Raw genomic sequence first — 52,717 nt, 5'->3', positions numbered from 1 at the left:
GCGCGGCGGCCGCCCGCCCCCCCCCCCCCCCCCCCCCCCCCCCCCCCCCCCCCCCCCCCCCCCCCCCCCGCGGCGCCGGGGCCCCCCCCCCCCCCCCCCCCCCCCCCCCCCCCGTCCGCCGCTCCCAGGGCGGCGCGTCCCGGACACGGGACGTGCCGCTCGTCCTATTTTCAGGCGTTCCATAGAAGAATTTCGGTTTCGCCTGTTCCATGACGCGGATCTTCCGTGCGCGACGTCCCGCGCGGGACGTCCCGGGCCGGGTAGTCTCGCGCCCGGAGTCCCGTACCGGAGGTCCCGCGTCATCGGCCTCGCCCCTGAAAGCCCCGCCGTTGAAGCCCCGCCGTTGAAGCCCCACCCTGAAGCCCGCCGTTGAAGCCTCACCCCTGAAGCCCGCCGTTGAAGCCTCACCCCTGAAGCCCGCCGTTGAAGCCTCGTCCCGAGGCCTCGCCCCACGAGTCCCGCGCCCGAGGTTCCGGGCCGAAAGAGAAGAAGTAGTCCCGTGAGCGTTCCCACCGTGATCATCCACCGTGACGCCGACATGCTGGCCAAGGCCGTCGCGGCCCGGGTCATCGTCCGCGCCGTCGACGCGCAGTCGGCCAAGGGCTCGGCGCACCTGGTGCTGACCGGCGGCACCGTCGGCATCGCCACCCTCGCCGAGATCGCCGCCTCCCCGGCCAGGGACGCCGTCGACTGGCGCAAGGTGGACCTGTGGTGGGGTGACGAGCGCTTCCTGCCGTCCGGCGACGCCGAGCGCAACGAGACCGGTGCCCGCGAGGCGCTGCTGGACCACCTCGACCTCGACCCGGAACGGGTCCACGTGATGCGCGGCCCGGACTCGGGGATGACCGCCGAGGAGTCGGCCGACGCCTACGCCGACGAGCTCCGGCGCGCCGCCCGTCCCGAGGACCACGGCCCGGCCCCGTCCTTCGACCTGACGATGCTCGGCATGGGCCCGGACGGGCACGTGGCCTCGCTCTTCCCCGGCATGCCCGCGCTGTACGACACCCGCCCGGTGGTGGCGGTGCACGGCTCGCCCAAGCCGCCGCCCACCCGGATCTCGCTGACCATGCCGGTCATCCGGAACTCCGCCGACGTGTGGGTGATCGCCGCGGGCGGGGAGAAGGCCGGGGCGGTACGGTTGGCCCTGTCGGACTCGGGACCGATGCAGGTCCCCGCGGCAGGCGCCCGGGGCAGCCGGCGGACCCTATTCCTGCTGGACAGGGCCGCCGCCTCCAAGATCCCCTCCTCGATGGGACGCATCTCCTCCCCCTGACCGGCGCGTACGGCCGGCATGTCGGATCATCAACCGGGTAGGGAGGTGTCGTGGTTTTTCTGCACTACGAGGGCCTGCTGCTGGCCGGACGGTACCGTCTCATCGCCGAGCTGGGCAGGGGCGGCATGGCGACGGTGTGGCGCGCCCACGACGAGCTCCTCGATCGCGAGGTCGCGGCCAAGGAGGTCGTGATCTCCGACCACCTGCCCGAGGCGGAGCGCGAGGTCCTGCTGGAGCGCACCCTGAGGGAGGCGCGCCTGGCCGCGCGGCTGAACCACCCCAACATCGCCGCGGTGTACGACGTGGTCCGGACCGACCGCAACCCGTGGATCATGCTGCAGCTCGTCCCCTCCCGCGACCTCACCGAGGTGATCACCACCGAGGGCCGCCTGCCCGCGCCCGTCGTCGCGCGCATCGGTCTTGAGGTGCTGTCGGCGCTGGAGGCCGCGCACGCGGCCGGTGTCGTCCACCGCGACGTCAAGCCCGCCAACATCCTGCTCACCGACGACGGGCGGTCGATCCTGACCGACTTCGGGCTGGCCACCGCCGTGAACAAGGAGGGCGGCCTCACCAGCGCGGGCATGGTCGTGGGCACGCCCGCCTACATCGCTCCCGAGCGCGCCGGCGGCGGCGCCTCCAGCCCCCGGAGCGACCTGTGGTCCCTGGGGGCCACCCTGTACGCGGCCGTCGAGGGACACGCGCCGTTCGCCCGCAGCACCGTGATGGCCACGTTCACCGCCGTGATGACGACCGCCCCCGTGTTCCGGTACGCCGGCCCCCTGGCGCCCGTCATCACCGGCCTGCTCCAGAAGGATCCCGCCCTGCGCAGCGACGCCGCCCGCGCCCGCGAGCAGCTGAGGCAGGTGGCCGCGCTGCGCGTCCCGGAGGGGGACACGGCCGTGCCGGGGTACCGGGAGCAGGACACGGTCACGTCGCAGGGCCGGGAACCGAAAGAGGCCGCCTCGTGGGACCGGGACACCGGTGAGGCCGGGATCCCCTTCCGCACCGGGGCGATGGTGACGCCCGCCGCCGTCCGGAGCACCACGGGTCATTCCGCCCCCGTCCCCTCCCCCGATCCCGTCTCCTCCCTCACCCCGCCGCCCGTCCCCGCCCCCGGCTCTGCCTCTACCTCCACCCCCGCCTCTGCCCTCGGCTCCGTCCCCTCCCCCACGTCCGTGCCCGCCCCGGTGCCCGCGTCCGGCTCTTCTCCCGCGTCCGGCTTCTCCCCCGCGCCCTCGCCCATGTCCGGCTCTTCGTCCGTGTCCGGTACGGTCCCCCCGTCCACGGACCATGGGCACGCCGGGACCGGTGACCGTTCCGAGTCCGCTCCGGCGCGTCGGCGGACCATCGGGTACCGGTGGCTCTCGGCGGGCGTCGTGGCCCTGCTCGCGGTGGTTCTCGTCACGATCAGCGCCTTCACGTCCCAGCATCAGGACGGCGGGCTCGACCGGTCGCCGCGTGTCGCACCCGCCAGCGCCGATCCCGCCGCGACGCTCCGGATCGACCGCGTTCCCGAGGTCCCCGAGGTCCCCGAGGTGCGCTCCACGACCGGTCACCGTTCCTCCTCCACGCCCCGCGGGCGGTCCACGGCCGAACCCCGCGGCCGTTCCACCTCCGAGCCCCGGCGGCAGCCCACGACCGCGCCTCGCGACCGTTCCACGGCCGAGCCTCGCGATCAGGCCACGACCGAGTCCCGCGAGCGGTCCACGACCCCGGCCCGGCCGACCGCGCCCGGATCCGGCACGAAGGAGCCCACCGTCGCGGCCACCTCCGAGGCGCCCGCACCGGAGCCCGGCGACAACGGCGGCAACGGCAACAGGGGGAACGGTAACGGAGGGAACGGTAACGGAGGGAACGGTAACGGAGGGAACGGGAACGACAACCCGAATCCCAACCCCAACGCGAACCCCAACCCGAACGGCAGAAAGAACTAGCCCGGCCTCACCGGGCTCCCCGGACGCTCACGGACGCCCTCCGGCGACGACGTCGATCTCGGTGAGGATCTCCTGCCTGCCCTGCGGGTCCAGGCTGGAGGCGTGCACGGCGTTGCGGGCCAGCGTGACGAGGGTGTCGCGGTCCAGGCCCAGGTTTTCGGCGGCGACCCGGTACTCGCGGCTCAGGCTGGTGGCGAACATGGGCGGGTCGTCGCTGTTGAGGGTGACGAACAGGCCCTCCTCGATCATGCGGGGCAAGGGGTGGTCCTCGATCCGGGCGACCTGACCGGTGCAGACGTTGGAGGTGGGGCAGACCTCCAGCGGGATCCGGGTCTCGCGCAGGTGGGCGATCAGGCGGGGGTCGTCCATGCAGGAGATGCCGTGGCCGATCCGCTCGGCGCCGAGGTGGTCCAGGGCCTCCCAGATCGTCTCGGGGCCGCTCATCTCGCCCGCGTGCGGCAGGCTGCGCAGCCCGGCGGCCGTGGCCGCGCGGAAGGCGTCCCGGAACGCGTCCCGGTACCTGGGGCGCTCCTGCTCGATCCCGGCCAGCCCGAAACCTACCAGCGCGCGGGGAGGTTCTCCGAGCGCGTGGTCCAGGGTGATCCGGGCCGCCTCGGCGCCGTACTCGCCGGGGATGTCGAAGACGTACGCCACCCGCACCCCGTGCTCCTCCAGGGAGCGGCGGGCGGCGTCGTCGAGGGCCTCGGTGACCTCGCGCATCGGCATGCCCACCACGTGGTGGGCGTACGGGGTCACGGTCAGCTCGACGTAGCGGGCGTTCTGCCCGGACAGGTCGCGGGTCAGGCCGAGCACCAGGGTGGCGATGTCCTCGGGCTCGCGGACCAGGGCGTTGACCGCCTGGTAGATCTGGGCGAAGTGCGGGAAGTCGCGGAAGCGGTAGAAGGCGCGCAGCGCCTCCTCCTCGACGGGGACGCCCCCGTCGGGGTGGCGGCGGGCGAGTTCGAGAACGGTGGGCACCGAGGCGGAGCCGACCAGGTGGACGTGCAGTTCGACCTTGGGGAGCGCGTCGATGAAGGCGTCGATCGTCATGCCGGGACCCTACGCACCCCCCGGCCACCCATGGAAGCCGTTTTCAACGAACCTGACAACAAAATGTACGATTTTTCGCCCGAAGGGACCGGTCAGAGCACGCGGGGTGCGTCGCGCGGGGCGAAAATCCCCGGGGAGATCTCCTCCCGCTCGTCCCGCACCTGGCGCATAGTGGGTGTCAGGCACCTCGACACCCCTCTTGGAGGCTCCCCGTGTTCGAGCGCTTCACCGACCGTGCCCGCAGGGTCGTGGTCCTGGCCCAGGAGGAGGCCCGGCGCCTGGGCCACGGGCACATCGGCACCGAGCACATCCTGCTCGGGCTGATCCGCGAGGAGGACGGCGTCGCGGGCCGCGCCCTGCAGAGGTTCGGCATCGGCGGCGACCAGGTCAGGAACGACGTGGAAGAGATCATCGGCAAGGGCGGGCGGACCGAGCCCGGCCACATCCCCTTCACCGCGCCCGCCAAGAAGGTGCTCGAACTGTCCCTGCGGGAGGCGCTCGGCCTGCATCACAGCTACATCGGCACCGAGCACATCCTGCTCGGGCTGATCCGCGAGGGCGACGGGGTGGCCGCGCGCGTGCTGGCCGGCCGGGGCGCGCACCTGGAGGCGGTACGCGCCCAGGTGATCACGGTGCTCGGACGCCGGGACCCGGGCCGCGCGCTGGCCGCGGAGGAGGGCTTCCCGATCATGGGAGGCTCCGTGGAGGCCCGGCTGGACCGGGTCCAGGAGAGCCTGGACCGGATCGAGCGCAGGCTGGCGGCGCTGGCACCGGAGGGCGAGACCTCCGGCTCCCCGGGGACGCCGCTCTCTCCGGAGACTTCAGCGGCGTCACCGGCGTCATCGGCACCGTCCGGCGGCGTTCCCGGGCGGCCGGGCGGGGAACCCGACGAGACTCCCGGGTCCGGACAGGACCCGGGGCCGGCGGCCGGGGAGAGACCGGGCGCCTGAGGGCCTCACCCGCGAGGGGACGGAGGGACCGGGAAGCCCGGGGGGCCGGAGAGATCGGGATGTGCCCGCGCCCGCCCCCGACGGGAGGCGCGGGAGGGTGGCCTCCCCGTTCCGGGACCCCTGAGCGATCCCGGAACGGGGAGGACGCGTGAGGGGCTCACCCCGGGGACGCCGTCGCCATCGCGCCCACGGCCAGCCTGGCCTCCACCACGCCGGGGTCCTCGGTGTGGTTCAGGGTCGCGCCGAGCGAGACCAGCAGCCTGCGCATCCGCACGTTGTCCGACAGCAGGGTCGCCCTGACCTCGGCGAAGCCCAGGTCGCGGGCCTGGCGGACGAGCACCGCGGCCAGGTGGGTCCCCAGCCCCCTGCCCTGCCAGCGGTCCTCGACCAGGAAGGCCATCTCGGCGATGCCCGGGTCCGGGGTGAACATCAGGCTGGCGACGGCGATGACCTGGCCGTCCTGTCCGGCGACGACCGAGTGGCCGCGGGTGCGGTCGCAGAGGCGGTCGAAGACCTTCGGCGGCAGCACCGGCATGGAGGTGAAGTAGCGGAACCTGCGGGCCTCGGGCGAGCAGCGGTCGTGCAGGTCGCGTACGGCCTCGCGGTGCAGGCCGGTGAGCGGGCGGACCTGGACCTCGGTGCCGTCGGAGAGCTTGAGCTCGCGGTCGGAGCCGGTCTGCTCGGCCGGGGGCTGCGCCAGCCGTACGAAGGAGGCGGCGCGGGCGGCCTCGGTGAGGGTGAAGGGAAGCTCGGAGCGGCGCACCCTGATCGCGCGGCGCGCGGTGACCGGGACGGTGAGCAGCGTCGGGTCGGGAAGATCGCTCATCTCCGAACCGTAGACCCAGCGGGAGTCCTCGGCGCGCAGCAGTTCCCCGAGCAGTTCCGGCAGGCGCCAGGGCGTCGTGCGCAGCCGCGAGGCGAGCAGCAGGACCCGGGTGGGCTCGTCGGTCAGCTCGTGCGCGGTGGCGGTGACGACCTGGACCTCGCGTCCTCCCGCGGCCTCCAGAGCCTCACGGACCGCCTCGGCGTTCGCCGGGATGTCCGTGACGAACTCGTCGACCGTGCCGTTCGCGTCGGTCTGGACGCTCAGGCCCAGGATGTTGCCGCCCTTGGCGGCGAGCGCGGCGGCCAGCGAGGCGAGACGCCCGGGCCGCTCGTCGACGGTGGTGCGGATTCGCAGAAATCCCATCAGAACGCTCCCTCTGTCAGGAGATAGCCTTTCCTGATCCTGTTACGGGACTGCTACACATGAGTGAGCCCATCGTTACGTATGGCAAGATCACTAATTACGCGGCCGGACGGCGTTCTCGCAACGATTTCCGTTGCCGGTTATGCCCATATAGACGGATATAGCAGGATATGAAGCTATGAGTACGCGTGTTCCCCTGGCTGGGGATTTCGTCAACGGAGACGTCTCCTTCTGGTACCGCTCCCTCGGTCTCCCCGCGGCCGGTACGCCCCTGGACGGCGACCTCGACGCCGACGTGGCCGTCGTCGGCGCCGGATACACCGGCCTGTGGACCGCGTACTACCTCAAGAAGGCCGCCCCGGACCTGCGGGTCGTGGTGCTGGAGAAGGAGTTCGCGGGCTACGGCGCCTCCGGGCGCAACGGCGGCTGGCTGGTCGGCGAGCTGGCGGGCACCCCCGAGCGCTACGCCAGGACGCACGGGGCGGACGCGGCCAGGCGGTTCCAGCGGGTGATGTTCGAGACCGTCGACGAGGTCGTGGCCGTGGCCGAGGACGAGGACATCGACGCGGAGATCGTCAAGGGCGGGGTCACCACGGTCGCCACCAACGCCGCCCAGGACCGGCGGCTGCGCCGGCTGCTGGCCCACGAGCGCCACTGGGGCTGGACCGAGCAGGACGTGCGGCTGCTGGATGCGGCCGAGCGGGAGGAGCGGCTGCGGGTGAACGGCGCGGTCAGCGCGATCTGGAGCCCGCACTGCGCCCGCATCCAGCCCGCCAAGCTGGCCCGCGGCCTGGCGGACACCGTACGGGAGCTGGGGGTGGAGATCTTCGAGCGGACCCCGGTCACCGAGATCGCCCCGCACGAGGCCCGCACCCCCCGCGGCACGGTCCGGGCCGGTCACGTCATCCGCGCCACCGAGGGGTTCACCGCCGAGTTCAGGCAGTACCACCGGACGTGGCTGCCGATGAACAGCTCCATGATCGTCACCGAGCCGCTGGGGGCGGAGCTCTGGGACGAGATCGGCTGGTCCGGCGGGGAGCTCCTCGGCGACATGGCGCACTACTATATGTACGCCCAGCGCACCGCCGACGGCCGGATCGCGTTCGGCGGGCGCGGCAGGCCCTACCTGTACGGCTCGCGGGTGGACGACCGCGGCCGCACCCACTCCTGGACGATCGAGGCGCTGTGGGAGCTGCTGACCGGCATGTTCCCCGCCGTCCGGGCCTCCCGGGTGGCGCACGCCTGGTCCGGCGTGCTGGGCGTGCCGCGCGACTGGTGCGCCACCGTGCACGTCGACCACGACACCGGCATCGGCTGGGCGGGCGGCTACACCGGCCACGGGGTGACCACGGCCAACCTGGCCGGCCGTACCCTGCGCGACCTGATCCTGCGCCGGGACACCGAGCTGGCCGCCCTGCCCTGGGTGGACCGTAAGGTGCGAGGCTGGGAGGTGGAACCGCTGCGGTGGATCGGCGTGCACGCCATGTACGACCTCTACCGGCGGGCCGACGCCCGGGAGAACGCGGGGCTCGGCCGCACCTCGGTGCTGGCCCGCGTCGCCGACTCCATCACCGGACGCTGACGACGGTCGCGTCCCCACGCCGAGGAGAGCCATGCCCCCCACACCCGTGAGCGACCTGCTCTTCCGCGGCGGCCGGGTCTTCCTCGCCGCCGGCGCCTTCGCCGAGGCGGTCCTGGTCCGCGACGGCCGGATCGCCGCCGTGGGCACCGAGTCCGACGTGGTACGGCTGGCCGCCCCCGGCCACGAGGTCGTGGACCTGGACGGCGCGCTGCTGACCCCCGCGTTCACCGACGCGCACATCCACCCCGTGCTGGCGGGCCTGGAGCGGGCCAGGTGCGACCTGTCGGCGGTCTACGGCCTGCCCGACTACCTGGAGCGGGTCACCGCCTACGCCGGGTCGCATCCCGGGCGCGCGTGGATCGAGGGCGGCGGCTGGGACATGTCGGCCTTCCCCGGCGGCCTGCCGCACCGCTCCCAGCTCGACGTCGTCGACCGCCCGGTCTACCTCATCCAGCGCGACCACCACGCCGCCTGGGTGAACACCCGGGCGCTGGAGCTGGCCGGGATCACCCGCGACACCCCCGACCCCGCCGACGGCCGGATCGAACGCGACCCCGACGGCACCCCGAGCGGCGTGCTGCACGAGGGCGCGATGGACCTGGTCGGCCTGCTCGCCCCCCGCCCCACCCCCGGCGACCTGCACGACGCCCTGCTCTCCGCCCAGGAGCACCTGTTCTCCCTCGGCATCACCGGCTGGCAGGACGCCATCGTCGGCTCCTACGCGGGCTGCGAGGACCCGCTGCCCACGTACCTGTCGGCGGCGGCCTCGGGCGCGCTGCGGGCCCGCGTGGTGGGCGCGCTCTGGTGGGACCGCACGCGCGGCGCCGAGCAGATCCCCGAGCTGCTGGAGCGCCGCCGCTCCGCCGAGGGCCTGGAGCGGTTCCGCGCCACCTCGGTGAAGATCATGCAGGACGGCATCGCCGAGAACTTCACCGCCGCGGTGATCGAGCCCTACTGCCGCTGCGGCGGCACCGGCCTGTCGTACGTCGAGCCCGCGCTGCTGGGAGGGTACGTCGCCGAGCTGGACCGGCACGGTTTCCAGGTGCACGTCCACGCCATCGGCGAGCGGGCCGTCCGCGAGGCGCTGGACGCCTTCGAGGGGACCGACCCGGCCAACCGGCACCACATCGCGCACCTGCAGATCATCGAGCCGTCCGACGTGCCGCGCTTCGCCCGGCTCGGTGTGACCGCCAACCTGCAGCCGCTGTGGGCCACCCACCACGCCCAGATGGACGAGCTGACGATCCCGTTCCTGGGCGAGGAGCGGTCGGGCTGGCAGTACCCGTTCGCCGACCTGCTGCGCGCGGGCACGCGGTTCTGCGCGGGCAGCGACTGGCCGGTCTCGGTCGCCGACCCGATCCAGGGCATGCACGTGGCCGTCAACCGCACCGAACCGGGCGGATCGGTGCACGCGGACTACCCGACGGCGCAGACCCCGTTCCTGCCCGGCCAGAGCCTGGACCTGGCCACGGCCCTGACCGCCTACACCGCGGGCTCGGCGTGGATCAACCGCGACGACGACGCCGGGACGATCGTCCCGGGCAACCGCGCCGACCTGGTCGTCCTGGACCGCGACCCGTTCGCCGGACCGGCCGCCGACATCTGGCGGACCCGGGTCGCCATGACCTTCGTCGACGGCCAGGAGGTCTACCACCGCTGACCGCCCGCCGCGGGGGAAGACCCTGTCACGGCCGTGACAGGGTCTTCCGGCGGGCGGCGGTGCCGGGAGGCGCGCCGCCGGTCGCGGTGTCACGGGGCCCGTGACGGCACCGGTGGCCGCGGCGGGGCACCGGTGCCCTTCCGCCGGAGATCGTTCGATCACTGGAAAAGATCCCCGAAGCGGGTGATAGTGATCCGGTGACGGAAGCATCGGGAGCGGAGGACAGACCCTCGCCGCCGCTGTGGCGGGACCGGAACTTCGGGGTCTTCTGGGTCTCCCAGACCCTCTCGGTCGCCGGGGACTCCTTCGCCTACATCGCCGTACCGTTGCTGGTGCTGCACGTGACCGGGTCGGTCGCGCAGATGGGACTGCTGACGGGCGTGGCGGGTGCCGCGTCGGTGTTCGCCGGGATCTTCGCGGGCGTTCTGGCCGACCGGTTCGACCGGCGGACCCTGATGATCTGCTGCGACCTCGTCCGCCTGGTGCTGTACGGGCTCATCCCGCTGGCCTGGACGTTCGGCCCCCAGGTCTGGCTGCTGTACGTGGTGCTGCCGCTCGGCGAGGCGGTCGGCATGGTCTTCCAGGTCACCTACGTGACCGCGGTGCGCAACCTGGTCGGCGGCGACCGCCTCACCGAGGCCAACGGCCGGCTCTACGCGACCGCCGCGGCGGCCGGTCTCGGCGGCCCGCTGCTCGCCGGGGTGGTGTCGGGGCAGTTCGGGCCCACCGCGGCCATCGCCGTCAACGCGGTGAGCTTCGCCCTGTCGGCGCTGGGCCTGTTCTTCGTCCGGTTCCGGGCGGCCGAGGCCACCGAGGTCACCGCGGGCACCGAGGTCACCGCGCCCGCTCCGGCGCGGCAGAGGCCCTGGCGGGAGCTGTCGGCCGGCGCCCGGTTCCTCTGGCGGCACCCGGTGCTGCGCTCCCTGACGATCCTGCTGTCCTTCTTCATCTTCTTCACGCTCGGGATGACCGACGTGCTGATCTACCACCTCAAGCACGATCTGGGCCGCTCCGACGGCACCGTCGGCACGGTCCTCGCGATCGCCGCCGCGGGGACGATCGCGGGCTCCCTGCTCGTGGCGCCCGTCCGCCGCAGGCTCGGGTTCGGCGCCACCTGGATCGGCGCCATCGCCGTCAGCGGGGTCGCCATGGCGTGCGTCGGCCTCTCCGGCCGGGTCCCGGTGATCGCCGCGCTGATGGCCGTCTACCTCGGCGGCGTCGGCGTGGCCGGGATCTGCTCGATGTCCCTGCGCCAGCAGGTGACCCCGGACCATCTGCTCGGCCGCGTCACCTCGGCGTTCTGGACCATCCACTTCTCCCTCGGCCCGGTGGGCGCGGCCGCGCTGACCTGGGGCGCGGGCGAGTACGGGGTCACCGTGACCTGTCTCGTCGCCGGTACCGCCTGCCTGCTGATCGCGGTGACCGCACTGCTGACCCCCATCCGCCGTTCCGGCCCCGAGCACACGGCACCCGCCACCTCGTGACGCGCGGCCGTGGAACGCATGTCACAGACTCCGGGCCCGTCCCGTCCTTGTCGTGTGAACGGTGACGAGGCCCTCGCGGCCGAGTTCGAGGCCATCCGGCCGCGGCTGGTCGGCGTGGCGTACGGGTTGCTCGGCAGCCTCGACGAGGCCGAGGACGTGGTGCAGGACGCCTGGTTCCGGCTGGGCAGGACCCGGCGCGCGGAGATCGAGGACGTCACGGGCTGGCTGGTGGTCACGGTCTCCAGGCTCGCCCTGGACGTGCTGCGCTCGGCGCGCGTACGCCGCGAGGAGTACGTCGGGCCGTGGCTGCCGGAACCGGTGGTGACCGACGGCGACCCGGCCGACCGGGTGACCCTGGACGAGTCGATGAGCCTGGCCATGCTGGTCGTGCTGGAATCGCTCAGCCCGGCCGAGCGCACCTCCTTCGTGCTGCACGACGTGTTCGGGCTGCCGTTCGAGGAGGTGGCGCGGGCGGTCGGACGGTCGGCCGCCGCGTGCCGGCAGCTGGCGGCCCGTGCCCGCGGGCACGTCGCGGCGCGGGCGCCTCGCTTCGAGGTCGACGAGACCGAGCACCGCAGGGTGGTCGAGGCGTTCGCCCGGTTCGCCCGGGACGGCGAGGGCGACCTCGCCTCGCTGATGCTGCTGCTCGACCCGGACGTGGTGCTGCGCAGCGACGGCGGCGGGGTGGTGGGGGCGGCCCGGCGGCCGATCCACGGCGCCGACCGGGTGGCCCGCTTCGTGCTCGGGGTGGCCGGGAAGTACGACCGCGGCGACAGCGTGCTGACGTCCGCCACGGTCAACGGCCGGGCCGGGCTGCTGCGGACGCGGGACGGGACGATCGCCGCCGTCTACGGGCTGACCGTGTCCGAGGGCCGGATCACCGAGATCGACATCGTGATGAACCCGGAGAAACTAAGGAGTGTCCGTTGAAGCAGCGGATGAACGTCGCCGAGCTCGCCCCCGAGGCGTACCGGGCCATGCAGGGGCTGGAGAGGTACACGGCCTCCAGCGACCTGCCGCACACCACGCGGGAGCTGGTGAAGATCAGGGTCAGCCAGATCAACGGCTGCGGCTTCTGCGTGGACATGCACTGCCACGACGCCAAGGCCGCGGGTGAGAGCGACGAGCGGCTGTACGCGGTGGCGGCCTGGCGGGAGACGCCCTTCTTCACCGAGGCCGAACGGGCGGCCCTCGCACTGGCCGAGGAGGCCACCCGCCTGTGCGACCGCGGCGAGACCGTGCCGGACGAGGTGTGGGCGGAGGCCGAGCGGCACTACGAGCCGGAGACGCTGGCCGCGCTGGTCGTGACGATCTCGACGATCAACGCGTGGAACCGGATCGCCGTCATCACGCGCGCGGTCCCGGGAACGCTCCGCGGCCGGACCGCCTGACCCGGGCGCGCGCCCGCCGGGTCCTCGTACGTTCCCCGCGGCCCGTCTCACACGAGGGCGTCGGGGACCCCGTCCCCGTCGCCGAGGACGGCCGGGTCCCGGAGGGACTCGGCGTGCAGCGCCTTGAGGATCGTCAGGACGCGTTCGGCGTCGGTGAGCAGGCTCCCGGTGACGGCCCAGCCGCGCGGCTGGTCCAGGCTGCCGGTGCGCACCTCCTCGGTCATCTGCTCCTGGATCGCGTCGGCCCGCTCCAGCGCGACGGAGATGAGCGCGCTCAGCCGCGCGGGCTCGTCCGCGATGCGCATCCGTGCCCGTAGCGCCCGGGCGAGCAGGTCCAGCAGCTCGGCGTAGTCGCGCCCGAACTCCTCGCTGGTCCACCGCGGGCCGCCCCGGCCGCGCCCGCGCTGGGCGACGTGCGCCAGCGCCCGCACCAGGGCGTGCAGGTGCACGCCGATCTCGCTCATCGCCGACAGCAGCCGCTGGTAGTCGTCCGGCTCGGGGACGCGGGCGCCGCGCAGGTTGTAGCGGCGGCTCTCGGCGCCGTCGGCGATGGCCGAGGCGGCCCGGGCCAGGTGCTCGTCCAGCCGTTCGGCCTGCTGCTGCCAGTCGGGCAGGTCCGACAGGTCACAGCCCTCGCGCATCCCGCCGGCGACGTTCTCCAGCAGGGTGGCGGCCTCCCCGCTCAGGCGGCGCACCGCCTCGCGCGGGCGGCGGTGGTACAGCGGGGGCCAGAGCATCGCGTTGACCAGCGCGCCGCAGACGGCTCCGACGCCGGTGGCCACCACGTAGGCCAGCAGGTAGCGCTCCTGGGAGGCGGCGCCGAACGACAGCATCAGCACGGCGGTGGTCGCCACGTCGGTGCCGTGGCGGCCCATCCGGTGCCAGCGCGCCGCGACCAGCGCGGGCGGTACGACCAGGAGCAGGCCCAGCGCGGTGAGCCCGATGAGGTGGCCGACGCTACCGGCCAGAATCACTCCGGCCGCGACCGCGAACACCCGCCGTACCCCGTTGGTGAGGGTCTGGTACACGGTCGCGTGCACCATGATGACGGCGGTCGCGGGAGCGATCCACACCGTCTCGCGCGCCAGGAGGCGGTCGGCCAGGAACCAGGCCAGCACCGCGGCCAGGGTCGCCTTGGCGATCTGCCGGAGCTCGAAGCGCTGCTCGGAGTCGCGCCTGGCCAGCCCGGCCGCCTGGTCGCGTACGTACCGCAGCTCGCGCCGGACCGCGGTGCGCACCCGGTCCGTGTCCAGATCAGCCATGTCCCGACGATCACGCAACGATCATCGTTTGGCAAACCAGGGGTGCCGTCCCGTCCCATCCCTGTCTGGAAGATGGAGGTCTCGCAATGGTCATGCTCCATGCGGCGTAAGTTCCCAACATGGGGGGCACACCGGTTATGTCGGATTGCCCGATAAGGCGCATTGACGAGATACGGGCGATTCGGTGCACACTCCATGAAACCGACATAGGGGCGCCGCGCCGCCCTCCCCCACCCGCGGCGCGAACCGTACCTCCACCCGCGTAAACAAGGAGTGTCGATGCCGGACATCACCCCCGCACCGGACGGCCTCGGCCGCCGTGTGGCCCTCAACCGCGAACGTCTCGGCCTGAGCCGCGAGGAGCTCGCCGAGCGCAGCGGCATCCCCCCGACCTCGGTGGAGTTCATCGAGGAGAACCCGGTCGGCGTGACCGACGGCGCGCTGTCGCACCTGGCCGACGCGCTGGACACCACGCCCGGCGACCTGCTCGCCGGTGACGTGGAACAACCCCTGAACGACGAGCCTCCCCCGCCGAAGGAGCTCGCCCCGGACGAGTGCATGCGGCTCATCGCCCCCGGCGGCGTCGGCAGGATCGCCTTCGACGGCCCGGCCGGACCGGCCGTGCTGCCGGTCAACTACCGGGTGCACGACGGTGTGATCGTCTTCCGTACGCGGTCCGGCGGCCCGATGGACCAGGACCTGCGCACCGGCGTCGAGGGCGTCGAGATGAAGATCGGCTTCGAGGTGGACCGGATCGACGAGACCCGGCGGGAGGGGTGGAGCGTGCTCGTGCAGGGCCCCGTCCACCACGTCGCCCCCGAGGAGCTGCCCTCGGTGGCGGGCGTGGGCGTGGAGCCCTGGGCGGGCGGTGAGCGCGACCTCTACGTCAGGATCGCCCCCAGCCGGATCACCGGCCGCCGCATCCTCGCCTCCTGACCCGTCTCCCGCCACCTCCGTCACCGCCCGACGTCACCGCCCGACGTCACCGCCCGACGTCACCGCCCGACGTCACCGCTGACGTCACCGCTGACGTCACCGTCCGGCGCGGCCGGACCGGTCACGCCGGCGAGGCCACCCTGGGGGCTCCCGACCCGGGGACCGTCGCCGTCGCGCCCGGCCCGGACCGCGCCTCCCGCCGGTACGGCGGGGTCTCAGTGGACGTACGGCCAGCCGGCGGAGTCCCAGCCGAGCAGGTTGACCCCGAGCCTGGCCGAGCCGTCGTCGGCGTAGTAGTGGTAGACGAGCAGGTCCCCGTCGGCGTCGGGCATCACCGCGGGGTGGCCGGGGCCGTGGACGCTCCCGTGGCCCGCCAGGATCTCGGTCCCGCCGCCCGAGGTCATCCGGGTCCCGTTGCGGTCGACGAACGGCCCGGTGACCGAGGTCGAGCGGCCCACCATCGTGCGGTAGGTGCTCTGCGCCCCCCGGCAGCACAGGTCGAAGGAGACGAACAGATAGTAGTAGCCGCCGCGACGGTGGACGAAGGGCGCCTCGACCGCGCCGGAGGCGGTGGTCCGCTGCGCCAGGGCGCGGACCGAGGTGTCGGAGGACGACCTCTTGCCGGTGGCCGGGTCCAGCCGGATCATCTTGATCCCGGACCAGAAGGAGCCGAAGGACAGCCACCACCTGCCCTGGTCGTCGACGACGAGGTTGGGGTCGATGGCGTTGTAGCCGCTGTCGGCCGTGGTCTCGATCACCAGCCCCCGGTCGGTCCAGGACCCCGAGGCTCCGGTGGTGCTGGTGGCCAGGAAGATCGCCGAGCGGGACGAGCCGAAGGTGGAGGCCGAGTAGTACAGGTGGTAGCGGCCGTTGCGGTAGGAGAGGTCGGGGGCCCACAGGTTGCGGCTCCCACCGGTGTAGGCGGTGGTCCAGGGCGCCCCATTTGGCCAGACGACGCCGGCGTTGCGGAAGGCCGTCCGGTCGGCGGAGGTCTTGATGCCGATGCCGTCCGCGGTGTGGACCAGCAGGTAGGTGCCGTCCGGCTTCTTCACCATCGAGGGGTCGTGGACGAGGACGTCCCCGGTGACCCGGCCGGGCCCCGGGTAGTCGGCGAGCGACGTCCCGGCGGCTCCCGAAACCGGCGCGGCACCCGGCACCGAGGCCCGCGCCGAGCCGGAGGTCCCCACGGCCCGGGTGACGGCTCGCGCGGCGGCCGTCGCGCCGGACGGGACGCCGACGGCGCCGGACGGGGCGGAGGCCGGCTGCGCGGCGAGCGCGGACCGCGGGAGTCCCAGCGCGGCGACGGCGATCGCGCACGCCGCGACCAGGGCGCGGTCGAACCCGGGGCGTCTCATGTCATCGTCATCCTCTTCAGGTGGGGCCGACCTGATCACCGTGCTTCGCGACGTCGATTAAAACGTGTTCATCGGACTGATCGCACGGTATGGAAAGCGTTTTCTAAGGTCAACCCCCCGCAGGCGCGGCCCCCGTCCGGAACATCCGTCGGCGCACCCCGGAACCGTGATCGCGACGCCCCGGGGCCCCGCGGCGAGATGAAAGTTTCACCGCCCGCACCGGAGCGCGGTGAGACCGGCCCCGACGGCCCGACGGCTCGACGGCCCGACGGCCCGGGAACGACGAAGACCCCCGCGGGATCACCGCGAGGGCCTTCGACGGCGCACGGCACGAGGCCGCGCGGAGCCGGACTAGTAGATCGGGCGCGAGGAGGAGCGCAGCCGCTCCAGGGCCTCGGCCAGGATCTGCGCGCCGTCCTTGTCGCTACGGCGCTCCTTCACGTACGCGAGGTGCGTCTTGTACGGCTCGTTGCGCGGCGGGGCGGGCGGGTTGGCCTCGTCCTGACCGGCGGGGAGACCACACCGAGGGCAGTCCCAGAACTCGGGAACGGCCGCGTCGCTGGCGAAGCTGGGGCGCGTCTCGTGCATGTTCGCGCACCAGAAAGGCACCCGGACACGGGGGGCCGCCTCGCCGCGCTCCGCCTCTCCCATCGGCCCGGCACCGACACGGCTGCCACGGATCGCGTTGCCACTACCCACGGATGAACTCCTTGCTCGATGGCCCCGCCGCTTGGGGATGCGGGGACTGAACCACTGTCACGCCTGTCGAATCGGGTCAGGGTCGCAGGAGGAGGCCCAGCGCGATGATGCACACCAGCCAGAGCAGACCGGTGATGACGGTGAGCCTGTCGAGGTTGCGCTCCACCACCGAGGAGCTTCCGAACGACGACGAGAACCCGCCACCGAACAGATCCGACAGACCGCCGCCCTTGCCCTTGCGAAGCAGAATGAGCAGCATCATCAGCAAGCTCGCCAGCATGAGGGCGATGGAGATTCCGATTGTCACCGTTGACCTGTTCCCTGTGTGCGCGTGACCCGCGTCCGGGCACGACCCTGTGTACGCCGAGGCGTGACGATTCAAACTTGCTCTAAGAGGGTATGACGTGATGTCAAGTCGTACCCCCCGAATGGCTCAGTCAGTTCGACAATTCACCAAAACGGCAAATCTTAACGAACTCCCCGGGGTCGAGGCTCGCCCCGCCGATCAGGGCACCGTCGACATCAGGCTGCGCCATGATGCCCGCGATGTTGTCGCCCTTGACCGACCCACCGTAAAGGATACGGACACCGGCGGCCACCTGCGCATCGTACAGCTCGGCGAGTCGCGTCCGGAGAGCGCCGCAGACCTCCTGGGCGTCGTCCGGGGTGGCCACCTCGCCGGTGCCGATCGCCCATACCGGCTCGTAGGCGATCACGATGGACGCGGCCTGCTCGGCGGTGACCTTGCGGAGCGCCCCGTCGAGCTGCGCGAGGCTGAAGGCCACCTGCCCGCCCTGCCGGCGCACGTCCAGGCCCTCTCCCAGGCACAGGATGGGGGTGAGCGAGTGCCGGTAGGCCGCGTGCACCTTGGCGTTGACGACGTCGTCGTCCTCGCGGTGGTACTGGCGGCGCTCGGAGTGCCCGATGGTGACGAAGGTGCAGCCGAGCTTGGCGAGCATCGCACCGGAGATCTCTCCGGTGTAGGCCCCGCCGTCGTACGCGGACAGGTCCTGCCCGCCGTACGTGATCCGCAGCTTGTCACCGTCCACCAGCGTCTGCACGCTGCGCAGGTCCGTGAAGGGCGGCAGCACGGCCACCTCGACCCGGTCGAAGTCCTTGTCGTTGAGGGCGAAGGCGAGCTTCTGGGTGTGGGCGATGGCCTCGAGGTGGTTGAGGTTCATCTTCCAGTTGCCGGCCATCAGCGGCTTGCGGACTGTCATCGGGCACCGACTTCCGGGTTCACTTCTGCTCCTCCAGGGCCACGAGGCCGGGGAGGGTCTTGCCTTCCAGATACTCCAGGCTGGCCCCGCCACCGGTGGAGATGTGCGAGAAGCCGTCCTCGGGCAGGCCGAGCTTGCGCACGGCCGCGGCCGAGTCTCCCCCGCCGACGACCGTGAAGGCCTCAGAAGCGATCAACGCCTCGGCGACCGCGCGGGTTCCCCCGGAGAACGCCTCGAACTCGAAGACGCCCATCGGGCCGTTCCAGAACACGGTGCCCGCGTCGGCCAGTTTGCCCGCGAACAGCTCGCGGGTGCGCGGGCCGATGTCGAGCCCCTCGCGGTCGGCCGGGATGGCGGTGGCGTCGACCACCTCGTACTCGGCGTCCTCGGCGAACTCGACGGCCGCCAGCACGTCGACCGGCAGGACGAGCTCCACGCCGCGCTTGGCCGCCTCGTCGAGGAAGCCGCGCACCTGCTCCAGCTGGTCCTCCTGCAGCAGCGACCCGCCCACCTCGTAGCCCTGGGCCTTCAGGAAGGTGTAGGCCATGCCGCCGCCGACGAGGAGCCGGTCGACCTTGGTGAGCAGGTTGCCGATGACCCCGAGCTTGTCGGAGACCTTGGCACCGCCCAGCACCACGACGTAGGGGCGCTCGGCGTCGTCGGTCAGCTTCCTGAGCACGTCGACCTCGGCCAGCACCAGCGTGCCCGCGGCGTGCGGCAGCAGGCCGGGCACGTCGTAGACGCTGGCGTGCTTGCGGTGCACCGCGCCGAAGCCGTCACCGACGTACAGGTCGGCGAACGCCGCCAGCCTCCCGGCGAACGCGGCCCGCTCGGCGTCGTCCTTGGACTCCTCGCCGGGCTCGAAGCGCAGGTTCTCCAGCAGGGCCACCTGGCCGTCCTGGAGGCCGTCCACGACCGCCTGGGCGGACTCGCCGACCACGTCGGTCGCGAAGGCGACCTCGGTCTCCAGCAGCTCTCCCAGCCTCCTGGCCACCGGGGCCAGGGAGAACTCGGAGTTGGGCCTGCCCTTGGGGCGGCCCAGGTGCGCGACGACGATCACGCGGGCGCCGCGACCGGCCAGGTCCTTGATCGTCGGCACCGAGGCGCGGATGCGGCCGTCGTCGGTGATGACGTCCCCCTCCAGGGGGACGTTGAGGTCGGCGCGCACCAGGACGCGCCGACCCGCCACGTCGAACTCGGTGATGTCCTTCATCGCAGGTCGGCGCCGACCAGCTCGATGAGGTCCACCAGGCGGTTGGAGTAGCCCCACTCGTTGTCGTACCAGCCGACGACCTTGACCTGGTTGCCGATGACCTTGGTCAGGCCCGAGTCGAAGATGCAGGAGGAGGGGTCGGTGACGATGTCGGAGGAGACGATCGGGTCATCGGTGTAGGTGAGGTAGCCCTTGAGCGGGCCCTCGGCGGCGGCCTTGAGCGCGGCGTTGACCTCCTCGACGGTGGTCTCGCGGCCGACCTCGACGGTGAGGTCGGTGGCCGAGCCCGTGGGGATCGGCACCCGCAGCGCGAAGCCGTCGAGCTTGCCCTTGAGCTCGGGCAGCACCAGGCCGATGGCCTTGGCGGCGCCGGTGGAGGTCGGCACGATGTTCAGCGCGGCGGCGCGGGCGCGGCGCAGGTCGCTGTGCGGGCCGTCCTGCAGGTTCTGGTCCTGCGTGTAGGCGTGGATGGTGGTCATCAGACCCTTCTCGATACCGAAGGTGTCGTTGATGACCTTGGCCATCGGGGCCAGGCAGTTGGTGGTGCAGGAGGCGTTGGAGATCACCGTGTGGCTGGCCGGGTCGTAGGTGTCGTGGTTGACGCCCATGACGACGGTGACGTCCTCGTTCTTGGCCGGGGCCGAGATGATGACCTTCTTGGCGCCGTTGTCGGCGTGCACGCGGGCCTTGTTGGCGTCGGTGAAGAAGCCGGTGGACTCCACCACGACGTCGACGCCCAGGTCGCCCCAGGGCAGCTTGGCCGGGTCGCGCTCGGCGAAGGCCTTGATGGTCCTGCCGTCGACGATGATCTCGTCGGCGGTGCTCTTCACCTCGTACGGCAGGCGGCCGAGGATGCTGTCGTACTTCAGAAGGTGAGCGAGGGTGGCGTTGTCGGTCAGGTCGTTGACCGCGACGATCTCGATGTCCTTGCCGCTGGCAGCGACCGCACGCCAGAAGTTGCGGCCGATACGGCCGAATCCGTTGACGCCTACGCGGATGGTCACGGTGCCGATCTCCTCGTACGTCGGTGCGCCGATCGTGGGACCGGCGACTGGGGGCTGGCTTGAAACCTCAACCACGAACCCTATCGGACCCAAATTGGTGTAGACCACTGGAGGGGTAGGGTGCGTTATTTCATGCTTCACGAAGGGGTATCGCACCCTTCACGTAAGACGCCCGTATCGTCCGGTAAATTCCTCCAGCCCCTGCTGGACCTGCGACGACGGCCCACGATCCGCGGCCGTGCGGGACGCGCCCGAGGGGACGGCAAGGACACCGCCCCGGCGGCCTCACCGGCCCCGCGGGCCCCCGGCGCCCACCCCCGCCTTCCCTGCCGGGCGGTTGGAGCGTTCCGCTCCCGGCGGGCGGCCCGGACCGCCCGCACCGCGCCCTCAGGGGGAGAGCATGTCCACGGTGAGGTTGGCCTCGGTGTTGGGGATGCCGACGTCCTGGGCGCGCTTGTCGGCCATGGCCAGCAGGCGGCGGATGCGGCCGGCGATGGCGTCCTTGGTCAGCGGCGGGTCGGCGAGCTGGCCCAGCTCCTCCAGGGACGCCTGCTTGTGCTCCACCCGTAGGCGGCCGGCGACCACCAGGTGCTCGGGGGCCTCCTCGCCGAGGATCTCCAGGGCCCGCTGGACCCTGGCCCCGGCGGCGACCGCGGCGCGGGCCGAACGGCGCAGGTTGGCGTCGTCGAAGTTGGCCAGCCGGTTGGCCGTGGCCCGGAACTCCCGGCGCATCCGCCGGTCCTCCCAGGCCAGCACGCTGTCGTGGGCGCCCAGCCGGGTCAGCAGCGCGCCGATCGCGTCACCGTCGCGGACCACCACCCGGTCCACGCCGCGGACCTCCCGGGCCTTGGCGTGGATCTTGAGGCGCCGTGCCGAGCCGACCAGCGCGAGCGCCGCCTCGGGCCCGGGGCAGGTGACCTCCAGCGACATCGAACGCCCCGGCTCGGTGAGCGAGCCGTGCGCCAGGAACGCTCCCCGCCAGGCGGCCTCGGCGTCGCACGTCGCCCCCGCGACGACCTGGCGCGGCAGGCCGCGCACCGGGCGGCCGTGGTTGTCGATCAGGCCGGTCTGGCGGGCCAGGGCCTCCCCGTCGCGGTAGACCCGCACGAGGTAGCGCGAGCCCTTGCGCAACCCGGCCGGGGCCAGCACGAGCACCTCGGCCTTGTGCCCGAAGACCTCGCCGATGTCCTTGATGAGCCGCCGGGCGGTGACGTTGGTGTCGAGCTCGGCCTCGATCACGATCCGCCCGCTCACCAGGTGCAGCCCGCTCGCGAACCGCAGCAGCGTCGACACCTCGGCCTTGCGGCAGCAGGGCTTCAGTACCGGAAGCCTGCTCAGCTCGTCCTTGACCACACCGGTCATCGCCATGCGCGTTCGTCCTCCCCCATACAGACCCCTTGCGGCCCGAGGTGAATCGGGCTCACAGAAGTTTCTCGCACTCCTGAGCACCGCTGACCAGGATCAACGCTTCTCACGGAAAATCTCGTCCAGGACGGAGGCAAGACGTTGCGCATCATGTCGCGGCGAGCCGTCCTCGTCGGCCACCGGGGCGAGGACCAGCCGCCCGCCGAGATCGGCGGCCGCCTTGGCCAGGGCGTCGCGGTCGTGGGTCACCCCGGTGTCGGCGACGACCACGTCGATCGCCAGGGAGGAGGCGTGCTGGCCCAGCACCTCCAGGTGCTTCTGGGGGGAGAAGCCGTCGGTCTCACCGGGCTGCGGGGCGAGGTTGAGCGCGACCAGGCGGCGCGCGCGGGTGGCCAGCAGCGCCTCGGCCAGCTCGGGCACCATCAGGTGCGGCAGCACGCTGGTGAACCACGAGCCGGGGCCGAACACCACCCAGTCGGCGTCCAGGACCGCCTCGACCGCCTCGGGGCAGGCCGGAGGATCCTTCGGGAGCAGCGAGACGGCCCGCACCCGGCCGGGGGTGAGCGCGCAGGCCACCTGGCCGCGCACCGTGCTCACCCGGCCGTCCAGCTCCACCTCGGCCGCGATGTCCAGCGGCACCGACGACATCGGCAGCACCCGCCCGTGCGCGCCCAGCAGCCGCCCGAGCCAGTCGAGCCCGGCGACCGTGTCGCCCAGCCGCTCCCACAGGGCCACGATCAGCAGGTTGCCGACCGTGTGGCCGTGCAGGTCGCCGTCACTGCGGAAACGGTGCTGGACCACCTCGCTCCAGGTGTGCCCCCACTCGTCGTCGTCGCACAGCGCGGCCAGCGCCATGCGCAGGTCCCCCGGCGGCAGCACCCCCAGCTCGCGGCGGAGCCGCCCGCTGGACCCCCCGTCGTCGGCCACCGTGACCACCGCCGTCAGACGGGAGGTGACCCTCCGCAGCGCCGACAGCGAGGCGTACAGCCCGTGTCCCCCGCCCAGTGCGACGACCTTGAGACCCTCATCGTTCACTCCCGGCCCACATCCCGATGGCTCACCTGCACCTCCATGCCACCCCGGTCCCGCAGCCGCCCGCCGATCTGCTCGGCCATGGCGACGCTGCGGTGCTTGCCGCCGGTGCAGCCGACGGCGAGCGTGGCGTAGCTCTTGCCCTCGCGGGTGTAGCCGGAGGCGATGATGGAGACCACCTCCTCGTAGGCGTCGAGGAGTTCCTTCGCACCCGCTTGATTGAGAACGTACTCCCGTACGGGAGCGTCCAGGCCGTTCATGGGGCGCAGTTCCGGCACCCAGTGCGGGTTCGGCAGGAAGCGGCAGTCGACGACCAGGTCCGCGTCGACCGGCAGGCCGTACTTGAAGCCGAAGGAGACGACGTTGACCCGCAGGCCGGGGCGGTCCTCCCCGCCGAAGAAGGCGACGATCTTCCCACGGAGCTCGTGCACGTTGAGGTTGGAGGTGTCGATCACCAGGTCGGCGTTGGCCCGGACCTCGCGCAGGATGCCGCGCTCGCGGGCGATGCCGTCGACCAGGCGGCCGTCGCCCTGCAGCGGGTGCGGGCGGCGGACGTTCTCGAACCTGCGGACCAGTTCCTCGTCGCTGGCCTCCAGGAACACCACGCGCACGCCGACGCCGCGCCCCTCCAGCTCCTCGATCGCGCTGTTGAGGTCGCTGGTGAAGGCCAGGCTGCGCACGTCCACCACCGCGGCCACCTTGTCGGCGGCCAGCTTGACCCGGCCGGCCTCCTCGGCCATGGCGAACAGCAGCCCCGGCGGCAGGTTGTCGATGACGAACCAGCCCAGGTCCTCCAGGGCCTTGGCCGCCGTGCTCCGCCCCGCCCCCGACATGCCGGTGACCAGGACGAACGCGGACTCTCTCTCGCTCATGGGTGCTGCCCCTTCAAGGCCGACACGATCGTCTCGGCCGTCGACGGGCCGATTCCGGGAACCTCGCGGATCTGGGCCGCCGTCGCCTCCCGCAGCCGTTTCACCGATCCGAAATGCTTGATCAGCGCCTGTCTGCGGGCCGGGCCGAGTCCGGGGACCTCGTCCAGGGCGCTTTCCGTGACGCTCTTGGACCTCTTGGCTCGATGGTAGGTGATGGCAAAGCGGTGGGCCTCGTCGCGTACCCGCTGGAGAAGGTAAAGGGCCTCGCTGGAGCGGGCGAGGATCACCGGGAGGTCCTCGCCGGGCAGCCAGACCTCCTCCAGCCGCTTGGCCAGGCCGCACACGGCCACGTCGTCGATCCCCAGCTCGTCGAGGGCCCTGCGGGCCGCCGCGGCCTGCGCGGGACCGCCGTCGACCACCACCAGGTTGGGCGGGTACGCGAACCGGCGCGGCTTCCCGGTCTCCGGGTCGATGCCGGTCGGCCGTGTCCCCTCGCCCGGCCCGGCCCCGGGGTCGGCGTCGAGCTCCCCGGTCTCGGAGCGCTCCTGCAGGTAGCGCTTGAACCGGCGGGAGATCACCTCGCGGATGGAGGCGACGTCGCCCTCGGTGGAGCGCACGGAGAAGCGGCGGTACTCGCTCTTGCGGGCCAGGCCGTCCTCGAAGACCACCATGGAGGCCACCACGTCGGTGCCCTGGATGTGGGAGACGTCGTAGCACTCGATGCGCAGCGGCGCCTGGTCCAGGCCGAGGGCGTCGGCGACCTCCTGCAGGGCCTTGCTCCGCGTGGTCAGGTCGCTGGCCCGCTTGAGCTTGTGCTGCTTGAGCGACTCGGCCGCGTTGCGCTCGACGGTCTCCATCAGCGACCTCTTGTCGCCGCGCCGCGGGACCCTGATCTCCACCCGGGCGCCGCGGTGCTCGCAGAGCAGCTCCGAGACCGCCTCGGCGTCGGGGGGCAGCACGGGCACCAGCACCTCCCTGGGCAGTGCCTCGGCGGCCGCGTCGCCGTACATCTGCAGCAGGAACTGCTCGACCAGCTCCGCCGGGGTGACCTCGCCGACCTTGTCGACCACCCAGCCGCGCTGCCCCCTGATCCGCCCGCCGCGGACGTAGAACACCTGGACGGCGGCCTCCAGCGGGTCCTCGGCCAGGGCGACCACGTCGCAGTCGGTGGTGTCGCCCAGGACCACGGCCTGCTTCTCCAGGGCCCGCTGGAGCGCCTGGACGTCGTCGCGCAGCCTGGCCGCGCGCTCGTACTCCTGCTCGACGGCGGCCTGGCGCATCTCGCGTTCCAGCCGCCTGATGAACCTGGCGGTGTTGCCCGCCATGAACTCGCAGAAGTCCTCGGCCAGGGCCCGGTGCTCGGCGGGGGTGACCCGGCCGACGCAGGGGGCCGAGCACTTGTCGATGTAGCCCAGCAGGCAGGGGCGGCCGATCTGCTCGGCGCGCCTGAACACGCCGGTGGAGCAGCTCCTGATCGGGAAGACCCGCAGCAGCAGGTCGACGGTCTCCCTGATCGCCCAGGCGTGCGAATAGGGGCCGAAGTAGCGGGTGCCCTTGCGCTTGGCGCCGCGCAGCACCTGCACCCGGGGGAACTCCTCCCCCATGGTGACCGCCAGGTAGGGGTAGGACTTGTCGTCGCGGTACTTGACGTTGAAACGCGGGTCGTACTCCTTGATCCAGGAGTACTCCAGCTGGAGCGCCTCGACCTCGGTGCCGACGACCGTCCAGTCGACGGCCGCGGCGGTCGTGAGCATCGTCTGGGTGCGCTGGTGCAGGCCCGCGAAGTCGGCGAAGTAGGAGTTGAGCCGCTGACGGAGGTTCTTCGCCTTGCCGACGTAGACGACCCGGCCGTCGCCGTCCTTGAACCGGTAGACGCCGGGAGAGTCGGGGATCGACCCCGGTTTCGGCCGGAAACTCGCCGGACCACCCACAGATCTCGCCACACCATGAGCCTATCGGCCCCGACCGACAGCTTTCCTTACGATAACGGCGCCGCCCTTCCCCGAAGGGGGCGCCCGTCACGGCGCGGGCCTCGCGGCCGGGGAACCCGTCCCCCGGCGGCGAGTCCGGCGACGGGGATCAGGCCAGCGTGATGGAGTCGCCGTCCACTTTGATCGTCTTCTCCGGGAGCGGCTTGGTCGCGGGACCGTCCACCACCGAACCATCCGTGATCTTGAACTTGCTGCCGTGGCAGGGGCAGTCGATGGTGCCGTCGGCCACCTTGTCGACGTCGCACCCCTGGTGGGTGCAGGCCGAGCTGAACGCCTTGAACTGGCCCGCGGTGGGCTGGGTGATCACGATCTTCTCGTCCTTGAAGACCTTGCCGCCCCCCTCGGGGATGTCCGCGGTCTTGGCCAGCGCCTCCGCCGCGGAGTCGGAGCCCGACCCCGCGCCGGTGTCCGCGCTCTTCCCGGGAGCCTCCGAGGCGGCGGTCGCGGAGGTCTCACCACCGCCGGCGGCCGGTTCCCCGTACCCGGCGCAGGCGGTCAGCACCGCGGCCATACCGGCTCCACCGGCGCTCATCATCACCGTGCGACGCGTCGTCTCAGTCATCTATGTTCCTCCAGGATCGTCATGTTCAGGTACGGTCAACACCCCGATGACGGTTCAGCATGCCGTACGACGCATCAGGAGACTGTGAAGAAATACGCCCTGGGACAGGTCCGCGGCCCCGGGATCCGGCCACGGGGCCTTCGGCGCCGGGGCCTTTCATAGCGGGCCCCTTCGACACGGGCCTTCGCCACCGGGTCCCCTGACGCCGGGACCCTCGTCCCCGGGTCCTTCGGCGCCGGGACCCGCGCGGGGCCCACCACCGGAACCCCGGCTCGGGGACCTCGGCTCAGGGCCCCTCGGCCCGGGGACCCTCGGCCCGGGGACCCTCGGCCCGGAAACCGTCCCGGGGACCCGGCACGGGGCCGTGGCGGAACCCGTGCCGGGGACGCCGGCGGCGGGCCCCTCCGCCGGCCCCGCCCTCAGCTGCCGAGGATCTTGCGCAGGAAGCGGCCGGTGTGGCTCTCGTCGACCAGGGCGACCTCCTCGGGGGTGCCGACGGCCAGCACGCTGCCGCCGCGGGAACCGCCCTCCGGGCCCATGTCGATCAGCCAGTCGGCGGTCTTGATCACGTCGAGGTTGTGCTCGATCACGATGACCGTGTTGCCGCCGTCGACGAGCTTGCCCAGCACCCCCAGCAGCCTGCGGATGTCCTCGAAGTGCAGGCCCGTGGTGGGCTCGTCCAGCACGTAGATCGTGCGTCCGGTGGAACGGCGCTGCAGCTCGGAGGCGAGCTTGACACGCTGGGCCTCGCCGCCGGACAGCGTGGTGGCCGGCTGGCCCAGCCGGACGTAGCCCAGCCCGACGTCGAACAGCGTCTGCAGGTAGCGCTTGATCGACGGGATCGAGTCGAAGAAGCCCAGGGCCTCCTCGATCGGCATGTCGAGCACCTCGGAGATCGTCTTGCCCTTGTAGTGGACCTCCAGGGTCTCCCGGTTGTACCGCGCGCCGTGGCAGACCTCGCAGGGCACGTAGACGTCGGGCAGGAAGTTCATCTCGATCTTGAGGGTGCCGTCTCCCGAGCACGCCTCGCACCGGCCGCCCTTGACGTTGAAGCTGAAGCGGCCCTTCTGGTAGCCGCGGACCTTGGCCTCGGTGGTCTGCGAGAACAGGTCGCGGACCTTGTCGAAGACGCCGGTGTACGTCGCCGGGTTGGAGCGCGGCGTGCGGCCGATCGGCGACTGGTCGACGTGCACGACCTTGTCGACCAGGTCCATCCCGTTGATCCGCGAGTGGCGGCCCGGGACGGTGCGCGCCCCGTTGAGCTCCTTGGCCAGCGCGTTGTAGAGGATGTCGTTGACCAGGGTGGACTTGCCCGATCCGGAGACCCCGGTGACCGCGGTCAGCACGCCGAGCGGGAACTCCACGTCGACGCCCTTGAGGTTGTGCTCGCGGGCGCCCTTCACGGTGATCTGCCGCTTCCTGTCGCGCTTGCGGCGGGTCGCGGGGATGGTGATGGACCTGCGGCCGGACAGGTAGGCGCCCGTCATCGAGTCCTCGGAGGCCAGCAGGTCGGCCACGGTGCCGGAGACGACGACCTGGCCACCGTGCTCACCGGCTCCGGGGCCGATGTCCACCACCCAGTCGGCGGCGGCGATGGTGTCCTCGTCGTGCTCGACCACGATGAGCGTGTTGCCCATGTCGCGCAGCCTGATCAGCGTCTCCAGCAGCCGCTGGTTGTCACGCTGGTGCAGGCCGATGGAGGGCTCGTCCAGCACGTAGAGCACGCCGACCAGGCCGGAGCCGATCTGGGTGGCGAGCCGGATGCGCTGCGCCTCGCCACCGGCGAGGGTCCCCGAGGCCCGGTCCATGGTCAGGTAATCCAGGCCCACGTCGAGCAGGAAGCCCATCCGGGCGTTGATCTCCTTGACCACCCGCTCGGCGATCTGCATGTCGCGGTCGGAGAGCTTCAGGCCCGCCAGGAAGACCGCGCAGTCGCCGATCGACATCGCCGAGACCTCGGCGATCGAGCGGCCCTCGACCGTGACGGCCAGCGAGACCGGCTTGAGCCTGGCCCCCTTGCAGGCCGGGCACGGGATCTCCCGCATGTAGCCTTCGTACTTCTCGCGCATGCCGTCGCTGTCGGACTCGCCGTGGCGGCGCTGCACCCAGGGGATGACCCCCTCGAAGGTGGTGTAGTAGGAGCGCTGGCGGCCGTAGCGGTTGCTGTAGCGGACGTGGACCTGCTCGTCGTGGCCGTACAGCAGGGCCTTCTGGGCCTTCTTGGGGAGCCGCTCCCAGGGGGTGTCCAGGCTGAAACCCATGTTCAGGCCGAGCGCCTCGACCAGCCGGACGAAGTAGTCGCTGGTGTGGCCGCCCGCCCACGGCGACAGGGCGCCCTCGCCCAGCGGCCGTTCCGGGTCGGGCACGATCAGGTCGGGGTCGACCTCCATGCGGACGCCGAGACCCGTGCACTCGGGACAGGCGCCGAAGGGCGAGTTGAACGAGAACGAGCGGGGCTCCATCTCCTCGAACGACAGGTCGTCGTAGGGGCAGTAGAGGTGCTCGGAGTAGAAGCGCTCGCGGTTCGGGTCGTCCTCGGGCAGGTCGACGAACTCCAGGGTGATCGTCCCGCCCGACAGGTTCAGGGCGGTCTCCACCGAGCCGGTCAGGCGGCTGGCCGCCCCCTCCTTCACGGCCAGGCGGTCGACGATCACCTCGATGTCGTGCTTCTCCTGCTTCTTCAGCGTCGGCGGCTCGTCCAGCCGGACCACCGTGCCGTCGACGCGGGCGCGGGCGAAGCCCTTGGCCTGGAGCTGGCCGAAGAGCTCGGCGTACTCCCCCTTGCGGCCGCGGACCACCGGGGCCAGCACCTGGAAGCGGGTGCCCTCGGGCAGCTCCATCACCCGGTCGACGATCTGCTCGGGGCTCTGCCTGGCGATCGCCCGCCCGCACTGCGGGCAGTGCGGCTTGCCGACGCGGGCCCACAGCAGGCGCAGGTAGTCGTAGACCTCGGTGATCGTGCCGACGGTCGAGCGCGGGTTGCGGCTGGTGGACTTCTGGTCGATCGACACCGCGGGCGAGAGCCCCTCGATGAAGTCGACGTCGGGCTTGTCCATCTGCCCGAGGAACTGCCGCGCGTACGCCGACAGCGATTCGACATAGCGGCGCTGGCCCTCGGCGAAGATGGTGTCGAAGGCCAGGCTCGACTTCCCCGAGCCGGACAGCCCGGTGAAGACGATCAGAGAGTCCCGCGGAAGATCCAGCGAGACGTCCTTGAGGTTGTGTTCCCGTGCGCCACGCACGATGAGGCGGTCAGCCACAGCAGTCCCGACGTCGATATAGAAGGGTTGAGAGCGGTCGCGGGCAGACTAGCGACAGCGACCGACAGTTTTCCGGGCCGGTGTCCTGGCCCTCGGGGCCCCCGCCCGTTTCAGGGTACGGCTTCCTCGCGGACACGGCAGGCCGCTCAGCTACTCAACGATCCGAACACCCCCCTTATGCCCTCACACGCCGGCGGCGCGCGATGATGATGACGAGACGACGACCATGACGGGCACCGCCCGTGCCCTCACCTTCCCGCGACCCCGCCCGAGGAGAGACCGTGACGTACACCGGTGACGTGCAGGTGGGCGGCCCCGCCGACCTGCGCGAACTTCCCGCCCTGACGATCGCCAAACTGGCCGTCGGCCCGTTCGACAACAACGCCTACCTGGTCCGCTGCACCGAGACCGGGGACGGCGCCCTGATCGACGCCGCCGCCGAGCCCGACCGGCTGCTGGAGCTCATCGGCGACCTGCCGATCAGCAAGATCATCACCACCCACCAGCACGGTGACCACTGGCAGGCCCTGGAGGCGGTCGCCGCGGCGACCGGCGCCTCGGTGATCGCCCACCCCCTGGACGCGCCCGGGCTGCCGGTGCCGGTGGACCTGGAGGTCGGGCACGGCGACGGGATCACCGTCGGCGTGGTCAGCCTGGAGGTGATCCACCTGCGCGGGCACACGCCCGGCTCGATCGCCCTGTACTACCCCGGCCACCTGTTCACCGGTGACTCGCTCTTCCCCGGCGGGGTGGGCAACACGAACAAGGATCCCGAGCGGTTCGCCCAGCTCTTCGCCGACGTGTCGGAGCGGATCTTCGACCGGCTGCCGGACGACACCTGGGTCTATCCGGGCCACGGCCGCGACACCACCCTGGGGGCCGAGCGCCCCTCGCTGCCCGAGTGGCGCGAACGCGGCTGGTGACCCTCCGCGGCGACGGGTGACCGCGGCGGCACGGGGAGAAGCGGACGGGACGAGGGGCAGGCCCGGCCGGGCGTCAGCGGGCCGTACCGCCGAAGATCCGGAGGATCCGGTCCGCCGCCGCGGACGGGTCCTCCACCCGCTCGACCAGGTCCCCCCAGGACCAGCGGTAGAACCAGCCGTCGGCCTGCGGGACGCAGTCGACCGTCTCGGAGAACAGCGCCGCCTCGGGATCGCTCACCCGCAGCGACGGCGGGCTCCGCCTGAGGGTCACGGTGACGCCCCTGAGCTCCAGCTCACGGGCGAGCAGGCTCAGGAAGTACGTGCGGGTGTGCTCGCGCGGCTCGGTCGCCATGCGGCAATTGAACGCGATCGCCCGGCCAGGGGAAAGACGGATCGGGGGTTCGGGGGCGAGAACGGACATCCGTATGACGGATCCCCGACCATCCCCCCACCGGGATCCCCCCGGGCCCCCGGCCCCAGGGCCGAAAAAGGTGAAAAATCCGGAAAAGCCGGAGAAGAAGGTCAGCCGACCCCGGCCGACGCCTGGCGCTCCTTGCGCTTCTCCCGCTTGAACATCAGCACCCGCAGCGGGATGCTGGCCACGATCGTCAGCTGCATGACCGCCCCGACCTTGATCAGGGTGTCCCCTCCGGCCAGGCCCGCGACCCAGATGGTCAGGCAGGCCACGTTGATCATCATCCAGGCGAGCACGCCCGCGGCCAGGTTGCCCTTGGGCTTGGGGTACTCGATCCGGCTCACCATCAGGTACGCCACCGCGAAGATGGGCAGGACCGTCCAGCTCGACGGCGGGAACAGCAGCACGATCGAGACCACGGTCATGGCCCCCATCGGGATGGGCAGGCCCATGAAGTCGCCGCTCTTGGTCTTCACGCAGGCGAAGCGCGCCAACCGGATGACACCGGCCAGCAGCACCGACGCCGCCGCGGCCATCACCAGCAGGAAGGGGATCTGCTGGTTGAACCCCGCCCAGATCACCACCATGAAGGCGGGGGCGAACCCGAAACTGATCACGTCGGCGAGGTTGTCCAGCTCGGCGCCCATGGCCGAGGCGCGGAACTTCCTGGCCACCAGGCCGTCGAACAGGTCGCAGGTGGCGCCGATCAGCAGCAGCACCACGGCGGTGCCGAAGAAGCGGGGATCGGCCGCGAAGGGCTTGCCCTCCTGCAGCGCGCTGATGGCCGACCAGGCCAGCACGCAGACCGCCAGGAACCCGCACAGGGCGTTGCCGAGTGAGAGGGAGTCGGCGGCCGACAGGCGGAACGCCTTGCCCACCGGCCCCCGTGGCTCGTCGTCCGTCTCGTCCAGCGGCCAGCTCGCGTCAGCCGTGGTCAAGACCCGTCACCCCCGCGACCGTTCTCTCGCCCACCGAGACGGCCGGGGCGATCCCCTCGGGAAGGTAGACGTCGACCCGGGAGCCGAGCCTGATCAGGCCGATCCGCTCGCCCTTGGCGACCTTGGCGCCCACGGCCACGTACGGCACGATGCGGCGCGCGACCGCGCCGGCGATCTGCACGAACTCGATGTCGCCCAGCGCGGTGTCCAGGTGCCAGACGACCCGCTCGTTGTTCTCGCTGTCCTTGTCGAACGCGGGGACGTACCCCCCGGACACGTGCCGCATCGAGGTGACCGTGCCGGCCAGCGGAGCCCGGTTGACGTGCACGTCGAGCGGGCTCATGAAGATCGCCACCCTGGTGCGCCCGTCCGGCCACGGGTCGATGCTCTGCACCACGCCGTCGGCCGGGGACAGGATCCGCCCGGTGCCCGGCGTCCGGTCCGGGTCGCGGAAGAACCAGAGCATCCCACCGGTGAGCGCCGTCAGCGGGAGCGCCGCCGCCGCCCAGCGCCGGTCGCGGCGGCTGAGCAGGGAGGTCGCCGCGGCGGCGGCCACGGTCGGGAGCAACCACGGGGAGACGCCCCGCGCCAGGCCCAGCGGACCTGGCCGGCGACTTGCTGAATCGTGGGACACAGGGAACCTTTTGTGATGTCTTGCGGCATTAGACCGGTATGTCTACCCGCTCTGGGGCAGGATGTTACCCATCTCTCAGCCCTTATAAGGCGCAATGAGACAAGCAAAGCGCCTCATGCACCGATTCGCTAGCCCTGCTCGACACTCGCCGGGGTGCTGTTCTCCTTGCCCTCACGGGTGTCGCGCCTGGCCTTCATCAGGCTGATCACGGTGGTGAAGACCATCGTGACGACGATGACCGACAGCGACACCCAGATCGGGATCTCGGGAGCCCAGGAGACGCCACTGGAGTGCAGAGCCTCGAGGATCAGCTTAACCCCGATGAAACCGAGGATGAACGCGAGACCGAAGCTCAGGTAGACCAGGCGCTGGAGCAGACCGCCCAGCAGGAAGTACAGCTGCCTCAGGCCCATCAGGGCGAAGGCGTTCGCGGCGAAGACGATGAACGGGTCGGTGGTCAGGCCGAAGATCGCCGGGATCGAGTCCAGCGCGAACAGCAGGTCGGTGGTGCCGATGGCGATCATGACGATCAGCAGCGGGGTGACCATGCGCCTGCCGTCGATCTTGACGGTCACCTTGGAGCCCACGTAGTCGTCGGTGTGCGGCAGCACGCGGCGGGCCCAGCGCAGGACCGCGTTCTCCGGGAGGTCCTCCTCCTGGCCGAACTGGCGGACGAGCTGGACCGCGGTGTAGATCAGGAACAGGCCGAAGACGTAGAACAGCCAGCCGAAGTTGGCCAGGGCCGCGGCGCCGATGGCGATGAAGACGCCGCGCATGACCAGCGCCATCAGGATGCCCACCAGCAGGACCTTGTGCTGGTACATCTTCGGCACCGCGAAGCGGGTCATGATGATGTAGAAGACGAAGAGGTTGTCGATGCTCAGGCTGTACTCGGTGAGATAGCCGGCGAAGAACTGGCCCGCGGGGACGGGACCGGCGAACACCCACATCACGATGCCGAAGACGACCGCAAGGCTGACGTAGAACCCGACCCAGAAACCGGCCTGCCTCAGGGAGAATTCCCTGGGTTCGCCGCGGTCGACTATCCACAGATCGAAGGCGAGAACGACGAGAAGGCCGCCGATGATGGCGAACCATGCCCAGGTGGGAACACTCACAGCTGATAAACCTCCGGCAGCGCGCACGACAGACAGCCGGAGGTCTCTCCCGCCCGCATGGATCCGGCCCGGCTGGAAGACCGGGCCGTGCGGACCGACAGCCCCGGGGGCCTCGTGGAGCGAGGCAACACCGTGATGACGAGACTGCCACGAAGGGATACTCCCCCCCTAACCACGCCAGTATAGGTGTCCGGCCTGGTGTCGCCTAATTCAACATCGCGTCCCCGCCCCTTGTTCCTCCGGCTCCGGCGGCCCGGACGGACCGGACGGTGAGGCGTAGACGGCGAGCACCGCCTCCAGCGCCTCGCTCTCGCCCGGCAGCTCACGGCCTCTGCGGGCGGCGGCGCCGGCCAGCTCACGCGCCCGCTCGCCGTCGGCGAGCAGCCCTGCCACCGCGTCTCGCATCGCGGCCACATTTCCGTACGGCACCAGCACCCCGCCCTCGCCCACCATCGCCGGGACGCCGCCCACGGCGGTGGCGACCACCGGCGTGCCCGACCGCAGGGCCTCCTGCACGACGAGCGGCTGTCCCTCCCACCGGCTGGACACCACCAGCGCCCTGGCCACCCCGAGCAGGTCGGCGACGTCGGCGCGGGGGCCGAGCAGCCGTACCGGCAGGTCCTCCCGGTCGATCCGGCGCCGCAGTTCCGCGTGCAGCGGCCCCTGCCCCGCGATCAGGAACAGCGGCCCGGGGGACCCGGGCCCGCCGGGCAGCGTCCCCGCCACGTCCAGCAGGGTCTCCAGCCCCTTCTGCTGCGCGAGCCTGGCGACCGTCAGGAAGATCACCCGGTCTCCGGCGCCGAGCTCCGCCCGTACCTCCTCGGGCCGGCGCCCGGAGGGAGCCAGCGGGGGCGCCGGGACGACGGCGGCCTCGACGCGCCGCGCCCCCAGCAGGGTCATCCGTTCCCCCAGGTCGGGCGAGACCACCAGGATCCGGTCGGCCCGGCGGGCCACCACGCGCTCCAGCAGCCCGTACACCGCCCCGACCGCGCCGCCCGCGGTGGCCGCGTTGTGCAGGGTCACCACCAGCGGCGCCGGGGTCCCGGCCAGCGCGAGCGCCGCCAGTGCCCCGGCCCTCAGCCCGTGGGCGTGCACGACGTCGGCCCCGCGCAGCGACCGCAGTGCCAGGACCGCCCGCAGGTCGGCGGGCGGGCGGGGCCGGTCGGAGATCGGCACGGGCGTGAAGCGCGCACCCAGGGCGGTGAACCCGAAGGCCTCCTCGGTGCTCGGCGGGCCCGCCACGACCACCCGGTGGCCGCGGCCGGCCAGCCCCCGGGCCAGCATGGCCACGTGCCGGCCGACACCGCCCGCGCTGGTCCCCAGCACGAGCGCCACGCGTCCTTCCCGGTCAGCCATCGGAACCGCTCCCCTCCGTCGCACTCTCTGCCGTCCCCTCCGTCGTCCTCGCCCCGGCCCGGCCGCGGAGCCGTCGCAGCAGTCCCCGGGCGTCCGGCCCGCCGACCACCGCCACCACGACCGCGAACGCGGCCGTGCCCGCCACCGCGGCGGCCGTCCCGACCGCCACGCACGCCCACCGGGACACCTCGCCGAAGGCGCCGACCACGGCCAGGCCCGCACCCCAGGCCGCGGCGCCACCGGCCAGCGAGGCCAGCAGGGCACGGGGCGCCCCCGCGAGCGCGGGCGCCCCGCCGGCGCGGAACACCGCCAGGGCAAGCAGCAGGCCGCCGACGGTCATGCCGATCGTGCTGCCCAGCGCCAGCATCCCCACCACCTCGGTCTCGTCGCCCGCGGCACGGGCCAGCACGATCTGGGCCGCGAGCGCGACCCCCCAGCCCGCCACCGAGGCGACGGCCGCCGGCCTGCCCAGCCCGCGGGCGTACAGGATGCGGGCCAGGTGCAGCATGAGCGCGTACCCGGCCAGGCCGGGCGCGAACAGCGCGACCGCGCGGGCCATCTCCGCGGGGTCGCCCCCCGGGGTGTCCTCCAGGAACACCCGCGCCACCGGCACGGCCACCGCCGCCATCACCCCGGCCGCGAGCCCGGTCACCAGCAGCACGGCCCGCGTCGTGGCGGAGGTCAGCGCGTCGAACCCGGCCAGGTCCCCCTCCTCCGCCCGGGTCGACAGCTCCGGGAAGGAACTGGTGGCGATCGGCATCACCAGCACCGCGTACGGCAGCTGGTACAGCGCCCAGGCGTAGGTGTAGACACCGACCGCCCCCTCGCCGCCCAGGTCGTTGGCGAGGTGGACGACGACGATCAGCGTGAGCTGCTGGGCGACCAGGACGGCCAGGCCCGCGGTGGCCAGGCGCCGGGCGCGGGCCGCGACGCCCGGCGGGAACGACAGCGAGGGCCGCAGCCTGAGCCGCAGCCGGGCCACCGGGCCGGCGACGGTGACCACCATCGCCGCCGCGGCGACGGTCGCGCCGAGGGAGAGCGAGAGCGCGCCCGCGTCGTCCAGCGCCGACAGGTCCTCGGCGGCACGCCCGTTCACCGCCTCGAACAACAGGTTGGAGGCGACGATGAGCAGGCTGGAGACCAGCGGGGCCAGCGCGGGCCCCAGGAAGCGCCGGTGGGCCTGGAGCACCCCGTACAGGACGACGGCCAGCCCGAAGAAGATCATCCGGGGGGCGAAGACGACGAGCATGCCGGTGCCGACCTCGACGACCTGGGCCAGGTCGCAGCCGGGCGCCTCGCCGGCCAGCAGCGTGACGATCGGCCCGGCGAACGCCACGATCAGCAGCGTCACCGGCACCAGGACCAGCATCGTCCAGGTCAGCAGCGCCGAGGTGGTCCGGCTGGCCTCGGCCCTGGCCCGCGGGTCCTCGCCCGCCCGCGAGGCCGCCGAGGCCAGCACCGGCACCACCATCCCGGCCAGCGCCCCGCCCGCCACCAGCTCGAAGACGATGTTGGGCACGTAGTTGGCGGTGTTGTAGGCGGTGCTCAGGCAGAGGTTGCCGACGCTCTGCGACTGGACCAGGTAACGGCCGAACCCGACGAGCCGGGCCAGGACGGTCACGATCCCGATGAGGAGCGCCGCGCCCGCGACGCCCTGCCCGATCCTCCTGGTCATCGGGGGGTGGGCGCCTGCTCCACGGGGCGACGGCCGAGCATGTCGACGCGGTGCAGGAAGGGGTTGCCCGCGATCACCCTGGTGAAGCTGACCTTCTCCGAGGCCGCGGTCAGCGCGACCACGGTGCCCAGCACGGCCAGGCGTCCGGGACGGCCCAGGCTCACGGTGACGGCCAGGCCGAGCAGCGCGCCCAGCGCGTTGGCCCCGGCGTCACCGAGCATGGCCCGCTCGCCGAGGTCCTCGTCCAGCAGCGCGGCCGCGGCCCCCATGGGGAGCGCGGCCAAGGCGGCCCCGGCAGGATCGCCGCGGCGCAGGCCCGCGGCGAGCAGCGGGGCGCCCGCGAGCAGGCCCACCTTGACGGCGCGGCCCGGACGCAGGTCGAAGAGGTTGGCCAGGTTGGCGCTCCCGGCGATCAGGGCGCCGTCGACGGCCACGTCCAGGGGGGTGCGGGAGGTCAGGGCGGCGGCGGCCAGGCCCGTCACGCCGATGCCGAGGATCTTCACCGCCCCGCTGGTGACCTCGCCCTTGGCCAGGGCGCTCAGGTGCCCCCGGAACCCCTTGGACGAGGTCGCGCCGTACAGGTCGTCGTAGGCGCCGAGCCCCCCGGCGCCCGCCGCCGCCAGCACCGCCGCCGTGCGGACCCGTGCGGGCAGGCCGGGCATCACGGCCGCGGCCGCCCCGGCTCCGGCGACGAACGCCGGCCCCTCCAGCAGGGTGATCGGCTCGCCCCGGTGGTTGGTACGGGCCCAGGTCTCCGCGTCGCCGACCGGGGGCCTGCGGGTGAACGCGGCGTAGGCGGCACGCGCGGCCACGGCACCGAGGGCCGCACCGGCGAGGGCGCCCGCGAGGGCACGGGGAAGGGAGCGAGGAGCCAGACGAGCCATCGGAATCATCCTCCGGAGGTGGCCGTGGCGGCCGTGGGGGTCGGCGTCGCGCTGGGCTCGATGCCGGAGACGCCGGGGCCTATGCCGTACTGGCCGGCCAGCCCGGTCAGTTGCTCCCGGAGAGCGTAGACCACCACGACCCGTCCCGCGGGCATATCGACGGTGTCGACGGTGGAGATCTTCTCGGTGAAGGCGGCGTCGTCGCGGATCGCGGTGATGACCCCGCCGGTCGCCGCCGCGGTCTGCGTACCGGCCAGCACGGCGCCCTGGCCCGCCTCGTCCAGGCCGAGCGCCAGCGTGACCAGCGCGCGCGCCTGCTGGGCGGCGTCGTCACCGGTGTACGCCTCGGCCGGGGCGATCACCAGCGCCAGGTCCGCGCGCCTGGCCGGGGTGTCGGTGACGCTGATCAGGCCGCCGCGCTGGAAGGCGTCGAGGATGCCGGCGCCCGCCGGGTGCTCCTCGCCCGCCTGGCCGGGGTCGGTCGTCACGATCGCGCCGGCGAGCACCTCGGCCGCCTTGTCGTAGGCGGTGTCCTCGGCCGCGAAGACGGTCTCGGGGGCCTTGGCCCCGACCGCCAGCTTGTCGACGAAGCCCACCTGGTCGGGGTCGACGTACCTCTCGGCGAGGGTGACCCGGCCGGTCACGGTCGCCCCGGCCTCCTCGAGCACCTCCTGCGCCGCCTCGCGCACGGCCGTCGCGGCGCCGGGCGCCTCGACGATCACGACGCGCTTGCCGGTCAGCGCGTCCTGGACGAGCCGGGGGGTGTCGCCGACGACGAAGGCGTCGTTGGCGGCCTCGCGCTTCTGCAGGGTCTCCACCTGCTCGCGGAGCTCGTTGTTGCCCTCGCGGAACTGGTTGACGGCCAGCTCGCTCGCCTTGATGACGGGGTCCTCCAGCAGGGTGGTGCCCAGCACGATGCCGACCGACAGGGCCAGGAAGATCGCGACGATGGAGACGAGGTGATAGCGGAAATCGATCACGAGAAGAGTCCGACCAGCCAGAAGATGAAGCCGCTCCAGACGTCGCGCATGCTGTCCAGCCAGATCTTGCCCACCGGGGAGACGACGATCGCCACCCCCATGGTGATCAGCGTGGTGGCGACGAGCAGGAGCAGGGACGGAGTGGATATCCGGCTGCGGTAGAGCCGGCTGACGCCCTTGGCGTCGACGAGCTTGCTGCCCACCCTCAGCCGGGTGAGGAAGGTGCTGGCCATGCCCGAGCGGCCCTTGTCGAGGAACTCCACCAGCGTCGCGTGGGTGCCGACGGCGACGATGAGGTCGGCGCCCTTGTCGTCGGCGAGCAGCATGGCGATGTCCTCGCTGGTCCCGATGGCCGGGAAGAGCACCGCGCTGCGGCCGAGCTGCTGGACCCGTTCCAGCCCCGGCGCCCTGCCGTCGCGGTAGGCGTGCACGATCAGCTCCGCGCCGGTGCAGATCGCCTTGGTGGAGACCGAGTCGAAGTCGCCCACGATGATGTCGGGCGTGTAGCCCGCCTCCAGCAGCGCGTCGGCGCCGCCGTCCACCGCGACCATGACCGGCCGGTACTCGCGGATGTAGGGGCGAAGGGCGGCGATGTCCTCCTTGTAGTGGTAGCCGCGCACCACGATGAGGACGTGCCTGCCCTCCATCACGGTCCGCACCTCGGGCACGCCGATCCCGTCGATGAGCAGGTCGCGCTCGCGGCGGACGTACTCCATGGTGTTGGCGGCGAACGCCTCGATCTGCACGGTCAGCCCGGCGCGCGCCTCGCTCATCGCGGCCTCGATGGACTCGGTGGTCTGCACGTCGCCCTTGCCGACCGCCTCCTCCCCCAGGTACACGACGCCCTCGTGCAGCCGGACCAGGTCGCCGTCCTTGATGCGCTCGAACAGCTCGGGGGTGGCGTTGTCGATGAACGGCACCCCGGCCTCGACGATGATCTGCGGGCCCAGGTTCGGGTAGCGGCCGCTGATGCCCGCGGCGACGTCGACGACGCCCGCCGCGCCGCACGCGACAAGCGCCTCCGCGCTCACCCGGTCAACGTCAACGTGATCGATAATCGCGATTTCCCCGGCCCTGAGGCGCTTGGTCAGCCTCTTGGTCCGCCGATCGATTCTCGCCACTGCCGTCACCCCGGGAAGGTCCGTGACCTTCCTGCGGCGGAGGTACCCCGTGAGCCTGTCCTGCAGCCCGTCAATCGGCACCTTCATCACGCCCATCCTGCCAGAGGGAACGACCGGGAGAGCCAAACAGGCGGCAGCGTGTCAGATACGTCACAGGACGAGCCTGCCTCCCGTTTCCCCGGAACGGGCGCGTCTCCCCTTCGCGTGCCCGCCCTCGCACCCGCCCTTGCGGCCGTCACGCCGTGATCACGCCGGGGGCGGGCGCTCCTTCACACCGTCACGTGCCCGCCGGTCACGCCTTGTCGGCGGCGGCGATCGACAGCAGCTCCTGCGCGTGCGCGCGGCCCAGCTCGGAGTCCTCCAGGCCGGCGAGCATCCGGGACAGCTCCCGTGCCCGGCCGTCCATGTCCAGGGCGATCACGCCGCTGCGCACCACGCTGCCGTCGTCGGCCTTCTCCACCACCAGGTGCTGGTCGGCGAAGGCCGCCACCTGCGGCAGGTGGGTGACGACGATCACCTGCGAGGTGCGGGCCAGCCTGGCCAGCCTGCGGCCGATCTCCACGGCGGCCTTGCCGCCCACCCCCGCGTCGACCTCGTCGAAGACGAACGTCGGGACCGGGTCGGCGCCGGCGAACACCACCTCGATGGCGAGCATCACCCGGCTCAGCTCACCGCCGGAGGCGCCCTTGTTCAGCGGCAGCGGCGGCGAGGCCGGGTGCGGGGACAGGCGCAGCTCGACCTCGTCGACGCCGTGCGGGCCGAACTCGGAGGCGGCGGTGATGACGACCACCACTCGGGCGTGCGGCATGGCCAGCGCGGTCAGCTCCTCGGTCACCGCCTGCCCGAACCGCTCCGCCGCCGCCGTCCTGACCCGGGTCAGCTCGGCGGCCAGCTCGGTGAGCAGCTCGGTGAGCTCCTCCTGCTCGCGGGTGAGCTCGGCGATGCGGTCGTCGTCGCCGTCGAGCTCGGCGACGCGCGCGGCCGCCCGCGCCGCCCAGGCCAGCACCTCGTGCGTGTCCTGGCCGTACCTGCGGATGACGTGGATGAGCTCGGCCCGCCGCTCCTGCACGGCCGCGAGCCGGCCCGGGTCGGAGTCGACCGACTCGGCGTACGCGGCCAGCTCGGTCGCCACGTCGGAGATCAGGTAACCCGCCTCGGCGAGCCGGTCGGCGATGCCCGAAAGCGCCGGGTCGAAGTCGCGTACCGCCTCGACGGCCGTGCGGGCCTCGCCGACCAGCGCGATGGCGTCCGGCATGGCCTGCTCGCCCGACATCGGGTCGCCGAGCAGCGCCCGGTGCGCGCTCTCGGCGGCGCTGCGCAGGGAGTCGGCGTGCGAGAGCCGCTCCTCCTCCTCGCGCAGCTCGTTCTCCTCGCCGGGCTTGGGATCGGCCTTCTCGACCTCGCCGAGCCCGAACCTGAGCTGGTCGGCCTCCTGGGCGCGTTCCCTGGCCCTGGTGGTGAGCTCGGCCAGCTGCTCGGCGGCCTTGCGGTGCCGCTTGTAGGCCTGCTCGTAGGCGCGCAGCGGCTTGACCAGCTCCTCACCGGCGTAGCGGTCGAGGGCGGCGCGCTGCCGTCCGGCCTGCAGCAGCCGCTGCTGGTCCATCTGGCCGTGCACGGCGACCAGGTCCTCGGCGAGGTAGGTCAGGGTGCCGACCGGGACGGTGCGCCCGCCCAGCCAGGCGCGGCTGCGCCCCTCGACGGAGACGGTCCGCGAGATGATCAGCTCGCCGTCCTCGACCTGGCCGCCGAGGTCCTGCACCTGCTGGGCGACCCGGCCGGCCGGGTCGATCATCAGCGTGCCCTCGATGGTGGTCCTGTCGGAACCGGGGCGGACACGGGCGGGGTCGGCCCGACCGCCGAACAGCAGCCCCAGACCGGTGACGACCATGGTCTTGCCCGCACCCGTCTCGCCCGTGACCACGGTGAATCCCGGCGATAACACCAGGACGGCCTCATCGATCACGCCGAGCCCCTGGATGCGGACCTCCTCGACTCTGGGTCGCACTGGTCCCTCCCGTCACATCGAGTTCACCGAACATCAGTGCGGTGCGCGGGCACGATCCTACGCGCTCCGGAGGCCTCTCGCCCGGACGAACTAGGGCCTCACCCGGCCACGCCAGCCCTGAACGGGGAGATCGAATTTGGCGACCAGGCGGTCGGTGAACGGCGCCCCGGTGTCCTCCAGGCCGTGCAGCCTGGCCAGCCGTACCGGCAGCGCGGCCCGCCTGAGCTCCACCCTCGCGCCCGCGGGCAGGTCGAACCTGCGGCGGCCGTCGCACCACAGCACCGCGCCGGCCGTGTCCGGCTGGACCTCCAGCGCGAGCCTGGACCGCGGCGAGACCACCAGGGGCCGGGCGAACAGGGCGTGCGCGCTGATCGGGACCAGCAGCAGCGCCTCCACCTCGGGCCAGACGACCGGGCCGCCCGCCGAGAACGCGTACGCGGTCGAACCCGTCGGCGTGGCGCAGATCACCCCGTCGCACCCCCACCGCGACAGCGGCCGTCCGTCGATCTCGGCGACCACCTCCAGCATCCGCTCGCTCTTCTCGACGGTGGCCTCGTTCAGCGCCCAGCTGTCGGCCAGCAGCTTGCCGTTGAGGCGGGCCGTGACCTCGATGGTCATCCGCTCCTCGACGTCGTAGCGGCCCTCCACCACGCTGTCGACCGCCTCCGCCAGGTCCTCGACCTCGGCCTCGGCCAGGAAGCCCACGTGGCCGAGGTTGACGCCCAGCAGCGGCACCCCGGCCGGGCGCGCCAGCTCGGCCGCCCGCAGCAGGCTCCCGTCACCGCCGAGCACGATCATCATCTCGGCGTCGTCGACCGCCGCCGAGCCCGCGGGGACCACGTCGGCCCCGGCGCAGGCGATCTCGTCGGCCTCGGCGCTGAGGACGCGCACGGTCAGCCCGGCGTCCACGAACCGCCCGATCACCATCCGGGCGCTGTCGACCGCCGCCTCCCGCCCGGTGTGCGCGGTGACCAGCACGGTGCGCTTGGCAGTCATGTGTCTCACTCTCCCGGGTCGCCACCTGTCGTGGCCCTCCCGCCGGCCTTGCGTCGGAACCCGTCCACGAGCCTTCCCACCCGAAGGGGACCCTATGGCAGGCCCCTCCCCTGAAGGCGCCCCCGCGGGACGCCCTCCGGCCGGGGGCCTCGCGCCGGCACCTTCCGGTGGAGGTTCCTTTCTACCGGGGACCCTCCCGTACCGCGCGCTCGATCTCGGCGTCGAGGTCGGCGACCGGTGGGGGCCCCTCCCCCTTGCCGAGCCACAGGACGTACTCGACGTTGCCCGACGGGCCCGGCAGCGGGCTCGCGGTGACCCCCCGCACCTCCAGGCCGAGCGTCCCCGCGGATCGGGCCACCTCCCGCACGGACTCGGCCCGCAGCGCGGGATCCCGGACGACCCCGCCCGCGCCCACCCGTTCCCTGCCGACCTCGAACTGGGGCTTGACCAGCATCGCGAAGTCCGCCCGCCCGGCCGCGCAGCGCGTCAGGGCGGGCAGCACCAGCCGCAGGGAGATGAAGGAGAGGTCTCCGACGATCAGCGTGGGGGGCGGCTCGCCGACCAGCTCCGGGGTCAGGTCCCTGACGTTGACGCGCTCCATCACCGTGACCCTGTCGTCGGTCCGCAGCGACCACGCGAGCTGGCCGTACCCGACGTCGACGGCCAGCACGTGCTCGGCCCCGGCGCGCAGCAGCACGTCGGTGAAGCCACCGGTCGAGGCCCCCGCGTCCAGGCAGCGCCGGCCCGCCACGGTGAGCCCCCGGGGGCCGAACGCCTCCAGCGCCCCGAGGAGCTTGTGCGCCCCCCGCGAGACGTAGTCGGGCCCCTCGGCCGCCTCCGCGACCACGATCGCCGAGGCCGTGTCGACCTGGGTCGCGGGCTTCTCCGCCGTCCTGCCGCCGACGCTGACCCGCCCGGCCTCGATGAGCTGGGCCGCCTGCTCCCGGGAGCGCGCGAGCTTGCGGCGGACCAGTTCGCTGTCGAGACGTGCCCGCCTGCTCACCGGTGCCGCTCCCCCGCCTCGCCCGGCCGTTCCGCGTCCCGGCCGGGCGTGCCCGGCCGGTCGTCCACCGAGGCGAGCGCGTGCTCCAGCCCGGTGAACACCTCCTCGAAGACGTCCGCGTGCGCGGAGACGGGCAGGGCGCCGAGCCGGGCCAGGCCGCTCAGCGCGGCGTCCGCCCGCCCGTCGCCGGTCTCCTCCAGCAGGTCCGTCATGTGTCCCCTCCGGAACCTCTCCCGGTCGCTTCTCGTGCCGCGGTCGTCCCGTACGGCAGGTCCCGTACCCGTCCCCGGCCGGTCGGCCCGCCCATCCGGGCCATGTGACCGCGGGCGGGCCCGCGGACGGCGCCGGCGGGGCGTACGGGTCGTCACGCGGGCACGGCGCCCGCCGGTGCCGCGCCTGAACTCCCCGACCGTATCGGAACCCGCGTCGCCCGTCGCACCGGCGCCGGTCCCGTGTCCCGCCTGTCCGTGTCCCGCCTGTCCGTGTTCCCGTGTCCCGGACGCCTTCCGGAGCGTGTCCGGGACCGTTCCCCTGCGCGGTCGCGGGCCCGTCCCCGGGGACGTTCCGAAAATCGGCGGAACGCCCGGCGGGATCGGGGCGGGCGCGAACCATCCCGGCGATCCGATCGTTGTCATCTCGTCGGGACGGGCACCGTCCGTCCCGGACGGGCCGTACGTCATGGGGAGCATCCTTTTCCCGGCACCCCCGCGCCGGACTGCGGCCTTCCCCGTATGGAACGCTACCGTCCGTACCTGAGAGGGATCCGGGCCGGTCCGGCAGGAGAAGGGAGCGCGACGCGATGGCGACCGTCGACGAGTGCCGGACGGCACTGCGCAAACTCGGCGAGCAGTTCGACGAGGTCGACCAGGAGAGCCGCGCCAGGCACGTGGTCGAACGCAGCATCAGCTGCCACGTCAAGGATCTGGGCGTCACCTTCTACGGCCGCCTCCACCACGGCGGCCTCGGTCCCTTCGAGGACCTGGCGCCGGGCGACGACCGCAGGGCCGAGGTGAAACTGACCATCGGCAGCGACGACCTGGTCTCCCTGGTGAACGGGGAGCTCGACATGGGACGCGCCGTCTTCGGCGGCCGAGTCAAGATCGACGCCAGCTTCGGCGACCTCCTGCGCCTGCGCAGGCTCCTCTGAGGACGTCCCCGGAGCCCCGGTGCGACGGCCGGGGCGACGGGGACGCTCGGCGAGCGCGGACGAGGTCGGGCCGGGGGACCCGGACGGGAACGGCCGACGGGATCGGCGAGCGGGGAACGAGGTCGGGCCGGGGACCTGGACGGGAACGGCCGACGGGATCGGCGGGCGGGGACGGCCGGCGTGCGGACGAGGCCGGCGGGGGTGGTCAGCTGGTGGCGGCGGGGCCCCGCGGGGGCAGGACGGCGTCCAGCGCCACCTTGACCGCGTCCTCGTCCGCCCGTTCGTCGCCCACCGCCTCCCAGGTCGCCGCGGAGGCCACCCGGAGCCCGTCGAGCGGGTCGCCCTCCCCCTCCAGGGCCAGCGCGTCCCCCTCCCAGCGGGCCGTCCAGCCCTGGCAGACCCATCCCCGTTCGGTGCTCCGTACCTCCGGATAGGGCAGGTGCAGCGCCGACAGGTCGGCGGCGACGTAAGTGGGGCGGTGGCGGGGCTCGGCGGTCAGCAGGTCCAGCGGGGTCGCCACGCCGGTCAGCACCAGCAGGCTGTCGACGCCCGCGTTGGTCGCCCCCTCGATGTCGGTGTCGAGCCGGTCGCCGACCACCAGGGGCCGCCGTGATCCGGTACGGAGCATCGACTCGCGGTGCAGCGGCGGCGCGGGCTTGCCCGCCACGACCGGCTCCACCCCGGTCGCCGTGGCGATCACCCTGACCATCGAGCCGTTGCCGGGAAGCTCGCCCCTGGCCGTCGGCAGCGTCGAGTCGGTGTTCGCGGCCACGAAGAGCGCGCCACCGCGCACCGCGAGCGCCCCCTCGGCCAACAGCCCGTAGGAGAGGTCGAGGGCCATGCCCTGGACGACGGCCACCGGGGCGTCCCTGGCGGTGCTGACCGGCCGCAGGCCGTGGGCGCGCAGCGCGACGCGCAGCCCCATGCCGCCCACCACCAGGACCGCGGCGCCCGGCCCGAACCGCTCGGCCACGAGCCGCGCCGCGGCCTGGGCCGAGGTGACGACGTCCTCTGCGGTCGCCGGGGCGCCCAGATCGCTCAGGTGCTGGGCGATGGCCGCCGGGGTGCGCGAGGCGTTGTTGGTGACGTACGCCAGGCGCACGCCCCGCTCGGCCGCCTCGCGCAGGGACTCCGGAGCCCCGGGTACGGCCGCGCGCCCGAGGTACACCACCCCGTCGAGATCCAGCAGGAGGGTGTCATAGGAGTCGATCAGCGTATTCGTGTCCACCGGCCCATTCCATCACTCGTCACCGCATCGTGGATGGATCACCCGAGACTTGGTGGATCATCCGGGGCCGGTGGACCACCCGGAACGAGAGCGGGGGCCGGGGGCGGCGAATGCCGGGCGGGTGGCGGGCGGCGGGCGGCGGGTGGTGCCGGAAGGTTCGGGAGGCGGGGATTTCGGGGGTCGGGGTGGTGCCGGAGGGTTCAGGGGGCGGGGATTTCGGGGGTCGGGGCGGGGGTCGGGTGGGCGGGCGCGCGGCCCGGATCACATCCGGCGGGCGCGCAGCGTGGCGCGCACGCTCTTCAGGGCGGAGACGTAGTGCCGCAGGTCGGGCCGCATGGCCACGGCGATGGCCAGGGGCTCCTGCGCCCCCTCCATGTCCCCGGTCCGCCACAGGGACAGCCCGAGGCCGAAGTACGCGTAGTCCTCGGCCGGATTGGCGTCGATGATCCAGCGGAAGCTGTCGGCCGCGTCGGCGTACTGGCGGGAGTTGAACTGTGCCCGGGCGAGGGCCTCGCGGACGCTGCGCGACTCCGGCTCAGCGTCGGCCGCCCGCTCCAGAAGCGCGGCCGCGGCCGCGGGGCTGCCCTCGGACAGCAGCCTCATCCCTCGTTGAAACCATTCGTAGACGTCCCCGACCGGCGTTCCCGTCTCGGGACCGGGGGAATCGGACGGACCGCCACGTCCCTGGACCATCGTGTGAGGCCTCCTTCATCGACAGACGACAGATCTGACCGATCCGGCCGATTCCAGACGGGGGGCCGGACACCACCACGGCCTTGAAGTGGCTCCCGGCCGGTTCTGGCCTTTATGGCAGCATGCCCTCTATGGCGAATCCTGAACTGCCGGTACCTGACGGGCTGGTGCTACGCCCGTTCCGCGGAATACGGTTCACGGTCGACGATCTGGCCGGGGTCACCTCCCCGCCCTACGACCTCATCGACGAGGCCGGGGTGCGAGAGCTGCTCGACACCCATCCCAACAACGTGGTGCGTTTGATCCTTCCCGGCTCCGACCGCCACAGATACGCCGAGGCGCGCGCGACGCTCCACGAATGGCTCTCCTCGGGAGTGCTGGCCGCCGACGACAGGCCCGCCCTCTACGTGTACGAGCAGTCCGGGCCCGGGATCCTGCAGCGCGGGCTCATCGGGGACGTGGGGCTGGCCGGGCCGGAGTCGAACATCATCCTGCCGCACGAGGACGTCATGCCCGGCCCGGTCGCGGACCGGCTGGCACTGATGAGCACCACCGAGGCCAACCTGGAGCCCATCTTCCTGCTCTACGACGGCGCGGGGGGCGCCACCACCCACCTCGTCGACCGGATCTCCGCCTCCCGGCCGCCGCTGGCGGAGGCGGAGACCTCCGACGGCCTCCGGCACCGGCTGTGGGCCGTCACCGACGCGGAGGAGCTCGCCTCGATCGACGCCGACCTCCGCCCCCGGCAGGCCCTCATCGCCGACGGGCACCACCGCTACGCCACCTACCTGGAGCTCCAGCGTGAGCACCGGGCGGCGACGGGCGGCGAGGAGGCCGGGAGTTCCGGGGTCACCGGGACGGCCGATGCGGGAGGGACGCCGGGCTCCTCAGTCTCCGTGGAACCCGGGCCGTGGGACTTCGGCCTCGCCCTCCTGGTGGACTCCACCGCCTACCCGCCCAACCTCAAGGCCATCCACCGGGTCGTCCCGGGCCTGCCGCCCGAGGAGGCGCTGACCAAGGCCAGGGGCTCCTGGCGGGTACAGGAACACGCCGACCTGGACGAAGGGCTGGCCGCGCTGGAGAAGACCACCGGACCGGCCTACCTGCTGGCCGGCGGAGACCTCGTCCACCTGCTCAGCGACCCCGACCCCGACCAGCTCGAGCACGCCATGCCCCCGGGCCGGTCGGCCGGCTGGCGGGCGCTGAACACGTCCGTCCTGGCCGAGTTCCTGCTTCCCAAGGTGTGGGGGACGGACGACGACGAGCGGTCGGTGCACATCGTCCACCACGACCCGGAGGCCGCCGTACGGCTCGCGCGGGCCTGTGGCGGGACGGCCGTGCTGCTGCGCCCGCTGGCGGTCGACGACGTGCTCGCGGTCGCGGCCCAGGGAGAACGGGTGCCCCGCAAGTCCACCTCGTTCGGCCCCAAGCCCCGGACCGGCCTGGTGCTCCGCCTGCTCACCCCCGTGGAGACGTCCGGATCCGGGACGCCCGCGCCGGCCGGGGATCCGGCCCCTTGAGCGATTCGGGGACCTTTCCGCGTCGCCACTCCGGGAGACGCACCCAAAGAGCCGAATACTGTTCTGGAGACGCCGGTTCCATTGATGAGGTGACCCGTGGATAACATCACCGCCCTCGGCGGAGACGTCTATGAGATCGACACGAGAATGGCCGGGTACTCCGGCATCACGGCCGGTTACCTGATCCTCGGGGACCGGCCCTGCCTGGTGGAGACCGGCACCTCCACCTCCGCCCCCGTGGTCCGCGACGCCCTGACCTCCCTGGGCGTCGGCCCTCGGGACCTCGCCACGGTCGTCGTCACGCACATCCACCTGGACCATGCGGGAGGGGTCGGCGACATCGCCGGTTTCTACCCGGACGCGGAGATAGTGGTGCACGAGAAGGGCGCCCGGCACCTCGCCGACCCGTCCAGGCTGATGAGCAGTGCCCGCATGGTCTGGGGCGACAAGCTGGACGTCCTGTTCGGCGAGCTGTCCCCCACCGAGGCGTCCAGGATCCGTGCGCTCGGCGACACCGGCTCCATCGACCTCGGCAACGGGCGCACACTGAGCAGTCACTACTCCCCCGGGCACGCCAAGCACCACGTGGGGCTCGTCGACTCGGGCACCGGTGACCTGTACGTGGGAGACGCGGCCGGCGTCTACCTTCCGGAGACCGGCGACCTGCGGCCCGCCACGCCCCCACCGGATTTCGACCTGCAGACCGCGCTGGACTCCATCGCCCTGTTCGAGGCACTGGGGCCGCAACGGCTGCTCTTCAGCCACTACGGCCCGGTCACGGATGTGGAGGAGACGCTCGGGCGCTCTGCCGAGGAGCTGCGCGTCTGGGTCGACCTGACCCGGCAGGCCCACGCGGAGGGAATGGACCTGGACCACGCCGTGGCCATGGTCAGGGACCGTACCCGCGACCGCTACGCCGCCCTGAGGGGGGACGAGACGACCGCCGAGCAGTTCGAACTGCTCAGCGGCGCCCCGTCCAACGTGGCCGGGATCCTGCACTGGCTGAACCGGGTCCAGCCCTGAGGGACCCGTGGCCTCCGTCCTCGACGGCAGGCCACGGGCGGACACCCTTGTGGGACGTCCGGATCGGTACGGGATCGTGCCGTCACGGGACGTCCCGGGCCGTCACGGGATCTCGTCCGTCACGGGCATGTCTCGTACCGCCGCGGAGCGGTGAACCGTCTCCGCGGCGGTACGAGGCCGTTCTGGACTACTTCTTGTCGTTCCTGCTCCGGTGAGCGCGGCCGGAGTCGCCGTCCCGGCCAGGGCCGATCTCGTCCTCGTCATCGGGGTCGATGTCAGGGACATCGCTGAGAATGTCCCCGAAGTCGGGCTCGATGAACGCCGGTCCGACGAGGTCGGCCTTGCCGGCCTTCTGGACCTTGGGCTCGGTCTTCTCCCGGGTCCCGGACTCGGCCGCCTCCGTGGAAGGCTCGTCCCCCGAAGGGCCGGCGTCGGCGGTGGACCCGCCGGCCGGAACCTCTCCGGTCACGGACCGGTCGTCCTCTTCCTCGTCGTCATCCTCGTCGTCGAGATCCTCGAGATCCTCGAGATCCTCGAGATCGTCGTCCTCGGCGTCCGCGCCCAGGGGGGCGTCACCGTGCTCCGCGTCGTCCTCGTCCTCGTCGGCGTCCTCGTCGTCCTCGACGGTGAGCACGTCATCGGCGGTGGGCACATCGTCGTCATCGTCGGTGTCCTCGATGACTCCGGTCTCTCCGAGATTCCCGGTGTCCCCGGCGTCGATCTCGTCGTCGGCGAGGGCGTCTCCGGCGTCGATCGCCTCGTCGTCCTCGTCCTCTTCGAGATCCTCGATGACGGATCCGGTCAGCTCCGCGTAGCGCTCGGCCGCGTCGGTCTCACCGTCCTCGTCGAAGGCCATCGCACGGCCGAACCACTCGGTCGCGGGCTCCTCGTGTCCGGCTGCGGCCAGCGCGTCGGCGTACGCGAACGCCAGACGGGCCGACCAGGGCTGGGGGCGCGTGTCCCGCAGCTCGGGAAGACGCTGAAGGGTGATGACCGCCGCGTCGTTCTGGCCGAGATCCCTGCGGGCACCGGACTCCACGATGGCCAGTTCGATCTTGCCGACGCGGTCCAGCCGCTCGGCCTCCTTGGAGCGGACCAGATCGAGGGCGCGTTCGGGCCGCCCGAGACCGCGCTCGCAGTCGGCCATGACCGGCAGGAAGGAGTCGGACCCCGTCATCCGGCGGGCCGCGCGCAGGTCGCTGAGCGCCTCGGCGAAGTGACCGGCACGGTAGGCGGCGATGCCCACGGCCTCACGGATCACGCCGATCCTGGCCGCGAAACGCCGTGCGACCTTGGTGTGCTCATACGCCCGCTCCGCGTCGTCCTCGCCGAGGGCCCTCTCCGCCGCCACCAGGTGACGCGAGATCAGATCGGCGAGATCGAGCGGGAGGGAGCGCAGCTCCTCGCGGATCTCCTTGTCGAGCTCCTCCGCGGTGATGTCCGGAGCGAGCTCCGGCAGTTCCTCACGCTGGCGGGGAGCCTCCTCCTGGCCGCCGAACCGGTCGTCGCGGCCATAGCGGGTACGGGACCCCTCACCGTCGCGGTCACCGAAGGGGCGTCCGCCGGGCCGGTCGTCGCGGTTGAACGGCCTGCGCTCGCCGCCACGGTCGTCACGGTTGTAGGAGGGGCGGTCCCCGCCACGGTCGTCACGGTTGAACGGAGGACGACTCCCACCGCGATCGTCGCGGTTGAACGGAGGACGACTCCCACCGCGGTCGTCGCGGTTGAAGGACGGCCGGCCTGAACCGCGGTCGTCACGGTTGAACGGGGGCCGGCCGGATCCGCGATCGTCGCGGTTGAACGGCTTGCGCTCCCCGTCGGGACGCGAACCATAACGCTCACGCGACTGGTCACGATCACCGTACGAAGGGCTCCCACCACGATCATCGCGGTTGAACGGGGGACGCCCGGAGCCACGGTCGTCGCGGTTGAACGGAGGACGGCTCCCACCACGGTCATCGCGGTTGAAGGGGGGACGCTCTCCGCCACGGTTGTAGGAGGGGCGGTCCCCCCCGCGGTCGTCGCGGTTGTAGGAGGGACGGTCCCCACGGTCACCCCGGTAACCGCCACCGGGACGGTCGTCACGGTTGAACGGGGGACGACTCCCACCACGGTCATCGCGACCGGCCGGGGGCCGGCCCGATCCGCGGTCATCACGGTTGAACGGCTTACGCTCCCCGTCAGGACGCGAACCATAACGCTCACGCGACTGATCACGATCACCGTACGAACGACTCCCACCACGATCATCGCGGTTGAACGAGGGACGATCCCCACCACCACGAGCATCACGGTTGAACGGAGGACGCTCTCCACGGTCGCCGCCGCGGTAGCCACCACCGGGACGATCGTCACGGTTGAACGGAGGACGCCCGGATCCGCGGTCGTCGCGGTTGAACGGCCTGCGCTCGCCGCCACGGTCGTCACGGTTGTAGGAGGGGCGGTCCCCGCCACGGTCGTCACGGTTGAACGGAGGACGACTCCCACCGCGATCGTCGCGGTTGAAGGGGGGACGCTCTCCGCCACGGTTGTAGGAGGGACGGTCCCCACGGTCACCCCGGTAACCGCCACCGGGACGGTCGTCACGGTTGAACGGGGGACGACTCCCACCACGGTCATCGCGACCGGCCGGGGGCCGGCCCGATCCGCGGTCATCACGGTTGAACGGCTTACGCTCCCCGTCAGGACGCGAACCATAACGCTCACGCGACTGATCACGATCACCATACGAACGACTCCCACCACGATCATCGCGGTTGAACGAGGGACGATCCCCACCACCACGAGCATCACGGTTGAACGGAGGACGCTCTCCACGGTCGCCGCCGCGGTTGTCGCGGTTGAACGGCGGGCGGTCGTCCCGGTTGTAGGACGGCCTGTCACCACGGTCACGAGAGCCGTAGGAACCTCCGCGACTCTGATCGCGGTCACCATAGGAACGCTGGCCGCCTTCACGCGGCCCTGAGGGCCTCTGCCCACCGCCCGGACGGTCGTCACGGTTGAACGGGGGGCGCCCGGAACCACGGTCGTCACGGTTGAACGGAGGACGGCCGGCGCCACGGTCGTCCCGGTTGTAGGACGGCCTGTCGCCACGATCGCGAGAGCCGTAGGAACCACTCGGGCGCCCTTCGCGGCGCTCACCATATCGGGGACCGTCTCCCGGACGTCCCCTGTCGCCACCCGCGCGATCGCCGCGGTAGCCTCCCTGACCGCCAGATCCGCGGTTCTCGCTCTCTTCTCGTCGGCCCGCGTCGTCGCGCCCGCTGTCACTGTTCACTTCTGGTCCATTCGTTGGCTCACTCTGCGAGCGCGTCCCATCTCTTCGATCGGATGGGGCATTCGCCGTGTGGGCGGTTTCCGGCCGCGGGGTGCGCCCCGTTCGCTATCGCTGCCCCGCCCTATCGTGGTCCGGCGCGACGAAGGCCACCCGCTGGTGGGGTGGCCCGGCTCCTCCAGCCTAGCAAGCTCCCGAAACTCCACGAGCCCTTCTCCGATGCCACCGAAGGGGCGTATGAGGTGGGTACGTCATACGGGGCCTGGGACGCGTGACGACACACTCTCGCCTCGCCCTCGCAGGACACGCCCAGAAAAGGCCCCCGCAGAAAAGCCAGGGGCCCGCTGGAGAAGAACCCCACCAAGGCCAGAAGAACCCCCCGGGAAAGAACCCTCGGGAAGCAAGAAGCACCCCGGGAAACACGAAGGGCCCCCACCAACGGTGAGGGCCCCACATGAAAAAGATTGTCCGGCGGTGACCTACTCTCCCACACCGTCCCC

The 52,717-nt window shown here is 72.2% G+C and carries 45 protein-coding genes; 14 read left to right on the top strand and 31 right to left on the bottom strand.

Features of this window, described 5'->3' with window-relative positions:
- Positions 1-499 precede the first annotated feature (499 nt).
- Together pgl and ACIBCT_RS37980 are read left to right on the top strand one after the other, a co-directional pair.
- Positions 500-1,273 carry a 6-phosphogluconolactonase gene (gene pgl / locus ACIBCT_RS37985; RefSeq protein ID WP_399196861.1) on the top strand — a complete coding sequence of 258 codons (774 nt, stop codon included), beginning with the start codon at positions 500-502 and terminating at the stop codon, positions 1,271-1,273.
- A gap of 50 nt (positions 1,274-1,323) precedes the next feature.
- Positions 1,324-3,207, top strand: a complete 1,884-nt coding sequence (locus tag ACIBCT_RS37980; RefSeq protein WP_399196860.1) for a protein kinase — start codon at positions 1,324-1,326, stop codon at positions 3,205-3,207.
- 27 nt (positions 3,208-3,234) lie between these two features.
- Here the strand turns inward: ACIBCT_RS37980 and add are convergent, their stop codons facing one another.
- Complete coding sequence (add, locus tag ACIBCT_RS37975) at positions 3,235-4,257, bottom strand: adenosine deaminase (protein WP_399196859.1); 1,023 nt, start codon at positions 4,255-4,257, stop codon at positions 3,235-3,237.
- A 212-nt stretch (positions 4,258-4,469) separates the two neighbouring features.
- Here add and ACIBCT_RS37970 point away from each other — a divergent pair, with 212 nt between their 5' ends.
- On the top strand, positions 4,470-5,207 hold the full coding sequence (locus ACIBCT_RS37970; RefSeq protein ID WP_399196858.1) for a Clp protease N-terminal domain-containing protein: 738 nt from the start codon (positions 4,470-4,472) through the stop codon (positions 5,205-5,207).
- Between the two features lie 157 nt (positions 5,208-5,364).
- Here the strand turns inward: ACIBCT_RS37970 and ACIBCT_RS37965 are convergent, their stop codons facing one another.
- Positions 5,365-6,396, bottom strand: a complete 1,032-nt coding sequence (locus ACIBCT_RS37965; protein WP_399196857.1) for a GNAT family N-acetyltransferase — start codon at positions 6,394-6,396, stop codon at positions 5,365-5,367.
- 178 nt (positions 6,397-6,574) lie between these two features.
- Between ACIBCT_RS37965 and ACIBCT_RS37960 the strand changes: the two genes are divergently transcribed.
- The 5 genes from ACIBCT_RS37960 to ACIBCT_RS37940 all read left to right on the top strand — a co-directional run bounded on the left by ACIBCT_RS37960 (position 6,575) and on the right by ACIBCT_RS37940 (position 12,513).
- A complete protein-coding gene (locus tag ACIBCT_RS37960; protein ID WP_399196856.1) occupies positions 6,575-7,978 on the top strand; it encodes an NAD(P)/FAD-dependent oxidoreductase in 1,404 nt (467 codons plus the stop codon).
- A 31-nt stretch (positions 7,979-8,009) separates the two neighbouring features.
- The gene (locus ACIBCT_RS37955; protein ID WP_399196855.1) at positions 8,010-9,638 is read left to right on the top strand and encodes an amidohydrolase; all 1,629 of its coding nucleotides are present in this window, start codon (positions 8,010-8,012) and stop codon (positions 9,636-9,638) included.
- A 197-nt stretch (positions 9,639-9,835) separates the two neighbouring features.
- Positions 9,836-11,122 carry an MFS transporter gene (locus ACIBCT_RS37950; RefSeq protein WP_399196854.1) on the top strand — a complete coding sequence of 429 codons (1,287 nt, stop codon included), beginning with the start codon at positions 9,836-9,838 and terminating at the stop codon, positions 11,120-11,122.
- 54 nt (positions 11,123-11,176) lie between these two features.
- Entirely contained in the window at positions 11,177-12,052 is an 876-nt protein-coding gene (sigJ, locus tag ACIBCT_RS37945; protein WP_399196853.1) for an RNA polymerase sigma factor SigJ, read from the top strand.
- Positions 12,049-12,513, top strand: a complete 465-nt coding sequence (locus ACIBCT_RS37940; protein WP_344903475.1) for a carboxymuconolactone decarboxylase family protein — start codon at positions 12,049-12,051, stop codon at positions 12,511-12,513. The genes sigJ and ACIBCT_RS37940 overlap by 4 nt, the downstream gene beginning before the upstream one ends.
- A 47-nt stretch (positions 12,514-12,560) precedes the next feature.
- Here ACIBCT_RS37940 and ACIBCT_RS37935 read toward each other — a convergent pair whose 3' ends face one another.
- Positions 12,561-13,775 carry an aromatic acid exporter family protein gene (locus ACIBCT_RS37935; protein ID WP_399196852.1) on the bottom strand — a complete coding sequence of 405 codons (1,215 nt, stop codon included), beginning with the start codon at positions 13,773-13,775 and terminating at the stop codon, positions 12,561-12,563.
- 279 nt (positions 13,776-14,054) lie between these two features.
- Here ACIBCT_RS37935 and ACIBCT_RS37930 point away from each other — a divergent pair, with 279 nt between their 5' ends.
- Entirely contained in the window at positions 14,055-14,711 is a 657-nt protein-coding gene (locus tag ACIBCT_RS37930) for a pyridoxamine 5'-phosphate oxidase family protein (RefSeq protein ID WP_399196851.1), read from the top strand.
- A 215-nt stretch (positions 14,712-14,926) separates the two neighbouring features.
- Here ACIBCT_RS37930 and ACIBCT_RS37925 read toward each other — a convergent pair whose 3' ends face one another.
- The 12 genes from ACIBCT_RS37925 to uvrA form a co-directional block, all read right to left on the bottom strand.
- Positions 14,927-16,066: an arabinan endo-1,5-alpha-L-arabinosidase gene (locus ACIBCT_RS37925; protein ID WP_399196850.1), complete on the bottom strand. Its 1,140-nt coding sequence runs from the start codon at positions 16,064-16,066 to the stop codon at positions 14,927-14,929.
- A 351-nt stretch (positions 16,067-16,417) separates the two neighbouring features.
- Positions 16,418-16,765: an RNA polymerase-binding protein RbpA gene (locus tag ACIBCT_RS37920; protein WP_012892502.1), complete on the bottom strand. Its 348-nt coding sequence runs from the start codon at positions 16,763-16,765 to the stop codon at positions 16,418-16,420.
- A gap of 76 nt (positions 16,766-16,841) precedes the next feature.
- Complete coding sequence (gene secG / locus ACIBCT_RS37915; RefSeq protein WP_399196849.1) at positions 16,842-17,072, bottom strand: preprotein translocase subunit SecG; 231 nt, start codon at positions 17,070-17,072, stop codon at positions 16,842-16,844.
- Between the two features lie 130 nt (positions 17,073-17,202).
- Positions 17,203-17,985 (bottom strand): triose-phosphate isomerase, encoded by a 783-nt coding sequence (gene tpiA, locus ACIBCT_RS37910; RefSeq protein ID WP_399196848.1) that lies wholly within the window; start codon positions 17,983-17,985, stop codon positions 17,203-17,205.
- Between the two features lie 19 nt (positions 17,986-18,004).
- Positions 18,005-19,198 carry a phosphoglycerate kinase gene (locus ACIBCT_RS37905; RefSeq protein WP_399196847.1) on the bottom strand — a complete coding sequence of 398 codons (1,194 nt, stop codon included), beginning with the start codon at positions 19,196-19,198 and terminating at the stop codon, positions 18,005-18,007.
- A complete protein-coding gene (gene gap, locus ACIBCT_RS37900) occupies positions 19,195-20,202 on the bottom strand; it encodes a type I glyceraldehyde-3-phosphate dehydrogenase (RefSeq protein ID WP_399196846.1) in 1,008 nt (335 codons plus the stop codon). Before gap ends, ACIBCT_RS37905 begins: the two co-directional genes overlap by 4 nt.
- A gap of 387 nt (positions 20,203-20,589) precedes the next feature.
- Positions 20,590-21,570, bottom strand: coding sequence for a DNA-binding protein WhiA (whiA, locus tag ACIBCT_RS37895; RefSeq protein ID WP_399196844.1), 981 nt, complete (start codon positions 21,568-21,570; stop codon positions 20,590-20,592).
- A gap of 93 nt (positions 21,571-21,663) precedes the next feature.
- A complete protein-coding gene (yvcK, locus tag ACIBCT_RS37890; protein ID WP_399196843.1) occupies positions 21,664-22,602 on the bottom strand; it encodes a uridine diphosphate-N-acetylglucosamine-binding protein YvcK in 939 nt (312 codons plus the stop codon).
- Positions 22,599-23,471, bottom strand: a complete 873-nt coding sequence (rapZ, locus tag ACIBCT_RS37885; protein WP_344903503.1) for an RNase adapter RapZ — start codon at positions 23,469-23,471, stop codon at positions 22,599-22,601. Before rapZ ends, yvcK begins: the two co-directional genes overlap by 4 nt.
- Positions 23,468-25,402, bottom strand: a complete 1,935-nt coding sequence (gene uvrC / locus ACIBCT_RS37880) for an excinuclease ABC subunit UvrC (RefSeq protein WP_399196862.1) — start codon at positions 25,400-25,402, stop codon at positions 23,468-23,470. The genes rapZ and uvrC overlap by 4 nt, the downstream gene beginning before the upstream one ends.
- Before the next feature lie 148 nt (positions 25,403-25,550).
- A complete protein-coding gene (locus ACIBCT_RS37875; protein ID WP_399196842.1) occupies positions 25,551-26,024 on the bottom strand; it encodes a Rieske (2Fe-2S) protein in 474 nt (157 codons plus the stop codon).
- Positions 26,025-26,443: 419 nt separating this feature from the next.
- The gene (gene uvrA / locus ACIBCT_RS37870) at positions 26,444-29,284 is read right to left on the bottom strand and encodes an excinuclease ABC subunit UvrA (RefSeq protein WP_399196841.1); all 2,841 of its coding nucleotides are present in this window, start codon (positions 29,282-29,284) and stop codon (positions 26,444-26,446) included.
- 281 nt (positions 29,285-29,565) lie between these two features.
- Here uvrA and ACIBCT_RS37865 point away from each other — a divergent pair, with 281 nt between their 5' ends.
- Positions 29,566-30,207 carry an MBL fold metallo-hydrolase gene (locus ACIBCT_RS37865; RefSeq protein WP_399196840.1) on the top strand — a complete coding sequence of 214 codons (642 nt, stop codon included), beginning with the start codon at positions 29,566-29,568 and terminating at the stop codon, positions 30,205-30,207.
- Between the two features lie 73 nt (positions 30,208-30,280).
- On the opposite strand, the gene ACIBCT_RS37860 is transcribed toward ACIBCT_RS37865, so the two are convergent.
- The 13 genes from ACIBCT_RS37860 to ACIBCT_RS37800 all read right to left on the bottom strand — a co-directional run bounded on the left by ACIBCT_RS37860 (position 30,281) and on the right by ACIBCT_RS37800 (position 43,544).
- Positions 30,281-30,559: a hypothetical protein gene (locus ACIBCT_RS37860; protein ID WP_399196839.1), complete on the bottom strand. Its 279-nt coding sequence runs from the start codon at positions 30,557-30,559 to the stop codon at positions 30,281-30,283.
- Positions 30,560-30,729: 170 nt separating this feature from the next.
- On the bottom strand, positions 30,730-31,560 hold the full coding sequence (gene pssA / locus ACIBCT_RS37855; RefSeq protein ID WP_344903518.1) for a CDP-diacylglycerol--serine O-phosphatidyltransferase: 831 nt from the start codon (positions 31,558-31,560) through the stop codon (positions 30,730-30,732).
- Complete coding sequence (locus ACIBCT_RS37850; protein ID WP_344903521.1) at positions 31,547-32,194, bottom strand: phosphatidylserine decarboxylase; 648 nt, start codon at positions 32,192-32,194, stop codon at positions 31,547-31,549. Before ACIBCT_RS37850 ends, pssA begins: the two co-directional genes overlap by 14 nt.
- Before the next feature lie 128 nt (positions 32,195-32,322).
- Positions 32,323-33,312, bottom strand: a complete 990-nt coding sequence (locus ACIBCT_RS37845; protein ID WP_399196838.1) for a TerC family protein — start codon at positions 33,310-33,312, stop codon at positions 32,323-32,325.
- A 210-nt stretch (positions 33,313-33,522) separates the two neighbouring features.
- Positions 33,523-34,668, bottom strand: a complete 1,146-nt coding sequence (locus tag ACIBCT_RS37840) for a glycosyltransferase family 4 protein (RefSeq protein WP_399196837.1) — start codon at positions 34,666-34,668, stop codon at positions 33,523-33,525.
- Positions 34,661-36,343, bottom strand: a complete 1,683-nt coding sequence (gene murJ, locus ACIBCT_RS37835) for a murein biosynthesis integral membrane protein MurJ (RefSeq protein WP_399196836.1) — start codon at positions 36,341-36,343, stop codon at positions 34,661-34,663. Before murJ ends, ACIBCT_RS37840 begins: the two co-directional genes overlap by 8 nt.
- Positions 36,340-37,227: a hypothetical protein gene (locus tag ACIBCT_RS37830; RefSeq protein WP_399196835.1), complete on the bottom strand. Its 888-nt coding sequence runs from the start codon at positions 37,225-37,227 to the stop codon at positions 36,340-36,342. Before ACIBCT_RS37830 ends, murJ begins: the two co-directional genes overlap by 4 nt.
- A gap of 5 nt (positions 37,228-37,232) precedes the next feature.
- Positions 37,233-38,207: a copper transporter gene (locus ACIBCT_RS37825; protein ID WP_399196834.1), complete on the bottom strand. Its 975-nt coding sequence runs from the start codon at positions 38,205-38,207 to the stop codon at positions 37,233-37,235.
- Entirely contained in the window at positions 38,204-39,415 is a 1,212-nt protein-coding gene (gene steA, locus ACIBCT_RS37820) for a putative cytokinetic ring protein SteA (RefSeq protein ID WP_399196833.1), read from the bottom strand. The genes ACIBCT_RS37825 and steA overlap by 4 nt, the downstream gene beginning before the upstream one ends.
- A gap of 205 nt (positions 39,416-39,620) precedes the next feature.
- On the bottom strand, positions 39,621-41,333 hold the full coding sequence (gene recN / locus ACIBCT_RS37815; protein WP_399196832.1) for a DNA repair protein RecN: 1,713 nt from the start codon (positions 41,331-41,333) through the stop codon (positions 39,621-39,623).
- Between the two features lie 90 nt (positions 41,334-41,423).
- Positions 41,424-42,329 (bottom strand): NAD kinase, encoded by a 906-nt coding sequence (locus ACIBCT_RS37810; RefSeq protein ID WP_399196831.1) that lies wholly within the window; start codon positions 42,327-42,329, stop codon positions 41,424-41,426.
- A gap of 181 nt (positions 42,330-42,510) precedes the next feature.
- Positions 42,511-43,332 (bottom strand): TlyA family RNA methyltransferase, encoded by an 822-nt coding sequence (locus ACIBCT_RS37805; protein ID WP_399196830.1) that lies wholly within the window; start codon positions 43,330-43,332, stop codon positions 42,511-42,513.
- Positions 43,329-43,544 (bottom strand): hypothetical protein, encoded by a 216-nt coding sequence (locus ACIBCT_RS37800; RefSeq protein ID WP_399196829.1) that lies wholly within the window; start codon positions 43,542-43,544, stop codon positions 43,329-43,331. The genes ACIBCT_RS37805 and ACIBCT_RS37800 overlap by 4 nt, the downstream gene beginning before the upstream one ends.
- A gap of 587 nt (positions 43,545-44,131) precedes the next feature.
- On the opposite strand from ACIBCT_RS37800, the gene ACIBCT_RS37795 reads away from it, so the two are divergent.
- Complete coding sequence (locus tag ACIBCT_RS37795) at positions 44,132-44,479, top strand: SCP2 sterol-binding domain-containing protein (RefSeq protein WP_399196828.1); 348 nt, start codon at positions 44,132-44,134, stop codon at positions 44,477-44,479.
- Between the two features lie 205 nt (positions 44,480-44,684).
- Here ACIBCT_RS37795 and ACIBCT_RS37790 read toward each other — a convergent pair whose 3' ends face one another.
- Positions 44,685-45,707 carry an HAD-IIA family hydrolase gene (locus ACIBCT_RS37790; protein ID WP_399196827.1) on the bottom strand — a complete coding sequence of 341 codons (1,023 nt, stop codon included), beginning with the start codon at positions 45,705-45,707 and terminating at the stop codon, positions 44,685-44,687.
- Between the two features lie 261 nt (positions 45,708-45,968).
- Positions 45,969-46,400, bottom strand: a complete 432-nt coding sequence (locus ACIBCT_RS37785; RefSeq protein WP_344903551.1) for a tetratricopeptide repeat protein — start codon at positions 46,398-46,400, stop codon at positions 45,969-45,971.
- A gap of 122 nt (positions 46,401-46,522) precedes the next feature.
- Here ACIBCT_RS37785 and ACIBCT_RS37780 point away from each other — a divergent pair, with 122 nt between their 5' ends.
- Positions 46,523-47,920, top strand: a complete 1,398-nt coding sequence (locus tag ACIBCT_RS37780; RefSeq protein ID WP_399196826.1) for a DUF1015 family protein — start codon at positions 46,523-46,525, stop codon at positions 47,918-47,920.
- 96 nt (positions 47,921-48,016) lie between these two features.
- Positions 48,017-48,943 carry an MBL fold metallo-hydrolase gene (locus ACIBCT_RS37775; RefSeq protein WP_399196825.1) on the top strand — a complete coding sequence of 309 codons (927 nt, stop codon included), beginning with the start codon at positions 48,017-48,019 and terminating at the stop codon, positions 48,941-48,943.
- A gap of 187 nt (positions 48,944-49,130) precedes the next feature.
- On the opposite strand, the gene ACIBCT_RS37770 is transcribed toward ACIBCT_RS37775, so the two are convergent.
- On the bottom strand, positions 49,131-50,294 hold the full coding sequence (locus tag ACIBCT_RS37770) for a hypothetical protein (protein ID WP_399196824.1): 1,164 nt from the start codon (positions 50,292-50,294) through the stop codon (positions 49,131-49,133).
- A gap of 3 nt (positions 50,295-50,297) precedes the next feature.
- Between ACIBCT_RS37770 and ACIBCT_RS37765 the strand changes: the two genes are divergently transcribed.
- A complete protein-coding gene (locus tag ACIBCT_RS37765; protein WP_399196823.1) occupies positions 50,298-50,687 on the top strand; it encodes a hypothetical protein in 390 nt (129 codons plus the stop codon).
- Positions 50,688-52,717: the final 2,030 nt, after the last annotated feature.

The sequence above is a fragment of the Streptosporangium sp. NPDC050855 genome (genome assembly GCF_044456585.1).
Classification (GTDB): domain Bacteria; phylum Actinomycetota; class Actinomycetes; order Streptosporangiales; family Streptosporangiaceae; genus Streptosporangium; species Streptosporangium longisporum.
This window is presented reverse-complemented; position numbering and strand designations above follow the sequence as displayed.

Coding starts and splice junctions, on each gene's coding strand:
- add (WP_399196859.1), bottom strand. CDS start 4,257: ATGACGATCGACGCCTTCATCGACGCGCTCCCCAAGGTCGAACTGCAC.
- ACIBCT_RS37965 (WP_399196857.1), bottom strand. CDS start 6,396: ATGGGATTTCTGCGAATCCGCACCACCGTCGACGAGCGGCCCGGGCGT.
- ACIBCT_RS37960 (WP_399196856.1), top strand. CDS start 6,575: ATGAGTACGCGTGTTCCCCTGGCTGGGGATTTCGTCAACGGAGACGTC.
- ACIBCT_RS37955 (WP_399196855.1), top strand. CDS start 8,010: ATGCCCCCCACACCCGTGAGCGACCTGCTCTTCCGCGGCGGCCGGGTC.
- ACIBCT_RS37935 (WP_399196852.1), bottom strand. CDS start 13,775: ATGGCTGATCTGGACACGGACCGGGTGCGCACCGCGGTCCGGCGCGAG.
- ACIBCT_RS37930 (WP_399196851.1), top strand. CDS start 14,055: ATGCCGGACATCACCCCCGCACCGGACGGCCTCGGCCGCCGTGTGGCC.
- ACIBCT_RS37925 (WP_399196850.1), bottom strand. CDS start 16,066: ATGAGACGCCCCGGGTTCGACCGCGCCCTGGTCGCGGCGTGCGCGATC.
- tpiA (WP_399196848.1), bottom strand. CDS start 17,985: ATGACAGTCCGCAAGCCGCTGATGGCCGGCAACTGGAAGATGAACCTC.
- ACIBCT_RS37905 (WP_399196847.1), bottom strand. CDS start 19,198: ATGAAGGACATCACCGAGTTCGACGTGGCGGGTCGGCGCGTCCTGGTG.
- whiA (WP_399196844.1), bottom strand. CDS start 21,570: ATGGCGATGACCGGTGTGGTCAAGGACGAGCTGAGCAGGCTTCCGGTA.
- rapZ (WP_344903503.1), bottom strand. CDS start 23,471: ATGAGCGAGAGAGAGTCCGCGTTCGTCCTGGTCACCGGCATGTCGGGG.
- ACIBCT_RS37875 (WP_399196842.1), bottom strand. CDS start 26,024: ATGACTGAGACGACGCGTCGCACGGTGATGATGAGCGCCGGTGGAGCC.
- ACIBCT_RS37860 (WP_399196839.1), bottom strand. CDS start 30,559: ATGGCGACCGAGCCGCGCGAGCACACCCGCACGTACTTCCTGAGCCTG.
- ACIBCT_RS37840 (WP_399196837.1), bottom strand. CDS start 34,668: ATGGCTGACCGGGAAGGACGCGTGGCGCTCGTGCTGGGGACCAGCGCG.
- murJ (WP_399196836.1), bottom strand. CDS start 36,343: ATGACCAGGAGGATCGGGCAGGGCGTCGCGGGCGCGGCGCTCCTCATC.
- ACIBCT_RS37830 (WP_399196835.1), bottom strand. CDS start 37,227: ATGGCTCGTCTGGCTCCTCGCTCCCTTCCCCGTGCCCTCGCGGGCGCC.
- steA (WP_399196833.1), bottom strand. CDS start 39,415: ATGAAGGTGCCGATTGACGGGCTGCAGGACAGGCTCACGGGGTACCTC.
- ACIBCT_RS37810 (WP_399196831.1), bottom strand. CDS start 42,329: ATGACTGCCAAGCGCACCGTGCTGGTCACCGCGCACACCGGGCGGGAG.
- ACIBCT_RS37800 (WP_399196829.1), bottom strand. CDS start 43,544: ATGACGGACCTGCTGGAGGAGACCGGCGACGGGCGGGCGGACGCCGCG.
- ACIBCT_RS37795 (WP_399196828.1), top strand. CDS start 44,132: ATGGCGACCGTCGACGAGTGCCGGACGGCACTGCGCAAACTCGGCGAG.
- ACIBCT_RS37785 (WP_344903551.1), bottom strand. CDS start 46,400: ATGGTCCAGGGACGTGGCGGTCCGTCCGATTCCCCCGGTCCCGAGACG.
- ACIBCT_RS37780 (WP_399196826.1), top strand. CDS start 46,523: ATGCCCTCTATGGCGAATCCTGAACTGCCGGTACCTGACGGGCTGGTG.